General features: G+C 62.1%; 50 protein-coding genes (1 of these 50 running past the window's edge). 35 read left to right on the top strand and 15 right to left on the bottom strand.

The genetic code is table 11. The features are described from left to right. Positions 1-1,125, top strand: the 3' end of a protein-coding gene (polA, locus tag LOL23_RS09215; RefSeq protein ID WP_237173509.1) for a DNA polymerase I. It extends 1,593 nt beyond the left edge of the window; the window shows 1,125 of its 2,718 coding nt (coding positions 1,594-2,718); its start codon lies beyond the left edge, outside the window; the stop codon is at positions 1,123-1,125. Between the two features lie 122 nt (positions 1,126-1,247). Then, entirely contained in the window at positions 1,248-2,033 is a 786-nt protein-coding gene (locus tag LOL23_RS09210; RefSeq protein ID WP_160979889.1) for a dienelactone hydrolase family protein, read from the top strand. A 64-nt stretch (positions 2,034-2,097) separates the two neighbouring features. Here the strand turns inward: LOL23_RS09210 and LOL23_RS09205 are convergent, their stop codons facing one another. Both LOL23_RS09205 and htpX read right to left on the bottom strand, forming a co-directional pair. Then, entirely contained in the window at positions 2,098-3,768 is a 1,671-nt protein-coding gene (locus tag LOL23_RS09205) for a Na/Pi cotransporter family protein (protein ID WP_160979891.1), read from the bottom strand. Between the two features lie 131 nt (positions 3,769-3,899). Next, positions 3,900-4,781, bottom strand: a complete 882-nt coding sequence (gene htpX, locus LOL23_RS09200) for a protease HtpX (RefSeq protein ID WP_160979893.1) — start codon at positions 4,779-4,781, stop codon at positions 3,900-3,902. Between the two features lie 167 nt (positions 4,782-4,948). Here htpX and LOL23_RS09195 point away from each other — a divergent pair, with 167 nt between their 5' ends. Continuing rightward, positions 4,949-5,830: a DMT family transporter gene (locus LOL23_RS09195; RefSeq protein WP_237173508.1), complete on the top strand. Its 882-nt coding sequence runs from the start codon at positions 4,949-4,951 to the stop codon at positions 5,828-5,830. A 76-nt stretch (positions 5,831-5,906) separates the two neighbouring features. On the opposite strand, the gene LOL23_RS09190 is transcribed toward LOL23_RS09195, so the two are convergent. Continuing rightward, the gene (locus LOL23_RS09190) at positions 5,907-7,061 is read right to left on the bottom strand and encodes an aromatic ring-hydroxylating oxygenase subunit alpha (RefSeq protein ID WP_160979897.1); all 1,155 of its coding nucleotides are present in this window, start codon (positions 7,059-7,061) and stop codon (positions 5,907-5,909) included. Positions 7,062-7,463: 402 nt separating this feature from the next. On the opposite strand from LOL23_RS09190, the gene LOL23_RS09185 reads away from it, so the two are divergent. The 9 genes from LOL23_RS09185 (at position 7,464) to LOL23_RS09145 (ending at position 15,132) form a co-directional block, all read left to right on the top strand. Then, positions 7,464-7,751 (top strand): exodeoxyribonuclease VII small subunit, encoded by a 288-nt coding sequence (locus tag LOL23_RS09185; protein WP_160979899.1) that lies wholly within the window; start codon positions 7,464-7,466, stop codon positions 7,749-7,751. Positions 7,752-7,760: 9 nt separating this feature from the next. After that, entirely contained in the window at positions 7,761-8,675 is a 915-nt protein-coding gene (locus LOL23_RS09180; protein ID WP_160979901.1) for a polyprenyl synthetase family protein, read from the top strand. Positions 8,676-8,721: 46 nt separating this feature from the next. Next, entirely contained in the window at positions 8,722-10,611 is a 1,890-nt protein-coding gene (gene dxs / locus LOL23_RS09175; RefSeq protein WP_160979903.1) for a 1-deoxy-D-xylulose-5-phosphate synthase, read from the top strand. 275 nt (positions 10,612-10,886) lie between these two features. After that, on the top strand, positions 10,887-11,702 hold the full coding sequence (folE2, locus tag LOL23_RS09170; RefSeq protein WP_237173507.1) for a GTP cyclohydrolase FolE2: 816 nt from the start codon (positions 10,887-10,889) through the stop codon (positions 11,700-11,702). Between the two features lie 311 nt (positions 11,703-12,013). Then, positions 12,014-12,394, top strand: a complete 381-nt coding sequence (rpsF, locus tag LOL23_RS09165) for a 30S ribosomal protein S6 (RefSeq protein WP_160979907.1) — start codon at positions 12,014-12,016, stop codon at positions 12,392-12,394. 23 nt (positions 12,395-12,417) lie between these two features. Further along, entirely contained in the window at positions 12,418-12,735 is a 318-nt protein-coding gene (gene priB, locus LOL23_RS09160) for a primosomal replication protein N (protein WP_160979909.1), read from the top strand. A 114-nt stretch (positions 12,736-12,849) separates the two neighbouring features. Further along, on the top strand, positions 12,850-13,122 hold the full coding sequence (gene rpsR / locus LOL23_RS09155) for a 30S ribosomal protein S18 (protein ID WP_160979911.1): 273 nt from the start codon (positions 12,850-12,852) through the stop codon (positions 13,120-13,122). 16 nt (positions 13,123-13,138) lie between these two features. Next, positions 13,139-13,594 carry a 50S ribosomal protein L9 gene (gene rplI, locus LOL23_RS09150; protein ID WP_160979913.1) on the top strand — a complete coding sequence of 152 codons (456 nt, stop codon included), beginning with the start codon at positions 13,139-13,141 and terminating at the stop codon, positions 13,592-13,594. A 170-nt stretch (positions 13,595-13,764) separates the two neighbouring features. Next, on the top strand, positions 13,765-15,132 hold the full coding sequence (locus tag LOL23_RS09145; RefSeq protein ID WP_160979915.1) for a replicative DNA helicase: 1,368 nt from the start codon (positions 13,765-13,767) through the stop codon (positions 15,130-15,132). Positions 15,133-15,248: 116 nt separating this feature from the next. Here the strand turns inward: LOL23_RS09145 and pdxA are convergent, their stop codons facing one another. From pdxA to LOL23_RS09125, 4 genes are all read right to left on the bottom strand, one after another. Then, positions 15,249-16,259, bottom strand: coding sequence for a 4-hydroxythreonine-4-phosphate dehydrogenase PdxA (gene pdxA / locus LOL23_RS09140; RefSeq protein ID WP_160979917.1), 1,011 nt, complete (start codon positions 16,257-16,259; stop codon positions 15,249-15,251). A gap of 114 nt (positions 16,260-16,373) precedes the next feature. Continuing rightward, a complete protein-coding gene (locus LOL23_RS09135) occupies positions 16,374-18,080 on the bottom strand; it encodes a PhoH family protein (protein ID WP_237173506.1) in 1,707 nt (568 codons plus the stop codon). Between the two features lie 52 nt (positions 18,081-18,132). Next, entirely contained in the window at positions 18,133-18,600 is a 468-nt protein-coding gene (locus LOL23_RS09130) for a peroxiredoxin (RefSeq protein WP_160979921.1), read from the bottom strand. Then, positions 18,597-19,046, bottom strand: coding sequence for an Mth938-like domain-containing protein (locus tag LOL23_RS09125; RefSeq protein WP_160979923.1), 450 nt, complete (start codon positions 19,044-19,046; stop codon positions 18,597-18,599). Before LOL23_RS09125 ends, LOL23_RS09130 begins: the two co-directional genes overlap by 4 nt. 165 nt (positions 19,047-19,211) lie before the next feature. On the opposite strand from LOL23_RS09125, the gene alaC reads away from it, so the two are divergent. The 3 genes from alaC to thrC are packed head-to-tail and all read left to right on the top strand — an operon-like array spanning position 19,212 to position 23,187. Then, on the top strand, positions 19,212-20,399 hold the full coding sequence (gene alaC, locus LOL23_RS09120) for an alanine transaminase (RefSeq protein ID WP_160979925.1): 1,188 nt from the start codon (positions 19,212-19,214) through the stop codon (positions 20,397-20,399). A gap of 3 nt (positions 20,400-20,402) precedes the next feature. Next, positions 20,403-21,707, top strand: a complete 1,305-nt coding sequence (locus tag LOL23_RS09115; protein ID WP_160979927.1) for a homoserine dehydrogenase — start codon at positions 20,403-20,405, stop codon at positions 21,705-21,707. Between the two features lie 49 nt (positions 21,708-21,756). Further along, on the top strand, positions 21,757-23,187 hold the full coding sequence (gene thrC / locus LOL23_RS09110) for a threonine synthase (protein ID WP_160979929.1): 1,431 nt from the start codon (positions 21,757-21,759) through the stop codon (positions 23,185-23,187). Here the strand turns inward: thrC and LOL23_RS09105 are convergent. From LOL23_RS09105 to hpnC, 3 genes are read right to left on the bottom strand one after another with little or no spacing between them, the layout of a single operon-like run. Next, complete coding sequence (locus tag LOL23_RS09105) at positions 23,184-24,668, bottom strand: hydroxysqualene dehydroxylase (RefSeq protein WP_160979931.1); 1,485 nt, start codon at positions 24,666-24,668, stop codon at positions 23,184-23,186. The genes thrC and LOL23_RS09105 overlap by 4 nt on opposite strands. Further along, positions 24,665-25,528 carry a presqualene diphosphate synthase HpnD gene (gene hpnD, locus LOL23_RS09100; RefSeq protein ID WP_160979933.1) on the bottom strand — a complete coding sequence of 288 codons (864 nt, stop codon included), beginning with the start codon at positions 25,526-25,528 and terminating at the stop codon, positions 24,665-24,667. Before hpnD ends, LOL23_RS09105 begins: the two co-directional genes overlap by 4 nt. 59 nt (positions 25,529-25,587) lie before the next feature. Continuing rightward, a complete protein-coding gene (hpnC, locus tag LOL23_RS09095) occupies positions 25,588-26,430 on the bottom strand; it encodes a squalene synthase HpnC (RefSeq protein ID WP_160979935.1) in 843 nt (280 codons plus the stop codon). 59 nt (positions 26,431-26,489) lie between these two features. Here hpnC and alr point away from each other — a divergent pair, with 59 nt between their 5' ends. The 12 genes from alr (at position 26,490) to phoU (ending at position 37,276) form a co-directional block, all read left to right on the top strand. Next, positions 26,490-27,656, top strand: coding sequence for an alanine racemase (gene alr, locus LOL23_RS09090; protein ID WP_160979937.1), 1,167 nt, complete (start codon positions 26,490-26,492; stop codon positions 27,654-27,656). Further along, positions 27,653-28,369, top strand: a complete 717-nt coding sequence (locus LOL23_RS09085) for an SDR family oxidoreductase (protein WP_160979939.1) — start codon at positions 27,653-27,655, stop codon at positions 28,367-28,369. The genes alr and LOL23_RS09085 overlap by 4 nt, the downstream gene beginning before the upstream one ends. 14 nt (positions 28,370-28,383) lie before the next feature. Continuing rightward, positions 28,384-29,751 (top strand): DNA repair protein RadA, encoded by a 1,368-nt coding sequence (radA, locus tag LOL23_RS09080; RefSeq protein ID WP_160979941.1) that lies wholly within the window; start codon positions 28,384-28,386, stop codon positions 29,749-29,751. Between the two features lie 6 nt (positions 29,752-29,757). Continuing rightward, positions 29,758-30,531, top strand: a complete 774-nt coding sequence (locus LOL23_RS09075; protein ID WP_160980037.1) for a sulfite exporter TauE/SafE family protein — start codon at positions 29,758-29,760, stop codon at positions 30,529-30,531. 2 nt (positions 30,532-30,533) lie between these two features. Then, complete coding sequence (locus LOL23_RS09070; protein ID WP_160979943.1) at positions 30,534-31,268, top strand: 3-deoxy-D-manno-octulosonic acid kinase; 735 nt, start codon at positions 30,534-30,536, stop codon at positions 31,266-31,268. Between the two features lie 127 nt (positions 31,269-31,395). After that, positions 31,396-32,496, top strand: coding sequence for a polyamine ABC transporter substrate-binding protein (locus tag LOL23_RS09065; protein ID WP_439652081.1), 1,101 nt, complete (start codon positions 31,396-31,398; stop codon positions 32,494-32,496). 5 nt (positions 32,497-32,501) lie between these two features. Further along, on the top strand, positions 32,502-33,632 hold the full coding sequence (locus tag LOL23_RS09060) for an ABC transporter ATP-binding protein (RefSeq protein ID WP_160979945.1): 1,131 nt from the start codon (positions 32,502-32,504) through the stop codon (positions 33,630-33,632). After that, positions 33,629-34,546, top strand: coding sequence for an ABC transporter permease subunit (locus LOL23_RS09055; protein ID WP_160979947.1), 918 nt, complete (start codon positions 33,629-33,631; stop codon positions 34,544-34,546). Before LOL23_RS09060 ends, LOL23_RS09055 begins: the two co-directional genes overlap by 4 nt. Next, the gene (locus tag LOL23_RS09050; protein ID WP_160979949.1) at positions 34,543-35,355 is read left to right on the top strand and encodes an ABC transporter permease subunit; all 813 of its coding nucleotides are present in this window, start codon (positions 34,543-34,545) and stop codon (positions 35,353-35,355) included. Before LOL23_RS09055 ends, LOL23_RS09050 begins: the two co-directional genes overlap by 4 nt. 13 nt (positions 35,356-35,368) lie before the next feature. Further along, positions 35,369-35,725: a Spx/MgsR family RNA polymerase-binding regulatory protein gene (locus LOL23_RS09045; protein ID WP_160979951.1), complete on the top strand. Its 357-nt coding sequence runs from the start codon at positions 35,369-35,371 to the stop codon at positions 35,723-35,725. 13 nt (positions 35,726-35,738) lie between these two features. After that, complete coding sequence (rpiA, locus tag LOL23_RS09040; RefSeq protein WP_160979953.1) at positions 35,739-36,422, top strand: ribose-5-phosphate isomerase RpiA; 684 nt, start codon at positions 35,739-35,741, stop codon at positions 36,420-36,422. 128 nt (positions 36,423-36,550) lie between these two features. Next, the gene (gene phoU / locus LOL23_RS09035) at positions 36,551-37,276 is read left to right on the top strand and encodes a phosphate signaling complex protein PhoU (RefSeq protein WP_160979955.1); all 726 of its coding nucleotides are present in this window, start codon (positions 36,551-36,553) and stop codon (positions 37,274-37,276) included. A 142-nt stretch (positions 37,277-37,418) separates the two neighbouring features. Here the strand turns inward: phoU and LOL23_RS09030 are convergent, their stop codons facing one another. Then, on the bottom strand, positions 37,419-37,691 hold the full coding sequence (locus LOL23_RS09030) for an oxidative damage protection protein (RefSeq protein ID WP_160979957.1): 273 nt from the start codon (positions 37,689-37,691) through the stop codon (positions 37,419-37,421). Positions 37,692-37,858: 167 nt separating this feature from the next. Beyond that, positions 37,859-39,220 (bottom strand): amino-acid N-acetyltransferase, encoded by a 1,362-nt coding sequence (gene argA, locus LOL23_RS09025; protein WP_160979959.1) that lies wholly within the window; start codon positions 39,218-39,220, stop codon positions 37,859-37,861. A gap of 45 nt (positions 39,221-39,265) precedes the next feature. Between argA and hrpA the strand changes: the two genes are divergently transcribed. The 6 genes from hrpA to LOL23_RS08995 all read left to right on the top strand — a co-directional run bounded on the left by hrpA (position 39,266) and on the right by LOL23_RS08995 (position 50,727). Continuing rightward, positions 39,266-43,246, top strand: coding sequence for an ATP-dependent RNA helicase HrpA (gene hrpA, locus LOL23_RS09020; protein ID WP_439652083.1), 3,981 nt, complete (start codon positions 39,266-39,268; stop codon positions 43,244-43,246). Positions 43,247-43,261: 15 nt separating this feature from the next. Then, positions 43,262-46,750 carry a DNA polymerase III subunit alpha gene (gene dnaE, locus LOL23_RS09015; protein WP_237173505.1) on the top strand — a complete coding sequence of 1,163 codons (3,489 nt, stop codon included), beginning with the start codon at positions 43,262-43,264 and terminating at the stop codon, positions 46,748-46,750. Then, positions 46,750-47,853, top strand: a complete 1,104-nt coding sequence (locus tag LOL23_RS09010) for a glycosyltransferase family 4 protein (protein WP_160979965.1) — start codon at positions 46,750-46,752, stop codon at positions 47,851-47,853. The genes dnaE and LOL23_RS09010 overlap by 1 nt, the downstream gene beginning before the upstream one ends. A gap of 119 nt (positions 47,854-47,972) precedes the next feature. Continuing rightward, positions 47,973-49,118, top strand: a complete 1,146-nt coding sequence (locus tag LOL23_RS09005; protein ID WP_160979967.1) for a glycosyltransferase — start codon at positions 47,973-47,975, stop codon at positions 49,116-49,118. 2 nt (positions 49,119-49,120) lie between these two features. Further along, positions 49,121-49,960 (top strand): polysaccharide deacetylase family protein, encoded by an 840-nt coding sequence (locus tag LOL23_RS09000; RefSeq protein ID WP_160979969.1) that lies wholly within the window; start codon positions 49,121-49,123, stop codon positions 49,958-49,960. After that, entirely contained in the window at positions 49,957-50,727 is a 771-nt protein-coding gene (locus LOL23_RS08995) for a glycosyltransferase family 2 protein (RefSeq protein ID WP_160979971.1), read from the top strand. Before LOL23_RS09000 ends, LOL23_RS08995 begins: the two co-directional genes overlap by 4 nt. Positions 50,728-50,815: 88 nt before the next feature. Here LOL23_RS08995 and LOL23_RS08990 read toward each other — a convergent pair whose 3' ends face one another. Further along, complete coding sequence (locus tag LOL23_RS08990) at positions 50,816-51,580, bottom strand: YdcF family protein (protein ID WP_160979973.1); 765 nt, start codon at positions 51,578-51,580, stop codon at positions 50,816-50,818. Next, on the bottom strand, positions 51,577-52,554 hold the full coding sequence (locus LOL23_RS08985) for a glycosyltransferase family 9 protein (RefSeq protein ID WP_160979975.1): 978 nt from the start codon (positions 52,552-52,554) through the stop codon (positions 51,577-51,579). The genes LOL23_RS08990 and LOL23_RS08985 overlap by 4 nt, the downstream gene beginning before the upstream one ends. 111 nt (positions 52,555-52,665) lie before the next feature. Here LOL23_RS08985 and msbA point away from each other — a divergent pair, with 111 nt between their 5' ends. Both msbA and LOL23_RS08975 read left to right on the top strand, forming a co-directional pair. Then, positions 52,666-54,441, top strand: coding sequence for a lipid A export permease/ATP-binding protein MsbA (gene msbA, locus LOL23_RS08980; RefSeq protein WP_160979977.1), 1,776 nt, complete (start codon positions 52,666-52,668; stop codon positions 54,439-54,441). Between the two features lie 109 nt (positions 54,442-54,550). Next, positions 54,551-55,192, top strand: a complete 642-nt coding sequence (locus LOL23_RS08975; RefSeq protein WP_160979979.1) for a hypothetical protein — start codon at positions 54,551-54,553, stop codon at positions 55,190-55,192. A 293-nt stretch (positions 55,193-55,485) separates the two neighbouring features. Here LOL23_RS08975 and rng read toward each other — a convergent pair whose 3' ends face one another. Next, positions 55,486-56,949, bottom strand: a complete 1,464-nt coding sequence (gene rng, locus LOL23_RS08970) for a ribonuclease G (RefSeq protein WP_160980041.1) — start codon at positions 56,947-56,949, stop codon at positions 55,486-55,488. Positions 56,950-57,671: the final 722 nt, after the last annotated feature.

The following is a 57,671-nucleotide window of genomic DNA, read 5'->3' as shown; positions in this document are numbered from 1 at the left end:
ACGCAAAGCAGCGAGCTTGGCCGGCAGTTGATCGATTTCGAGCAAAAGGCCTATGCCCTGGCCGGCCAGCCCTTCAACCTCAACTCGCCCAAGCAATTGGGCGAGATCCTCTTCCAGCGCATGGGTTTGCCAGTGGTGCGCAAAACCGCCAGTGGCGCGCCTTCCACAGACGAGGACGTACTAAGCAAGCTGGCGCGCGACTATCCTTTGCCAGCCCTGCTGCTCGACTATCGCGGGGTGGCCAAGCTCAAGTCCACCTATACCGACAAGCTGCCGCGCATGATCAATGCCAGGACGGGGCGAGTGCACACGCGCTATGCACAGGCGGCCGTCATCACGGGCCGGCTCGCGTCCTCAGATCCTAACCTGCAGAACATACCTGTGCGCACCGGCGAAGGGCGGCGCGTGCGCACCGCCTTCATTGCCAGCGGCGGCAGCATCGTTTCGGCGGATTACTCGCAAATCGAGCTGCGCGTGATGGCGCATGTTTCCGACGACGAAAACCTGCGTGCCGCTTTCGAGCGCGGCGATGACATCCACCGTGCCACGGCGGCCGAGGTGTTTGGTGTTGCGCAGGATGACGTCACGGCGGACCAGCGCCGTGCCGCCAAGGCGATCAACTTCGGGCTCATCTATGGCATGGGCGAATTTGGCCTGGCGGCCAATCTGGGCATCACCCGCGACGCAGCTCGCTCCTACATTGATCGCTATTTTGCCCGCTATCCGGGTGTTGCGGCCTATATGGAGCAGACCAAGGCGATGGCGCGAGAGCTGGGCTATGTCGAGACCGTGTTCGGGCGCCGACTGTGGCTGCCCGACTTGCGCGGCGCCAAGGGGCCGCGTCAGGCTGCCGCCGAACGGGCAGCCATCAATGCGCCCATGCAGGGTACGGCGGCGGATCTGATTAAGATGGCCATGGTAAAGGTGCAAGATTGGCTCGAGCAGGAAAAGTTGAAAGCACTGCTGGTCATGCAGGTGCACGACGAACTTGTGCTTGACGTGCCGACCGACGAAGTCGATCGCGTGGCCCGGCAATTACCGCAGCTGATGGCTGGTGTGGCGTCGCTCAGCGTGCCGCTGGTGGCCGAAGTCGGAGTCGGACCAAACTGGGAGCAGGCGCACTGAGGCCCGGCGCTTGCTGCTTGCTCCCGTGCGGGGGCGAACATTACATCCGGGCGCTCCTGCAACGGCCGGTTCGTCATTGAACGGTGCGGCGCCCATCCGCAAGCGACCTAAGAGGAGGTGCAATGTCTTATTCGACCATTACCGGCAGTACCGCTGCCGCGATCCACACCCCGGCTGAAGGCCTGCGTGCAGGCGTGGTGGAGATTCCCGCCAAGGATACCGCCCTGCAGGCTTACTACGCGGTCCGCGAAGGCGTGGCGCACCCACCCATTATCCTGGTGGTGCAGGAAATCTTCGGCGTGCATGAGCACATCAAAGATATTTGTCGTCGCTTTGCGCATGAGGGCTATCTGGCCGTTGCGGTCGAACTCTACCAGCGCCAGGGCGACCCCTCGGCATACAGCGAGATGAACCGCTTGATCGAGGACATCGTTGCCCGTGTGCCTGACGAGCAAGTGCTGACCGACCTGGACGCGGCCGCGCGCTGGGCGGTGGCACAGGGTGGAGATGGCGCCCGGCTTGGGATAACGGGTTTCTGCTGGGGCGGGCGTATTGTGTGGTTGTACTGCGCCCATAACCCCGCCTGCAAGGCAGGGGTAGCGTGGTACGGGCGCCTCACGCGCGGGCATGGGCCGCTGCAGGTGCGCAACCCGCTCGATGTTGCCCGCGATCTGCTCGCGCCGGTGTTGGGATTGTATGGCGGCGAAGACACGGGAATACCCTTGGACGATGTGTGGCGCATGGAGGCCGCGCTCGAAGAAGGGGGGGCCGCATCCAAAGCCTCGCACATGAAAGTGTATGATCGCTCGGGTCATGCTTTCTTTGCCGACTATCGCCCCAGCTATAACGCCGAAGATGCCGCTGATGCGTGGCAGAAGACGTTGGACTGGTTCGAGCGTCATCTGTAGGCGTGCCCCGCGCTACGGGTGATGCGCCCGCCGTCGCCGTTACCGCGCGCGGCCCTGGCGCGGGTCAGTTGTCACTGGGCTCGATGTCGCGCAGCCGGTTGGGCAGCAGCGCGTTGTGGCGTGCCAGGATGGGATAGGCCGTGGCTTCCACCATGCAGGCGTTGATGGCCTTGGTGTCGCGCAAGATGTCCAAGTAGAACGAACCCTGGTCGACGTCGTCCAGCCGGCCGGCCTTGATGGTGCGCAGGTGTTGCTCCACCGCCTGCGCCTCAAGTTCGCGAAAACTCCCTTTCTCGAATGCAAGAACCCGGGCGCTGCGCAGGTCTTCGGTCATGAACAGCGCGGCGGCCTGGCGCTGGTTGCGGATCAGGCGGTCTATTGTCTCGGCAAGCTGCTCCTGCTGCCAGGGCTTCAGCGACCAGCCCTTTTTGCGCAGCGTCGCGATGTGCGTCATCAGGCCGTTGGCGGCAATATTGGCGGCATGGGTCATGTTCGACGAAAACGCGACGATATCATCCAGCCGCTGGTGTTCGGTCTTGTTCAGTGATTCCTGATCCAAGGTGGCCAAATAGGCGGCAATATGGCTGTCCAGCTGGTTGATTGCGTTGGCCAGATAGCGGGCCTGGATATGCAGCGGGTGGCCGTCGCGTGTGAACGCCGTACGGGTGATCGACAGCATATTCTGAACCATGTCGCTGATGCGCAGCGCTTCGCGGGCGGCATTGCCCAGCGCGATGCCCGGTACCTCGTGGGCGGACGCATCCAGGTAGCGCGGCTGAGACGGATCGTTCGGATCGGTGCGGCGCGGCAGCAGCCGGCGCAGCAGGCGGGCATAGGGCGTCAGCAGCGGCAAGAAGATCAGCGCCACGGCAATATTGAAAAAGGTATGGAAGTTGGCGACACCTCGTGCGGGATCGCTTGTGAACCATTGCATGACCGCGGGCAGCCAGGGGAGCGTGATCAGGGCGATCACGCAGCCTGCGACGCGGGTGCCCAGGTTGCCGATCGGCAGCCGGCGTGTGGCTGGGTCGTTGCCGCCGGCGGTTTCCAGCAAAGGGTTGACGGCTGTGCCGAGGTTTGCGCCCAGCACTAAGGCAATTGCCAGTGAAGCGCCGATCAAGCCCTGGTGCGCCAGTGACATGATCAGCACGACAACAGCGACGCTGGAGTGCGACGCCCAGGCGAGCACCGCCGCCAGCGCCATCGCTGCCACGGGCTGGTCTGATAGGGCTTCGATCAGCAGCCTGAGCAGTTGTGCATGCTCGACGGGTTTGAATAGCAGCGTCAGTTCGTGCAGAGAAAGCAGTAGTAGGCCCAGGCCAATAAACACGCGGCCAAGGTCGCGCCGTCGCCCCGGCGGATTGCGCCGAAACAGCCAGACACCAAGCAGAATGAGGGGGGGCGCCAACGCGGTGAGCTTGAATGACAGCAGTTGCACAATGATAGTCGTGCCTACGTTGGCGCCCAGCATAGCCGCCAGGCCAGGGCCCAGCGCAAGCAGCCCGCCCGCTGCAAAGCTGCTGATCATCAGCCCCGTGGCAGTGCTGCTCTGCACCGCTGCGGTAATGCCCATGCCGGTAAAGAATGCTTTGGCGCGCGTGCCCAGCGCGCGACCCATCCAGACATGCAGCGCGGCGCCGAATGCCCGTTGCACGCCGGTCTGGACCATGTGCACGCCCCACAGCAACAGGGCAATGTAGCCTCCGAAGTTAAGCAGGGCAAAGATTTCTCTCATGAACGGATCATACCTCGCTGATAGCTGTGGGCCCTGCGGGCCCGCAGGCAATAAAGAGGCCCGGCATTGTGCGCCGGGCCTGCGAGAAGGGCGGGGGGAGGCCGGGTGGCGAGCCCGTCGCTTCTTCCGCCTTAAAGGTGCTGCATGCTCTGCAGCGCGTGGATGCGTGCCTCGAGGGGCGGATGGGAAGCCATCATGGCGCTGATCGAACGACGGCCTGAAATGCCCGCGGCTTCGAAGGTTTTGGGTAGTTCACCGGCCTCGAGCCCGCCCAGTCGGGCGAGCGCGTGGATCATTGGCTCGCGCGAACCGAGCAGACGGGCCGAGCCCGCATCGGCACGATATTCGCGCTGCCGGGAGAACCAAGCGACGATCAGCGAGGCCAGCAGGCCGAACACGAGCTCACAGACGATGACCGTGATGTAATAGCCCGGACCGATATCGCGGTCGTTCTTGAAGATGGCGCGATCCACCAAGTAGCCCACCACGCGTGCGAAGAAAATGACGAAAGTGTTGACCACACCCTGTATCAGGGTGAGCGTCACCATGTCGCCGTTGGCCACGTGTGCGACTTCGTGCCCAAGCACGGCCGTGATTTCTTCTTCGCTCATGCTGGACAGCAAGCCTGTGGAAACCGCCACCAGCGCCTCGTTACGGAAGGCTCCCGTGGCAAATGCGTTGGGCGCGCCTTCGTAAATGGCAACTTCGGGGCGCCCGATGCCGGCGCGATCGGCCAGCTGATACACGGTATCGAGCAGCCAGGCTTCCCGCGCATTGTCGGGACGCTGCGGGTCGATGACCCGTGCGCCGGTGCTTTGCTTGGCCATCCATTTGCTCATCAGTAGTGAAATGATGGAACCCGCGAAACCGATGACGGCCGAAAAAATCAGCAACTGCGTGAAGTCGATGCCGTTGGCACTGAGATAGCGGCCCACGCCCAGGATATTCATCGAGGCGCTCAGCACAATCACCACGGCAAAGTTGGTCAGCAGGTAGAGAACTATACGTTTCATGTAATAGGGATTCCACAAAGCGGCGACAACGAGCGCCTACCGCGAAACAATGGGGGTGAAACGGCGATTTTAAAGTACCTGCCGGGAAATTGGATCGGGCATCGGAGTATAGTATCGGCTTCGCGTCGATTACTTATTTCGGTTGATTACGCATGCAGTCTTTGTGGATGCTACTGGCAAGTCTGATGTTCGCCGGCATGGGGGCTTGTGTAAAGGTTTCCTCGGACTTGGGGGCATCGCTCTCGCACGTCGTGCTGTTTCGCGGCATCCCGTCCGTCCTTCTGCTGTTTGGCTGGGCACTCAGTACCCGCCGCCGCCTCGCGCCCACCAGTTGGAAGCTGCACCTGTGGCGCAATGTATCGGGCATTTTTTCCATGTGGCTGGGTTTTTTCGCCATCTCCAACCTGCCGCTTTCTACTGCCATCAGCCTCAACTATACGGCGCCGCTGTTCATCGCTGGCTGGATGCTGGGCTGGGGCGGCTCCCAGCGCGATTCGGTGCGCATCCTTGCGGTGGTGCTGGGTTTCATAGGCGTGTTGGCGGTACTGCGTCCCAGCCTTGAGCATCAACACGTGCTGGCAGCGGCCAGCGGGTTGGGGGCGGGCGCACTCTCAGCTATTGCCATGATGCAGATCCGTGAGCTGGGCAGGGTGGGCGAGCCTGAATGGCGCACTGTGTTCATCTTTTCGTGCTGTGTGTGCCTGTCCAGCATACCGGGCCTGGCCGTGGAAGGCGTGGCTTCGGTCAGCCCGGGGGGCTGGGCCGCGCTGGTAGGGGTTGGTGTGCTGGGGCTGATCGGCCAGTTGGCCATGACGCGCGCCTTTGGCCTGGGTTCTGCCTTGCTTACCGCCGCGCTTCAGTACACCACCATCATCTTTGCCGCGCTGCTGGGTTATGTGTTCTGGGGCACCATCCCCGATGTGATGGCCTGGGCGGGCATGGCGCTTATCATTGCCTCGGGCCTGTTGTCGACCTGGCGCACCTACACCGAAAACCGAGTGCTTCGAGGTAATGGGGCGGTAACGCAGGCCCCGGCGGCCAAGGCCTAGCGCCCGCGTCGGCGCGTATGCGTTAGCCGACGCTGCGCTGTTGGTGATGCCCGCGCCGCCCCTGCCCCCGCCGCCCTCAATCGGGCAATGCGTCCGGCCCCATCAAGCGGCGATACCATTCGTGAAAGTGCTGCATGCCGTCTTCCATGGGCGATTGGTACGGCCCGGCCTCGGAGACGCCGCGACTCATCAATGCCTTGCGTCCGGCATCCATGCGTTCGGCGATCTCGTCGTCTTCGATGGCGGTTTCCATATAGGCTGCCCGCTGCGCCTCGACGAACTCGCGCTCGAATGCGGCGATGTCTTCGGGGTAGTAAAACTCGACGATGTTGACGGTTTCCTGGGGGCTGACTGGGTGCAGGGTAGACAGCACCAGCACATGCGGATATAGCTCAATCATGTGCGTGGGAAAGTACGTGACCCACACCGCGCCGAACTCGGGGGCATCGCCGTCGCGGTAGGCCATGAGCCGGTCGTGCCAGGCGCGATACACCTCGGAGCCCGGTTGGCTCAGGGCATTGTGCACGCCGACGCGTTGGCAACTGTACCAATCGGAGAACTCCCAGGTGAGATCGTCGCAGGTGACGAAATGCCCAAGCCCGGGATGGAAGGGCGCGACATGGTAGTCTTCGAGATAGACCTCGATGAAGGTCTTCCAGTTGTAGTTGCAACGGTGTACTTCGATGTGATCAAGTACATAGCCCGAGAAGTCGAATTCGGGCCGTTCGAAGAGGCTCGCCATGTCGCGAGCAGGGTCTCGGCCGCCTTCGAACAGCAGGCCGTGGCAGTTGTGCAGCGGGAACTTGCGCAGGTCAAGGCAGGGTGTGGCCGGGAATTGCGGTGCGCCCAGCAGCTTGCCCTGGTTGTTGTATGTCCAGCGGTGTACGGGGCAGACCATATTGCCGCCCGTATCGCGAAGGTTGCCGCTGGCAGGGCTGCCGGCCACGCCGTTGGCGCTGCCGCCCAGCATGATGGCCTGCCGATGGCGGCATACATTAGAGATCAGCTCGACGCCGTTGGGGTTGCGTACCAGTACCCGACCCGCGCCTTCATGGGCAAGTGTGCGCCAATCGCCGGCGTCGGGCGTGAATTTTTCGTTGCCTACATAAAGTGCGGCATTGCCGAAGATGCGCTCGCGCTCGAGCGCAAACAGGGTTTCGTCGAAGTAGCTGCTGACTGGAAGCTGGGTCTGCGCAGGCATGATATGCGCTTGGCGACCGATGTCGGTCATGATTCCCCCCCGCGATGATGAACCAGGAAGAACGTGTGCTCCGGCCCCTGGTGCGAAGAAAAACGGATTGGCCGATGAAATTTTCAGGAACCCGGCATTATACCTGAGATGTCAGCCTTGGCCAGCCGCACGCGCCTGTCCGGTGAAATTGTTACTCCCCCATCGGCCCGCATCCCTTACAATTCCGTTCATGACTACACGCCCGAACGCAAGCCCCTGTCCGTCGGTACGGGGCGGGCCGGGCCCATGCTCATCCAGCGTCGACGGCCCCGTATTGTGGCGAAGCGGTCAGGGCCGAAGGGTCAGGGCTCCTCACAAAATACAAGGCGCCACCCTGTTTTCAGGGTATAAGGGGCCCGCGGGCGCCAACGGGCGCTTTTTGCTTATTTTCCGGATTACGCCATGAATGAAAAAAATCCGGCCACGCAGGCCGGTGATGATGCCGCCCAGGATTTGCCGCAAGATTTCGAAACCGCGCTGGCGCAGTTGGAGGCGCTGGTGGGCCAGATGGAAAGCGGCGCATTGCCGCTGGATCAGTCCATCGCCGCATACGAAAAAGGGGTCGAACTAGCACGCATTTGCCAGCGTCGCCTCGATCTGGCCGAGCAGCAGGTAAAGGTGCTGCAGGGCAATCTGCTAAAGCCCTATACGTCATCGGCCGAGGCGGACGACACGGCGGACGAAGGCTGAGGGCGGCGCATGACGAAACGTGTCATAGATTTTCCGGCCTGGTTGGGCGATCGGGTACGCCATATCGAGTCGGTGCTCGATCAGTTTTTGCCGCCGGCTTCGCGATTGCCGGCCGAATTGCACGAGGCCATGCGTTACGCCGTGCTGGGCGGTGGCAAGCGGGTGCGCGCAGCGCTGGTGTACGCTGCGGGCGAAGCCTCTCTGCCATCCGGCACGGCCGCCTCGCCGCAGCATATTGCCCTTGATCACGCGGCAGCGGCGGTCGAGCTCATCCACGCCTATTCGCTGGTGCACGACGATCTACCCTGCATGGACGACGACGCGCTGAGGCGCGGGCGTCCCACGGTGCATGTGCGCTATGGCGAGGCCACAGCCATGCTTGCCGGCGATGCGTTGCAGCCGCTGGCCTTTGAGCTCCTGGGCATGATGCCGATTGCGCCGGCGCTCATCGTGCAGGCTACGCAGTTGCTGGCCCGCTCGGCGGGTAGTTTGGGCATGGTCGGCGGCCAGGCCATCGATTGTGCCAGTGTGGGGGTCCGGCTCACGGCCGATGACCTGCGCCAGATGCACAGCATGAAAACCGGCGCCATGCTCGAGGCCAGCGTACTGCTTGGCGGCATCGTCGCCGGAGCGGGCTCGGCGGCGCGCCAGGGGCTCGAAAAATACGCTGCCGCCATTGGCCTGGCATTCCAGGTAGTTGACGATATCCTCGACGTTACGGCCGATACCGCGACGCTAGGCAAAACCGCTGGCAAAGATGCCGCGGCCGACAAACCTACTTATGTATCCACCCTGGGCCTGGAAGGCTCGCGCGCACTGTTGCGCCAGTTGCACGAGGATGCCCACGCAGCACTGCTGCCATTGGGGCCGCCTGCCGCGCACCTCGCCTGCATTGCCGATTACATCGTGGGACGCGACCGCTAGTCGTTGCGGTCTAAAATGCGCAATGGGAACAAACCAACTGAACCGTATGACCACTGTTTCACTCGAAGACATCAATTCGCCTGCGGACCTGCGCGCCCTGGATCGCTCGCAGCTTGGCGAGGTGGCCGACCAACTGCGCGCGTTCGTTCTGCAGTCGGTCTCGAAAACGGGCGGGCATCTGTCGTCCAATCTGGGCACGGTTGAGCTAACCATTGCGCTGCACCGCGTTTTCGATACACCCCACGACCGCATTGTGTGGGACGTCGGCCACCAGTCATATCCGCACAAGATCCTCACCGGGCGGCGCGAAGGCATGGCGCGCCTGCGTCAGCACGGTGGTATTTCCGGGTTTCCCAAGCGCAGCGAATCCGAGTACGACGCATTCGGCACGGCGCATTCGTCCACGTCGATCTCGGCGGTGCTGGGTATGGCGGTCGCTTCCCGCAACGCGGGGGTGGATCGCCAGCATATCGCTGTGATCGGCGATGGCGCCATGACCGCCGGCATGGCGTTCGAAGCGCTCAATAACGCTGGTGTCACGCCCGGCGTCAATGTGCTCGTTGTGCTCAACGACAACGATATGTCGATCTCGCCGCCGGTCGGCGCGCTCAATCGCTATCTGGCGCGCCTGATGTCTGGCGGTTTTTATGCGGCAGCCAAGAACGTCGGCCGCGCAGTGCTGCAGCACGTGCCGCCCATGCTCGAGCTGGCTCGTCGTTTCGAGGGGCATGCCAAGGGCATGATGTCGCCCGCCACGCTATTTGAAGAGCTCGGTTTCAACTACGTCGGCCCCATCGATGGCCACGATCTGGACGCGCTCCTTCCCACCCTCGAGAACCTCAAGGCGCTTGGCGGCCTGCAGTTTCTGCACGTCGTTACGCGCAAGGGCCAGGGCTACAAGTTGGCCGAAGCCGATCCCGTCCTGTACCATGGCCCGGGCAAGTTCGACCCCCAAGTGGGCATCCAGAAATCCGGCACGGCATCGCGCCAGACTTTCACTCAAGTGTTCGGGCGCTGGCTGTGCGACATGGCTGCCGCCGACCGCCGTCTGTATGGCATCACGCCCGCCATGCGCGAGGGTAGCGGGTTGGTCGAGTTCGAAAAGCGCTATCCCGACCGCTATTTCGACGTCGGCATTGCTGAGCAGCACGCGGTAACCTTTGCCGCTGGCCTGGCCTGCGAGGGCCAAAAGCCGGTCGTGGCGATCTACTCCACCTTCCTGCAGCGGGGCTACGATCAGCTCATCCACGACGTAGCGCTGCAAGATCTCGACGTCACGTTCGCGCTCGACCGCGCTGGCATTGTCGGCGCCGACGGCGCCACCCATGCAGGCAATTACGATATCGCTTTCCTGCGCTGCGTCCCCAATATGGTTGTTGCCACGCCGTCCGATGAAAACGAAGCGCGGCTGCTGTTGAGCACCTGTTATCGTCACAGCGGGCCGGCCGCCGTACGCTATCCGCGCGGCGCCGGGTGTGGGGCCGAGGTAGATCCGGGGCTGGACGTGGTAGAACTGGGCCGCGGGGTTTTGCGCCGGCAGGGCGGGCGGGTGGCCATCCTGGGCTTTGGTACATTGGTGCCCGCTGCGCTCGAGGCAGCCGAACAGCTCGATGCTACCCTGGCCGACATGCGTTTCGTCAAGCCGTTGGACGAGGCGCTGGTTGTGCAATTGGCCGAATCGCATGATCTGCTCGTAACGGTCGAAGAGGCAGCCGTGATGGGCGGTGCGGGCAGCGCTGTGCTCGAATGCCTTGCCGCCCACGGGCTGCAGGCATCCGTGTTGCAATTGGGCCTGCCCGACGCTTTCGTCGATCACGGCGACCAGGCGGCTATTCTGGCCGGGTTGGGGCTCGACAGCACCGGCATTGCGTCCGCGATCAGAACGCAGCTTGATAGCCTGGCACAGATGGGCGGTCGTTCCGCCGCCGCGTCGTAACGTTGTTTCGGCTTTATGGGTGCCGCCCTGCGCTCGGGAACGAAACATGCGCGGGCGTCGTCCAATCGTGCGTACCGGCCCACGAATACACTCATACGCCACGCTGCCTTGCGGGTGGCGGCCGAGGTTGCAAGGCCTCGGCCAGTATATGGTCCAAGCCGTTTTCCGGTCGGTTTGTTATTGTGTAAAGCTTAAGAGGCATTTGCGACAACATGCCTCATAATTGATCTTTCTTAAGGAATACCCGGCCCAGGCCGTGTGGAACAGGCAAGCTCATGAATACTCTGTACGACTCCCCCGCCGTCATGCCAGACGTTCAAAGTTCGGTTGATACCCGTCATATCGCCATTCAGCGAGTGGGGGTGAGGGGGGTGCGCCACCCCATGCTGGTTGAAAACACGGGTGGCGAGGCGCAGCCAACTGTCGGCGCTTGGGAACTCACCGTTGCACTCCCTGCGCACGAAAAGGGCACCCACATGTCGCGCTTCGTGGCGCTGCTGGAGCGCTATCGCCGTGTGGCAATGACGCCCGCGATCTTCTGCCGCATGGCGGCCGAGATGTTGCCACTGCTGCACGCCGATGCCGGTGATATTTCCGTGCGCTTTCCGTATTTCCTTGAAAAAATCGCACCCATGTCCGGCGTGGCCAGCCTCATGGACTATGAATTGTGCTGGACGGCGCGCGCCGTGCAAGAAGGTGGAAAGGCCGATGTCACCTTCACGCTCGAGGCGCTGGTGCCGGTCACCAGTCTGTGCCCGTGCTCCAAGGCAATCTCTGACTACGGCGCGCACAACCAGCGTTCGCACGTGACCGTTACCGTGGCATACGAACCAGGCTCGCCTGTGGATGCCGATGCGCTTATCCGCAGCGTTGAGCACCAGGCGTCGTGCGAGTTATGGGGGCTGCTCAAGCGTGTCGACGAAAAATTCGTTACCGAGCGTGCGTACGAAAACCCCAAGTTCGTCGAAGACTTGGTGCGCGACGTGGCGCAGGCACTGCACGCAGTACCCGGTGTGCGAAATTATCGCGTCGTCGCCGAGAACTTCGAATCCATCCACAATCATTCGGCTTACGCAGTCATCGAAGGTTGAGTCCGCCCGGCGGGATGGCACCAGCCTTCCCGGGCAAGACACAGACGGACGGCGGCGTCTCTGGCAGCGATGCTGGGCATCGTCCCTTCCAGCGCACGGATCACTTTGCCGTCTGCTCGACTTGCCAGGTATTTGATAAAACTGTTATTATTTCTGGTTTCTTGCTCGACTAGGGTTCTTGCGTTGCCATTTTGGCGGCGGCATGCTTGGCTGCGGGGCCGGTTTTCCGGTTGCGTGGCTGGGTGTAGAAACCTGGCGGGCTGTCCCTTGCGGCATTCGCATGGCCGCAAGACATCCACAAGGAGTGTTTTATGCGTCACTACGAAGTAGTGTTTATCGTGCATCCCGATCAAAGCGAGCAAGTGCCCGCCATGATCGAGCGCTACCAATCCACCGTCACCGGTAACGGTGGCCAAGTGCATCGCCTCGAAGACTGGGGCCGCCGCCAGCTCGCCTATCCCATCCAGAAGCTGGTCAAGGCACACTACGTCTGCATGAACATCGAGTGCAGCCAGGCCGTGCTCGACGACCTCGAACACGCGTTCCGCTACAACGACGCCATTCTGCGTCACCTGGTCATCAAGACCAAGAAGGTCCAGACTGCACCTTCCGTCATGATGAAATCCGTCGAACGCGAAGAGGCACGCAAGGCCAGCGCCGACGCAGCCGCAGCCGCCAGCCAGACCGAGTGACCGGGCAGGGGCGCCACACACCCGTGAATCACCTGGCCTTGGCCGCCACCGCCCTCGAGGTGCAGCCGTTGCGGTACACGCCCGCAGGGGTGCCCGCCGTCGAGATGTTGCTGGGGCACGCCTCCGATGCACTCGAAGCGGGGCTGGTGCGCAAGGTAGAGTTCACTATCTCTGCCGTTGCGCTGGGCGATGTGGCGTTGCTGCTGGCTGATACCCCTCTGGGGGCAGCCATGTCGGTCGAAGGTTTTCTGGCGCCGGCGCGTAAAGGATCGGTCAAGCTGGTGCTGCATATACAGCAGGCCAACAGATCGTATCCGGGCGGCGCAAGCGTCGTGGTTTAGCGGGGTTATCCGCACATCATGCAACATGGGGCGCGCGCGCTACAGGCAATCCTGGCGCGAGGCGCATGAAATATACCGCTCGGGCATGGTCCCGGGCATGCAAAGAGGCACATCATGGCTTACTTCAAGAAAAGCAAGGAAAAACGCAAATTCACGCAGCAGAACCCGCTGTTCAAGCGTCGCAAGTTCTGCCGTTTCACCGCCGCCGGCGTTGATGAAATCGACTACAAAGACCTGGACACGCTGCGCGACTTCATCCAGGAAAACGGCAAGATCATTCCTGCACGCCTGACCGGCACCAAGGCACACTACCAGCGTCAGCTCGACACCGCGATCAAACGCGCGCGCTTCCTGGCCCTGCTGCCTTACACCGACAACCACAACTAATCCGAGGCCTATCGTCATGCAAGTCATTCTGCTCGAAAAAGTCGTGAATCTGGGCAACCTCGGTGACGTCGTCCGTGTGCGCGACGGCTACGCCCGCAACTACCTGATTCCCCAGAAAATCGCCCGCCGCGCCACTGATGCGGCCCTGAAAGAATTCGAAGCCCGCCGCGCCGAGCTCGAAAAGCTGCAGGCCGATAAGCTGGCTGCCGCGCAAGCCGTTGGTGAGAAACTCTCCGGCGTCTCGGTCTCCATCCAGCAAAAGGCTGGCGTCGACGGCCGCCTGTTCGGCTCGGTCACCACGATGGACATCGCCGCCGCGCTGCACAAGCAAGGCTTCGACACCATCGAGAAGGCCCAGGTTCGCCTGCCCGATGGCCCCCTCAAGGCCATTGGCGAGTACCCGGTTCAGGTTGTCCTGCACGCAGATGTGGTGTCAGACATCAACATCGTGGTCGAAGGCGAAATCGCCTGATTCAATGCGCTGCAGGTTGCGTGGTACATTCATCCCCTGGATGTTTATATCGCGCTCCGCAGTGAAAAAGCCGGCGCAAGCCGGCTTTTTCCTTTTCGCCATTTTCAACCGCGCCGGCTGGCGCCGCGCGCACGCGGCCAGCCCGCCTCCGGAGCCTCGGCTTGGACAGCATGAACACGAAAACCGATACGCAACTTGATTATCTGCGTGTCCCGCCGCATTCGGTCGAGGCCGAGCAATCCGTGCTCGGTGGGTTGCTGCTGGACAACGCCGCGTTCGATCGCGTTACAGATCTCCTTGATGATGAAGACTTCTACCGTTACGACCACAAGCTGATCTGGCAACACATTGCGCGCCTGATCGGCCTGGCGCGTCCGGCTGACGTCGTCACTGTCCATGAGTCATTGGCCAGCGCCGGAAAATCCGACGACGTGGGCGGTTTGGCCTACCTGAATGCCTTGGCCCACAACACGCCATCCGCGGCTAACATCCGCCGCTACGCCGAAATCGTGCGTGAGCGTTCCATGCTGCGCAAGCTGGTCACCGTTGCCGACGAAATTGCCGCGGGCGCGTTCAATCCCCAGGGTAAAGAGGCCAGGCAACTGGTCGACGAGGCAGAGTCGCGGGTATTCCAGATCGCCCAGGAAGGGGCCAAGGGCTCGGCGGGCTTCCAGGATATCCAGCCTCTACTGAGCCAGGTGGTCGAACGTATCGACGAACTCTACCATCGCGAAGGCGACTCCGACATCACAGGTGTGCCCACGGGTTTCACTGATTTGGATCGCATGACCTCCGGCCTGCAGCCGGGCGATCTGATTATCGTGGCCGGCCGTCCGTCCATGGGTAAAACCTCGTTTTCCATGAACATCGGCGAACATGTCGCGATCGAACAAGGGCTGCCGGTTGCGGTATTTTCGATGGAAATGGGGGCGGTGCAGTTGGCCATGCGTATGGTCGGCTCCGTGGGCATGCTGGACCAGCACCGCATGCGTACAGGTAAGCTCACGGCCGACGATTGGCCGCGCTTGACCCATGCCGTGCAGCAGGTGCAGGAGGCGCAGATCTATATCGATGAAACGCCTGCGCTCACATCCATGGAAGTGCGTGCGCGGTCGCGGCGGCTGGCGCGTCAGTGCGGCCAGTTGGGGTTGATCATCATCGATTACCTGCAGTTGATGTCGGGCAATTCGGGTGGCGAAAACCGTGCGGCGGAAGTGTCCGAAATCAGCCGCTCGCTCAAAGGCCTGGCTAAAGAACTCAACTGCCCGCTCATTGCGCTGTCGCAGTTGAACCGTAGCCTGGAGCAACGCCCCAACAAGCGGCCGGTGATGAGCGACCTGCGCGAATCGGGCGCCATCGAGCAGGATGCCGACCTGATTCTATTCATTTACCGCGACGAAGTGTACAACCCCGAATCGGCCGACAAAGGCTCAGCCGAGATCATTATTGCCAAGCAGCGTAACGGCCCCATCGGCACAGTGCGCCTGACCTTCCAGGGCGCCAGCACGCGCTTCCTCAACTATACGTCGGCGATCTAGGCCGGTTTATGCCCCGTGAGGCGCCAATGGCGAAGACGCCCCCGGCGCGGCCCTGCGGTCGCACAGCGGTGGCGCAGCCATGGCCCCATAGTGGCGCAGTGGTGGCCAGTGCGTCGTCAGTTTGACGCATCGCCCGCGGTTGTCATGGCCAGCGCCATGTTGTAGGCGGCGCGCAGCGAAGCGGGGTCGGCAATGCCTTGCCCCGCAATATCGAAGGCGGTGCCGTGATCGACGCTGGTGCGCACGAATGGCAGGCCCACGGTGACATTCACACCTTCGTCTATCCCCATGTATTTCACCGGTATCAGGCCTTGGTCGTGATACTGGGCCACCACAATGTCGAACTCGCCTTTGCGAGCGCGCATGAAAATGGTGTCACCCGGCCAAGGGCCGCTGGCCGCAATGCCTTCTTCGCGCGCCTGTGTAATGGCGGGTGCGATGATGTCGATATCTTCCCGCCCGAAGCGGCCGCCTTCGCCCGCATGGGGGTTCAGGCCCGCTACGGCCACGCGTGGGGACGCTATGCCCGCCAGCCTGCAGGCCTGATGCGCCAGGCGGATCGTACGAAGCTCAGCCTCTGGCGTGATCAACCGGCTCACGTCGTTCAGGGCGACGTGGATGGTGACCAGGATGACGCGTAATTCCTGGTTGGCAAGCATCATGGCGTAGTCGTGGGTGCCCGTTCGCTCGGCCAGGATCTCGGTATGGCCGGGGTAGTCGGCACCGCCGGCCTGCATGGTTTTTTTATTGAGCGGCGCCGTGACGATGGCGCGCAGGCGGCCGGTCAGCGCATCGTCGATGGCATGGCACAGGTACTCGTAGGCGCCACGGCCTGCCAGGGGGCTGGGCTGCCCAGGCGGGAGATCCGGCGGCAGCGCCTGCCAGCGATTGAGCACGGGGATTACACCCTGCACGCCGGTTGCAAGCGGCGCGTCGCTGATGATTTCAACACGCAGCCTGTCGTCCATGCCCAGGCGGGAGATCGTGGCGTCCAGGATGCCCGCGTCGCCATAGACCAAGGCAGGGTGGGGCAGGCCCGCGGCAAAGAGCTTGACAATGAGTTCAGGCCCAATGCCCGCCGCATCGCCCATGGTAAACCCAATGGGCGGAGAAGATGCAGCATTCATGTTGGCACTCCCGAGTAGAGGTGGCTGGGCCGTTCCGCGCGGCTTCGTGCCGGAATCATGCATGAGTATGCGCCAGCCTGGCCATCAAGGCCCGGTTGGCGCATTGTGCATGGTTTACAGCGCTTCGCTGGCGTAGTCGGCCAGGCGCGAGCGCTCGCCGCGCTGCAGGGTGATGTGGCCCGCGTGCGGCCAGCCCTTGAAACGGTCGACCACGTAGGTAAGGCCCGAGCTGCCCTCTGTGAGATAGGGGGTGTCGATTTGGGCGATATTGCCCAGACAGACGATCTTGGTGCCCGGCCCCGCACGCGTCACCAGGGTTTTCATCTGTTTGGGCGTCAGGTTCTGGGCCTCATCGATGATCAGGAACTTGTTGAGAAAGGTGCGGCCGCGCATGAAGTTCAGGGATTTCACCTTGATGCGCGAGCGGATCAATTCCATGGTGGAGTTCTTGGACCAGTCTTGGCCGCCCAGGTCGCTGGCCGCGCCCGAGCCCGCACCCAGGTGCAGCACCTCGAGATTGTCTTCCAGCGCGCCCATCCAGGGCAGCATTTTCTCTTCTTCGGTGCCCGGCAGAAAGCCAATATCGTCGCCCACCGGCACTGTGGCCCGGGTAATGATGATTTCGTTGTAGCGCTTGGTTTCGAGGGTTTGCGTCAGCCCTGCCGCCAGTGCCAGCAATGTCTTGCCCGTACCCGCCTGCCCCAGCAGCGAGACAAAATCGCATTCGGGGTTCATGAGCAGGTTGAGGGCGAAGTTTTGTTCGCGGTTGCGGGCGGTGACGCCCCAGACATTGTTCTTGCCGTGGCTGTAGTCGCGCAGCGTGGCCAGTACAGCACTCTTGCCTGAGACTTCCTTGACTTGTGCCTGCATGGGCATTTCGCCATCGAAGTAGACGAATTCATTGACAATGAATTCGCTGCACAGCGGCCCCTTGATGCGGTAGTAGGTCGTGCCGCCTTGTTGCCAAGACTCGACATCCTTGCCATGCTTGTTCCAGAAGTTGTCGGGTAGCGGCATGACACCGTCGTAGAGCAGATCGGAGTCGTCGAGGACGTGGTCGTTGAGGTAGTCTTCGGCCGGCAAGCCCAGTGCGCGGGCCTTCAGGCGCATGTTGATGTCTTTGGACACCAAGATGACTTCGCGTTTTGGGTACACCGTCTGCAGGGCGCGCACCACCATCAGGATGGCGTTGTCGGCCTTGCCCAATGGCAGCTCGACCGGCAGCTTGGAGTGCAGCGCAGTGGTCTGGAAATGGATCTTGCCCAGTGCTTCCTGGTTGCCCAAGGTGTCGAGCTTGGCACCCTTTTCTAAATCATTGCAGCCTTCGACCAAGCCGTCGAGATAGCGGCTGACCTGGCGTGCGTTGCGCGCGACCTCGGACATCCCCTTCTTTTGGTGATCGAGTTCTTCGAGCACCATCATAGGCAGGAAGACGTCGTGCTCTTCGAACTTGAAGAGGGAGTTGGAGTCGTGCAGCAACACATTGGTGTCGAGAACGAACAGCTTGCGCTGGTCTGCGTGCAGGCGGGGTTTACGGCCGGCTGCCACGCGCGTGGCCGGCACGACGGCAAGCGCGGGCGGCACATCGGGCACTGCCGGCATGGCTGCCTTGGTGATGTCTGGTGCTGGCTTGCTGGACGGTTCGGCGCGCTTGCGCTGAGTGGCGCCCGCGCGGGGCGCGGCGGCGCGCGACACCGGCTTGTCGGCGCTTGCCGTCGCGGCAGGCGCCGCAGGGGCAATGGCGGTGACGACTGCGTCTTGAGTCAGCTTGTGTGCGGAAACCGTGGCACCCATGCGTGTAGGCAGCTTGGGTAAGGGCATGGCGGGCTTGCTCCTGGTGTGGGGGGGCGAATCGGTGCGTTATGGCGAGGGTTCAGGTGTGTTCCTGCACGGCCTGCAGTACTTCGTCGGCATGCCCGGGCACGCGCACACCGCGCCATTCGCGCAGCAGCACACCATCGGTGCCGATCAGGAACGTGCTGCGTTCGATGCCGCGCACTTGCTTGCCGTACATATTCTTCATCTTCATGACGCCGAAGAGCTCGCACAGTGTTTCGTCGGGATCGGAAATCAGCGGAAAAGGCAGCGCCTGCTTTTCGGTGAAGCCCGAATGCGACTTGAGCGAGTCGCGCGAGATGCCGATGACCTGGCAGCCAGCGTCGACGAACTGCTGGTACAGGTCGCGGAAATCCTGGGCTTCGGTGGTGCAGCCCGGTGTATTGTCTTTGGGGTAAAAGTACAGCACCGCCTTATGGCCTTTCAGGCAGTTCAGGCTGGTTTCGCCTTGGGTGCTGGCAGCGGAAAAAGCGGGAACGGGCTTGCCAACGGCAATCTGGCTCATGCGGCCTCCTTCTGGGGGAGCAGGGCGAGGACGACGCGTCGTCCTTCGGACATCAAGATGTTATATGTTCTGGCAGCCGCCTGCGTGCTCATGACTTCGATGCCTATGCCGGCGCGCAACAGCGGGCGCGTGACATCGGCGGACAGCAAATGCTGCCGCGCACCCGTGCCGATCAGTACGACTTCGGGGGCGTTGTCGGGCCTGGCGGGTGCGGCGTCGCCATCGAGAAAAGCCATAGGGTCGTTCTTGGGCGCCTCGAGACCGGCGATCTGGCGCAATGCCTCGACGGTGATGTCGGCGGGCTGCAGGACGTTCCAGTCGTGGATGTCGCCCTCTGGCGCGAAATACACCGGATGGCGGTACGGCACTTTGTTGATTTCGATGTAGTCCGACCCATAGGCGGTCACGGTGTTGAAGGCGGAATTGGATTCGCGTTGAAGTTGCACGTGATCTCCTGAAATCATGTTCGATCATAGCGCAAACGGCTGTTGCCAGATCGCGATTTCCTGTTTTTTTTGAATGCATTAAACTTAACGATTCCGCCGGGTTTACCCTTGCATTGTCCCGATATCATCCCGACACCATCCCGTTTTGCCATCCCCAGGATCATCATGACAAGCTTTCCGCGCATCGAGCGCCTGCCACCTTATGTTTTCAACATTACCGGTGAGCTCAAGATGGCCGCCAGGCGGCGCGGCGAGGATATCATCGACATGTCGATGGGCAACCCAGACGGGCCCACGCCGCGCCACATTGTCGACAAGCTAGTCGAAGCCGCGTCACGGCCCAATACACACGGTTATTCCGTATCCAAGGGCATCCCGCGCCTGCGCAAGGCCATTTCGGGCTGGTACGAGCGCCGCTACAACGTGCAGATCGATCCCGACTCTGAAGCGATCGTCACAATAGGCTCCAAGGAAGGCCTGGCGCACCTTATGCTTGCCACGCTCGATCGCGGCGACACGGTGCTGGTGCCCAATCCCAGCTACCCCATCCACATCTACGGCGCCGTCATCGCCGGGGCCAATATCCGTTCCGTGCCCATGACGCCCGGGCTCGACTTTTTCGAAGAGATCGAACGCGCAGTGCGCGAGGCCATTCCCAAGCCCAAGATGATGATTCTGGGCTTCCCCAGCAACCCCACCGCGCAGTGTGTCGATCTTTCCTTTTTCGAGCGCATTATTGCGCTGGCGCGCGAGCACAACATTCTGGTGGTGCACGATCTCGCCTATGCCGACATCTGTTTCGACGGCTACGTGGCGCCGTCCATCATGCAGGTCGAGGGCGCACGCGATGTGGCGGTCGAGTTCTTCACCATGAGCAAGAGCTACAACATGGCCGGCTGGCGCGTCGGCTTCATGGTGGGCAATCAGCAATTGGTCAATGCGCTGGCGCGCATCAAAAGCTACCACGACTACGGCACGTTCACGCCTATTCAGGTGGCGTCCATCGCGGCCCTCGAAGGCCCGCAAGACTGCGTCGCGCAAGTCGTCGAGCAATACCGCAGCCGCCGCGATGTGCTGGCCAAGGGCCTGCATGAGGCGGGCTGGATGGTTGATATCCCCAAGGCATCCATGTATATCTGGGCCAAGATCCCCGAGGCATACCGCCAGATGGGTTCGCTTGAGTTTTCCAAGCGCCTGCTGGCCGACGCCAAGGTTGCTGTATCGCCCGGCATTGGCTTCGGCGATTACGGCGACGACTACGTGCGTTTCGCACTGATTGAAAACGAGCAGCGCACACGCCAAGCGGTGCGCGGCATCAAAGAAATGTTCCGCAAAGACGGTTTGGGTAACTAATAGATGAGTCCGATCAAAGTTGGCTTGCTGGGTCTCGGTGTTGTCGGTGGCGGCACCTGGAAGGTTCTGAAAAACAATGCGGAGGAAATCGCGCGCCGCGCGGGGCGCCGCATCGAGGTCGCCGCCGTTGCCGTGCGTGATATCGACAAGGCGCGCAGCCTGGTCGGCGACAGCGTCATGGTGGTGCAGGACGGCATGGAGATCGTCAACCACCCCGACATCGATATTGTGGTCGAACTTATAGGCGGGCACACGGTTGCGCGCGATCTGATCATGGCCGCCATCGCCAACGGCAAGCATGTGGTAACGGCCAACAAGGCGTTGCTGGCCGAATACGGCAACGAGATCTTCGCCGCCGCGCTCGAAAAAGGCGTGATGGTGGCCTTTGAGGCTGCCGTGGCCGGCGGCATCCCCATCATCAAGGCGATCCGCGAAGGCCTCACCGCCAACCGCATCCAGTCGCTGGCCGGCATCATTAACGGTACCACCAATTTCATTCTGTCCGAGATGCAGGCAACCGGCCAATCGTTTGACGAGGCACTGGCCGATGCGCAGCGCCTTGGATACGCCGAAGCCGATCCCACCTTCGACATCGAAGGTATCGACGCTGCGCACAAGTTGACGCTGCTGGCTTCGTTGGCCTTCGGCATCCCGGTGCAGTTCGACAAGGCTTACACAGAAGGCATTTCCCGCCTGGCGGTCGAAGACATCGTGCATGCCGAACGCCTGGGCTATCGGATCAAGCTGCTGGGCATCACACGCCGCCGCCCCGAAGGCATTGAACTACGCGTACACCCTACGCTTATCCCCGCGGGTGGTGTGCTGGCCAATGTACAAGGCGCCATGAATGCGGTATTGGTCGTCGGCGATGCGGTGGGCCCCACGTTGTACTACGGCAAGGGGGCTGGCGAGCTGGCCACCGCTTCGGCGGTGGTGGCTGATCTGGTCGATGTAGCGCGCCTGCAGGCGGCCGATCCCAACCATCGCGTGCCGCATCTGGCTTTCCAGCCCGACGCAATGATCGACACGCCCATCCTGCCTATGGCCGATGTGGTCTCGTCGTACTATCTGCGCATGCGTGTCCAGGATCGCCCCGGCGTGCTGTCCGACATTTCCCGCATCCTGGCCGATGTCGGCATCTCTATCGGTTCCATGTTCCAGCAGCCGCACGGCGAAACCGAAGCCGACATCATTTTCCTGACGCATGAAGCGCGTGAAGGCGATATCGACAACGCCCTGCAACGCATCGCTGGTCTGCCGTTCGTGCATTCGGGCGTCACCCGGCTGCGCGTCGAAACCCTGTCCTGACGATCTGACGAATGCTGGCCCGCCGCGGCCGGCTCCCGGAGTACTTCCAATGAAATACCGTTCAACGCGCGGGGGCATGGCGCCCCAGGCATTCTCCGACATTCTGCTCGAAGGCCTGGCGCCCGATGGTGGCCTGGCGATGCCCGAACGCGTTCCCGTCATTGACGCTGATACGCTTGAATCCTGGCGGGGCCTGTCGTATGCCGATCTGGCAACGCGCATTCTCGGCCTGTTTATCGACGATATCGCCACCGACGACCTCGATCGCCTTACGCATGCCGCCTATACCGCCGAGGCGTTCGGCAGCGACGACATCGTGCCGCTCAAGCCGCTGGGCAAGGGCGAGCTGGGGCGGGGCATGTCGCTGCTGGGCCTGTCGCAGGGGCCCACGCTGGCCTTCAAAGACATGGCCATGCAGTTTTTAGGCCAGGTGTTCGAATACGTGCTGGGCAAGCGCGGGGCCACGCTCAACATCCTGGGTGCAACCTCCGGCGATACAGGCTCGGCCGCCGAATACGCGCTGCGCGGCAAGCGCGGGGTGTCGGTCTTCATGCTGTCGCCGCATGGCCGCATGAGCGACTTCCAGCGCGCCCAGATGTATACCCTGCAGGATCCCAATATCCACAACATCGCCATCGAGGGCGTGTTCGACGATTGCCAAGACATTGTCAAGGCCCTGGCGGGTGATTTGCCGTTCAAGAGCCGCTACCAGATCGGCGCGGTCAATTCCATCAACTGGGCGCGCATCGCGGCCCAGATCGTGTACTACTTCTGGGGTTGGCTGCGGGCCACATCGGGGCCGGGGCAGCAAGTTTCCTTCGCGGTTCCCTCAGGCAATTTCGGCAATATCCTGGCTGGCCACTTCGCCCGCAAAATGGGTTTGCCCATCCGCCGTCTGGTTCTGGCCACCAACGAAAACAACGTGCTCGAAGAGTTCTTCCGCACCGGCGTGTATCGGCCTCGGCCCGCGGCCCAGACGCACGCCACCTCCAGTCCGTCCATGGATATTTCCAGGGCATCCAACTTCGAGCGCTTCGTGTTCGACCTGCTGGGCGAAGACGCGGCACGAGTGCGTGAATGCTGGGCGACGCTGGCAGCCACCGGCCAGTTCGACCTCAGCGCATTGAAGCCGGAATTCGAGTCGCGTTATGGCTTTGTGGCGGGTGTCAGCACGCATGCTGATCGCCTGCGCACCATTCGCACCGTGCTCGACGACAATGGCGTATTGATCGACCCGCATACGGCTGATGGCGTGAAGGTTGCGGCGCAGTACGTCGAGGCGGGCATTCCCATGCTGGTGCTTGAAACCGCGCTGCCTGCCAAGTTCGGCGAAACAATCCTAGAAGCCACCGGCAAGCCTGCGCCTATGCCCGCCGGCCTCGAAAGCCTGGCCAGCCTGCCTCAGCGTGTCACCGTCATGCCCTGCGAGGCCGACCGCGTGCGCCAATACATCACCGAGCACGCCGCGAGCGCAGGCTAGGCGCGTCTGGGAGGGCAGCTTGCCCGGCGTGCGGCCTCTTGGCCGCTGCGCACAGCGCCTTCCAGCACGCCAGGGTAGCCCGTGTCCGTCCAGTCTCCAGCCACCCAAACGTTAGGCCAGGGTGTGGTGTTTGGCGGGCGGGCCAAGCCAGGTGCGGCCTTGAAGGTGGCGCGTTTTTCTACAATCAGCGTGTCTGCCATCACCTCAGGCATGGGCGCCTGCGCACCGGCCTGTTCTCGCACCTGCGCGATGATGCCGCGGGTCACTGCATCTGCGTCATGCCGCAACAGAGCCCGGGCATCACTCACCACAATGTGCACACTCGGATGACCCTGGGTACGCGTCGTGCGCAGTGCGCTGTGATCGAACAGCCATTGGCCGAATGCCAGCCGCGTCGGATCCTCCCATAGCATCTGCATGGGCGCCCGCAAACCCCAGGGGCGGGCCAGGCGCAGGCTGAGCGTGGCAATAGGGATGAAATCAAAAGCATCCAGCATGGCTAGAAAGGCCGCCCCGCCCGGCGTATCCGGCAACTGATGCAGCAGGCGGCGAGCAGGCGGCACATTGGCGGCGATCACCACACCATCGTAGGGCTGGCCATCAACCAGCACACTGCCGGCGGCGGCTGCCAGGGTACGCACGGTGCGCCCCATGAACACGGCACTCATGGCGGGGGCGGCGGCATGAGCGCCAGCCCAGCTACTCGGGATCGACCCGGCGCCAAGCCGGGTGATAGCTGCATCAGGCCACAGGCTGGACAGATCCACGCGCGGGATCAGGATGTCGGAGGCGGCGGCGCCGGTGCCTACACTGTCGCGCAGCACATTGGCCAGCAACTGGGCGCTGGCCTCGGCTGGTGGTGTGTTGAGCGCCGCTATACACAGTGGCCGCCAGAGCCTCTCGATAGCGCGTGGGCTCTGGCCGCCCGCCTGCAGCCATTGCTCGGCGGACAGGGCATTGCCCTTGATGGCGGAGATTGTGTCACCCATGCGGCCCCCCTCGCTGCGGCTCGAGCCGTCCCTGACGCCGCCACTGCCCGCGCTGTTGCCCGCACGCCAGCCTGCCTGCCGCAGACGCACGATCTGGCGTGCAACGCCAATGCGCTCACGCACGCTTAGCCCATGCGCCAGCGCCAGGCCACCAAGCAAATGGAAGGGGGCGGGCAGCGCCGCCGCGCGCAAGGCAAAGCTGCCGTCCGCCGCGCACAGTGCCAGGCGCTCGCGGTGCAGGAGCGCGCCGGCGTCCAGGCCAAGCTCGCGTATCAGGCCCAGCGTGGCGCTGTAGGCGCCCAGCAAGATATGCTGGCCGTTGTCCAGCGCGGCGCCGTCTTTCGTGCCTGCGGCGCGGCGCGCCCGCCCGCCTGGCATGCGAGCCGCTTCGTACAGATGTACCACATGGCCCCTGCGGCGCAGCTCGAGCGCCGCGGCCAGCCCGGCCCATCCTGCGCCCACGACGGCGTAACGCCGGGGCGGGGGTGTCATTGGCGTAGCCGACGAATGACGCCCGCGCCGCCGCCTACCCAGGTTTTCCAGGCCAGCCAGAACTTGCGGATGGGGGTGAGCGAGATACGCTGATCCAGCACCTGGAAGCCGTCGCGCTCGATTTCGAGCAGCAGTGTGTGATAGATTGCCGCCATCATCAGGCCGGGGCGCTGAGCCCGGCGGTCGACGGCGGGCAGCGCCTGCACAGCTTCGCTATACAACTGACGTGCACGCTCGGCTTCGAACTGCATGAGCGCGACGAACCGATCGGAGTGCTGGCGCCGCAGTATTTCATCCGCGGTGACGTTGAAGCGCTGCATGTCGTCGACAGGCAGGTAGATGCGGCCGCGCCGGGCATCGTCGCCAACATCACGAATGATATTGGTGAGCTGGAACGCCAGGCCGAGTTTTTCGGCATAGTCGAGCGTTTGCGGCTGGGTGTAGCCGAAGATACTGGCCGACAGATGGCCCACCACGCCCGCAGCGTGCCAGCAGTAGTGCGATAGCGAAGGCCAATCCATGTAGCGACCTTGGTCCAGGTCCATTTCCATGCCATCTATCACCGCCAGCAGGTTTTCGCGCTTCAGGCCGAACTGAGCAGCGTGCGGCGCCAGCGCCTGCATGACAGGATGTTCCGTATGCCCTTCATACAGCGTGTCGACCTGGGTGCGCCACCAGGCAAGCTTCATGCGCGCCACGGACGGCTCGGTACAGTCGTCCACCACGTCGTCCACCTCGCGGCAGAAGGCGTACAGGGCCGTGATGGCCTTGCGCCGTTCCGGTGGCAGGAACAGGAAGGCGTAGTAAAAACTGGAACCGCTCTGTGCGGCTTTGTTCTGGCAATACTCGTCAGGACTCATGTAATTCAGGGGTGTAGGATAATGCGCAGGCGTGATAGCCGCCCGGGTCCGGTGCGCCGTCAATGCAAGGCGCGCCAGAGCAGCAGCGCCCAGTCTTTCTTGGCCAGCACGGGGCGTTGCCGAAATACGTCATAGTGTAATTGGTCGAGGCGTTCAAGGATACGCAATCCCCCGAGCACCACCAGGCGCAATTCGAACCCGATGCGCCCAGGCAGTCGGCGCGCGAGCGGTTGGCCGCGCAAAAGCAGGCTGCGCGCCTGTTGCACCTGCTCGCGCATCAAGGCCTGCCAGGCCGCGTGCGAGGTAACAGAGCCGCCTCCGGCGCGATTGGCGACATAGGCGACGCTGACGCCGTGGCGCTCCAGCGCCTGGCGTGGGATGTACATCCGCCCCTTGTGCCAATCCAACGCAACATCTTGCCAGAAATTAGCCAGTTGCAAGCCTGTGCAGATTGCATCGGACTGGGCCAGGTTGCCGGGCGTGGCGGCGCCGTAGAGGTGCAGCATGAGACGCCCGACTGGGTTGGCGGAGCGACGGCAATAGTCGAACAGCTCAGTATCGGTTTCGTAGTGTGTGACGCGGGTATCTTGGTCGAATGCGGATAGCAGGTCGAAGAACGGCGCCAGCGGCAGCGTGTGCCGTCTGATCGTGTCGGCGAGCGGCACAAAAACCGGTGCGCGCGGGTCATCAGGCGGCAGTGCCAGCCCGCCCGCCTCAATCTGCGCCAACGCCTCGCGGTAGCCTGCCAGTGCGGCCTGGCGCACGCCGGCGGGCGCATCGCCTTCGTCGGCAATGTCGTCGGCAGTGCGGGCGTAACGGTAAATATCCCGCACCGCCGTACGCAAGCGGCGCGGCAGCAGCAGACTGGCAACGGGGAAGTTTTCGTAATGGTCGACGGACATGGCGGCGAGTATAAGGCAGCCGCATGCGTTAGACTTCTGTTTCTTCGATTGGAGAAATCATGCCACGCCCGATTACAGCGACGGTCAGCCTGCCGGCGCTGAGCCATAATCTTGCAACCGTCACCCGTGGGTTGTTGCCCGCCGGGGCGCCCGCAGGGGCGCCTCGCCCCGCCGTGTGGGCGGTTATCAAAGCCAATGCTTATGGCCACGGCATTAAAAACGCCGTGCAGGCTTTCAGCCAGGCCGATGGCTTGGCCATGCTCGATCTCGACGAAGCGGTGCGCTGCCGCGAAAGCGGCTGGCGCAAACCGCTGTTGCTGCTCGAAGGTTTCTTCGAGCCCGCAGACATCCCCGTGCTGCGTGAATACGGCCTGCATACCGCCGTGCATTGCACTGAACAGCTCGATATGCTCGAGGCGGCAAGGCGTGACGGCCCCGCGTTGGATGTTTTCGTCAAGCTCGATACCGGCATGAGTCGCCTTGGATTCGCGCCTTCGCAATACCGTGCGGCCTTCGCCCGGGCGCAGGCGCTGCAGCAGGCGGGGGTACTCGGCACCGTCGGTAAAATGACACACTTTGCGCGGGCGGATGACGACCCCTCTGTCACGCATGCACAGGTGGCCCTGTTCAACGAAATCACCCAAGGCCTGCCCGGCCCGGCCAGCGTTTGCAACTCTGCAGGCAGTCTCACTGCGGGGTTGTGGTCCACGGTGCAGGGCGGTGAGGCGCATTGGGTCCGGCCCGGCATTTGTCTGTACGGGGCGTCTCCCTTCGCCGACAGGCCCGCGCGCAGCCTGGGGCTGCGGCCAGCCATGACATTCACCTCGCGCCTGATCAGTGTGCGCGAGGTGCCATCGGGCGCGGGCGTGGGCTATGGGCACCTGTTTCATTGCGACCGCTCCATGCGCATCGGCGTGGTGGCTTGCGGGTATGCCGACGGCTATCCGCGCCATGCGGTCACGGGCGCGCCCATTACGGTCGACGGGGTGCGCACGCGCGTGTTGGGCCGTGTATCCATGGATATGCTGGTGGCCGACCTCACGCCCGTACCGGGTGCGGGTGTTGGCGCGCCTGTAGTGTTGTGGGGCGAAGGCGGGCCGTCTGTCGACGAGGTCGCGCAAGCCGCGGGCACCATCGGCTACGAGCTGTTGTGCGCGGTGGCGCCGCGCGTGGGCCGGTCGGTCGTTCCTTTGGTAGGGCAGGGGGCAAATACGGAGCAATCATGAAAGACAAGTGCGTAGTAATCACCGGCGCAACCAAAGGCATCGGCTGGGCCATCAGCCGCCAGTTGGCCGACCTTGGCTGCCATGTCGTCGGCCTTGCACGCAACACGCAAGACATCGACTTTCCGGGCTATCTGTATTCCTGCGATCTGGCCAATGCCGGCGAAACCGAGGAGGTCCTGCGGGTGATACGCGAGAAGTATCCGGTGGATGGGGTCGTCAATAATGTCGGGGCCATCAAACCCGAGCCCTTGGGCGAGGTCGACCTGGCATCCCTGTACCAGGTTCTCGACTTGAACGTGCGCGTGGCCGTCCAGGTTACCCAAACTTTCGTTGCCTCCATGAAGGCTCGCAAAGAAGGGCGCATCATCAATATTTGCAGCAGGGTGACGCATGGTGCGATCAACCGCACCAGCTATTCGGCCGCCAAGAGCGCCCTGATCGGCTGCACGCGCACCTGGGCACTCGAGCTGGCTCCCTATGGCATCACGGTCAACGCCATTTCGCCAGGGCCAGTTGAAACAGAACTGTTCCGGGCCAATCATCCTGCAGGCAGCGATGCCGAAAAAACCGCGCTGGCCTCCATCCCGATGGGCCGCTTCGGCACGCCGGCCGATGTGGCGGCGGCGGTCACCTTTCTGCTCGGTGATTCCGCCGGCTTCATCACCGGCCAAGTGCTGGGGGTAGATGGCGGCGGCAGTCTGGCCGGGCGCTGACGTTACACTCGCGCATGGCCAAAGCAAAACCGAAAACCCTGTTCGTATGTTCCGAATGCGGGGGCGACAGCCCCAAATGGGCAGGCAAATGCCCGCATTGCGGTGCGTGGAACACCATGCAAGAAGCGCCCGACGCAGGTGCGCAGCAGCATCGCTATGCACCGCTGGCGGCATCCAGCTCGGTACGCAGCCTGTCCGACATCGAGGCGCGCGAGTTGCCGCGCCAACCCACCGGCATTGCCGAATTCGACCGTGTGCTGGGCGGCGGCCTGGTGACAGGCGCGGTGGTGCTGATCGGGGGTGATCCGGGCATAGGAAAATCTACGCTGCTGCTGCAGGCGCTGGTATCACTGTCGCATGTTGCCAAGGTGCTGTACGTTACGGGCGAAGAATCCGCCGAACAGGTGGCGCTGCGTGCGCATCGCCTCGAGCTGGCTTCCAGCGATGTCAGCCTGTTGGCTGAAATTCGCCTCGAAGCCATCACGGCCACGCTGGCCGAGCAGAAACCCGCCGTGGCGGTCATCGATTCCATCCAGACGCTGTACTCCAGCGAACTGACCGCCGCGCCGGGCTCCGTGTCCCAGGTGCGCGAATGCGCGGCCCAGCTCACCCGCGTTGCAAAACAGACGGGCACCGCCATTGTGCTGATCGGCCACGTGACCAAAGACGGCGCACTGGCAGGCCCGCGCGTGCTCGAGCATATCGTCGACACGGTCCTGTATTTCGAGGGTGATACTCACTCATCGTTCCGGCTCGTGCGTGCGTTCAAGAACCGTTTCGGCGCAGTGAACGAACTCGGGGTCTTCGCCATGACCGACCGCGGGCTGCGCGGTGTCAGCAATCCGTCAGCGTTGTTCCTGTCGCAGCACGCGCAAAACGTCCCGGGGTCCTGCGTCATGGCAACGCAAGAAGGCACGCGGCCACTGCTGGTCGAGGTGCAGGCACTGGTCGACAGCGCCAACGCGCCCAATCCGCGGCGCCTCACCGTGGGCCTGGAAAGCACCCGCCTGGCCATGCTGCTGGCGGTGCTGCATCGCCACGCCGGCGTGGTCACGTACGACCAGGATGTGTTTGTCAACGCCGTCGGTGGCGTCAAGATCACCGAGCCGGCCGCTGATTTGCCGGTGCTGCTGGCCATCGTTTCGTCTTTGTCCAACAAGCCTTTGCCGCGCGGCCTGGTGGCGTTTGGCGAGGTCGGGCTGGCGGGCGAAATCCGCCCCGCACCGCGCGGGCAGGAGCGTCTGCGCGAGGCTGCCAAGCTGGGCTTCAGTATTGCGCTCATTCCCAAGGCCAATGCACCGCGCCAGCCCATCGAGGGCTTGCAGATAGTCGCGGTGGATCGCATCGATGCCGCGCTTGCGAAGGTGAAGGAGCTTGGCTGACTCATGATGTGGTATATCGTGGCGGCGGGCGCGTTGGCAGCGGGCGGGGCAATTGGGTTTGCCGGCGGGGTGTTGGGTATTGGGGGCGGCTTGCTGGCCATCCCCTTGTTGGGTCTGGTGCTGGGCATGGACCAGCAGATGGCGCAGGGCACAGCCTTGGTCATGGTGGTGCCCGCGGTGCTGCTTACCTTGCGCAAATACAATCAGAACTCGCCTATCGATTTCAAATCGGCGGGTGCGGGCGCAGCGGGGGCCGTCGGCTTCACCTGGGTGGGCGCCAGGCTGGCGTTGGGCATGGATTCGGGCTTGTTGCGGATCATCTATGCACTGTTTGTGCTGGCCATCGCTCTGTTCTATTTTCACCAGGCATACCGGGGGGCTCACGCCCGCCGGCCGCAGGCGCCGCGACGGCAGCCGCAAGAGTTTCATAAGGGCTGGTTCGCCTTGTTGGGCGTGGTCTGCGGATTGGCGGGTGGTATTTTCGGTGTGGGCGGCTCCGTGCTGGTGGTGCCCCTCATGACGACCGCCATGCAACTGAGCCAGACGGGGGCGCAGGCTATTGCATTGTCCATGGTGATACCGGGGTCTATCGTGGCACTGTTTACCTACACCGCCCACGGCCAGGCGGACTGGCTGGTGGGTGTGCCGCTGGCAATGGGCAGCCTGCTGTTCGTGCCCTATGGCGTTCGGCTGGCCTACGCCTTGCCAGAGCCGCGCCTGAAACTGATGTTTGCTTGCATGCTTGTGGTTATCATGGGCCTGTTGCTCCTGAAAGTATGACCATGTCCGCATTGTCCGACCACGCCGCACCGATACGCGAGCTCCCTCTGCCGGGCGCTGGCGCCATGCGCTTTGACGCCAGTGTCATCACCGAGCCGGGTGGCTGGCTGTTCGACGCGGCCGATGCCAGGCTGGCTGCGCAGCCAGTAGCAGAGGGTGGCCGGCGGGCGGCCTGGTTTGTATCCGGCGACTTCGGCCAGGCGGTGCTGCGGCGCTACCGGCGCGGTGGCATGATGGCGCGGCTCAGCAACGACCGCTACGTCTGGGGCGGGCAGGGAAGCACTCGTTCATTTCTCGAGTTCGACGTGCTGCTTTATTTGTATCGACGTGGCCTGGCGGTGCCGCGCCCGCTTGCGGCGGCATACTGGCGGCAGGGCCTCACTTATCGCGCAGCAATATTGGTGCAGCGGCTGGCCGGCACGGCCCCGCTGGCGCGATGCCTGGGCAGCGCGTCCCCGGCCGAGGTGGCGATGGCCGTTTTCGCAATACATGAAGCGGGTGTCTGGCATGCCGACCTGAACGCCTACAATATTCTGCTTGATCAGCAAGGCAAGGTATGGCTTATTGATTTCGACAAGGGCAGTGTGCGGTCGATGCTCTCCGCCGAGCGCCGTCAAGGCAATTTGCTGCGTCTGCGCCGTTCGCTGGCCAAGGTGGCCGGCGCGCAAGGGGTTGCCTGGTGGGAGGCGCTCAACCACGCTTATGCCCAACTCGGCAAGGCAAAGCCGTTGCCCTGAGGCGGGTTCCGCCGTCGGCCGCCCGTGCCCGAGATTCCGCCTAAAACGGCAAAGTGCAACACCTGCGCCGGAAAAGGCTTTATGATCTCGCCTTTTGGGTTTTTTGCACCGTCCGGGGAGGCTGGCAATGACATACGCTGTGATGAAAACTCTGCTCGCAAGCGCCTTGACGGCGGCGGCGATCGCGCCGGCTGCGGCGCAGGACAAAGTCGTCAATGTATACAATTGGGCCGAATACACCGCGCCCGACACGATTTCGGGCTTCGAGAAAGCCACGGGCATCAAGGTGCGCTACGACGTTTACGATAGCAACGACACCTTGCAGGCCAAGCTGCTTACCGGAAAATCCGGGTACGACGTGGTGGTGCCTTCCACGCACTATGCAGCACGCCAGATCGAAGGCGGGTTGTTCCAGAAGCTGGACAAGTCCAAACTTCCCAATCTCAAGTATCTGGACAAGAGCCTGATGGACATCGTTGCCGAAGTCGATCCCGGCAACCAGTATCTTGTGCCGTGGGGCTACGGTACCAATGGCCTTGGCTACAACGTCACCAAGGTGCGCGAAATCATGGGCGCCGACGCCAAGCTGGGCAGTTGGGACATGCTGTTCAAGCCTGAAAATGCCGAGAAGCTCAAAGCCTGCGGTATTTCGATTCTCGATGAGGCGGCGCAAGTCTTCCCCGCGGTGCTGCACTACCTGGGCAAGGATCCCAATAGCGGCAACCCCGACGACTACAAGGCCGCGCTGGAGCTGCTCAAGTCCATCCGTCCCTATGTGCGCCAATTCAGTTCGTCGGGCTATATCGATGAGCTTGCCGCCGGCGATCTGTGCATGGTCTACGGCTTTTCAGGCGATGTCATGATTGCCGCAAGTCGCGCCAAGCAGGCCGGCAAGTCCTACACGATCGACTACTACATTCCCGAGGGCGGCGCCCCGATCTGGTTCGATACCATGGCCATTCCTAAAGATGCGGCCAACGTCGATGAGGCTCATGCCTTCATCAACTACATTGAGACCCCCGAGGTGCATGCGGCTATCACCAACACCATGTTCTACCCTAACGCCAACAAAGAGGCGCGCAAACATGTGGTCAAAGAGGTGGCGGACAATCCGATGATCTATCCGTCCGAGGCCGTTGCCAAAACGCTTTACGTTATCAAACCCCAGTCCCTGCGTCTGCAGCGCCTGCAGACGCGCATGTGGGCTGAGCTCAAGTCGGGCCGCTAGCCGCTATGTCTGATACTCGTTCTGTCTCTGTTCCCTGGTCGGGCGATGCGGATGAGTTCGTCCGCATTGAGGATGTCGTCAAGATCTTTGGCGACACCGTCGCCGTGCGGTCTGTCAATCTATCCGTGCGCCGGCACGAAATCTTCGCGCTGTTGGGCAGTTCGGGCTGCGGCAAATCCACATTGCTGCGCATGCTGGCGGGCTTCGAGGAGGCCACGTCGGGCCGTATCTTTCTCGACAACGAAGACATCACCAGCCTGCCGCCCTACAAGCGGCCGGTCAACATGATGTTCCAGTCCTACGCGTTGTTTCCCCACATGTCGGTGGAAGCCAACGTTGCGTTCGGCCTCAAACAGGAAGGGGTACCCGCCAACGAAATCCACGAGCGCGTGTTTGAAGCGCTGGATCTGGTGCAATTGGCGGGCTATGCGCGCCGCAAGCCGCATCAGTTGTCGGGCGGCCAGCAGCAGCGTGTCGCGTTGGCGCGCAGCCTGGTCAAGCGCCCGAAGCTGTTGTTGCTCGATGAACCCATGTCGGCGCTGGACAAGCAGATCCGCCAGGCAACACAAATAGAACTGGTCAAGATTCTCGAACAGGTCGGGGTAACCTGCATTATGGTGACGCACGATCAGGAAGAAGCCATGACCATGGCCGATCGTCTGGCCGTCATGACAGATGGGCAGATCGTGCAGTGCGGCACGCCGCACGATGTCTATGCGTTTCCAAATTCGCGGTTCGTGGCCGGCTTTATCGGGTCTACCAATCTGTTCACCGGTGTCATCACGGTCGATGAGCCCGATCACGTTCTGATCGAAAGCCCCGAGCTCACACGCCCGCTGTACGTCAACCACGGCGTGAGCGAGCCCCTGGGCATGGACATCCACGTGTCGGTGCGGCCCGAAAACATACGGGTGCTGCGCCACGCCCCCGACACTGAATCCAATTGGGGGCACGGCATGGTCACGCACGTGGCCTGGATGGGGGCCTATGCGCGCTACCAGGTGCGGCTGGATGCCGGCCAGAACGTGGAGGCGCATGTGCCGAGCCAGTTGCTGGCCCAGGCCGACGCGCCTGGTGTGGATGAAGAGGTGTACCTGGCTTGGTCCAGCGACAGCGCAACGGTATTGTCGTCATGAAGAAGCCCGACTGGCACTTGCCGCGGGGGCGGCGCTGGCTCGCCATCGCGGGGCCCTACGCTTGGTTGTCGCTGTTCCTGTTGGTGCCTTTCCTGCTGGTGCTCAAGATCAGCTTTGCCGATCTGCAGTTCGGGGTTCCGCCCTACACACCGTTGGCGGCGCTCAAAGACGAAGTGCTCACCATTGCATTGAGCCTGCGCGGATATGCGCTGCTCTTCACCGACAGCCTGTATATCGCCACCTATCTCAATTCTGTGAAGATGGCACTGATCAGCACGGCCTGTTGCGTGCTGATCGGCTATCCCATGGCCTATTACATTGCGCGTTCGAGCCCCTCTGTGCGCAATGTACTGTTGCTGGGCGTAATCCTGCCATTCTGGACATCGCTGCTGCTGCGGGTTTATGCCTGGGTGGGTATTTTGCGCAACGACGGGCTGCTCAACAACCTGCTGCTGTGGCTGGGCGTGATCGATACGCCGCTTGAAATCTATCGTACCGACCTGGCGGTTTACATCGGCCTGGTCTATGCCTATCTGCCGTTTTTCATCCTGCCCTTATACGCCAATCTGGTCAAGCTGGATGTGCGGCTGCTCGAGGCTGCTTACGATCTCGGCGCGCGGCCTTGGCGCGCATTTCTCACGATCACGTTGCCTCTGTCTATGCCGGGCGTAGTGGCGGGTGCCATGCTGGTGTTCATCCCCACGGTGGGCGAATACGTCATTCCCGAGATGCTGGGAGGTGCCGATACCCTGATGATGGGTCGCGTTATGTGGAACGAGTTCTTCAACAATGCCGACTGGCCCATGGCGGCTGCCGTAACGGTGGTGATGGTCGGTTTACTGTTGATCCCGTTGGTCTTGTTCCAGTACAACCAGGTGCGGCAGATCGAAAGCCGCGCACGAGGTGAGCGATGACGCGTCCGCATCCCGTATGGCGCGCACTGGCGCTTGGGTTGGGTTTTGCCTTCCTTTATTTGCCAATTCTGTCGCTGATGGTGTTTTCCTTCAACGATTCGGCCATGGTCACTTCATGGAGCGGTTTCTCGTTGCGCTGGTACGTGTCGCTGTTCAATGACAGCGCTTTGCTCAGTGCGGCCAGGCTCTCGCTGTTGATTGCGGCGCTCACTGCGACGGCCGCAGTCGCCATCGGGACTTGGGCGGGCTACGTATTGGCGCGCATGGGTCGTTTTCGCGGCTTTGGTCTTTATATCGGCATGTTGAGCGCGCCGCTGGTCATGCCGGAAGTCGTGCTGGGCATTTCGCTGCTGCTGATGTTCGTTGAAATACGCGATATTCTCGGCTGGCCGGCGGGCAATGGCGTTTTCACAATCTGGGTAGGGCACACGACGCTCTGCATGGCGTATGTGGCGGTGATTATCCAGTCGCGTATACGCGATCTCGATCGCTCGCTCGAAGAGGCGGCGCTCGACCTGGGCGCCACGCCGCTCAAGGTATTTTTCGTGATTACGCTGCCCTTGATCTTTCCGGCATTGATGGCCGCCTGGCTGCTCGCCTTCACGTTATCGCTCGATGACGTCGTCATCGCGTCGTTTCTGTCAGGGCCGGGCTACACCACACTGCCACTCGAGGTGTTTTCGCGGGTGCGCCTGGGGCTCAAGCCCGAGATCAATGCCCTGGCAACCTTGTTCATCCTTGCGGTGGGCATCTGCGTGATCGTGGCGAACCGCATCCAGATCCGCCGTGCCGCCAGGGTCTCTGAATAACAGGAGTTTATCCATGCAAGGTGTTCAGCTTTACGGGCTGGAAAAATGCGACACTTGTGTCAAGGCGCGGGCATGGCTCGCGAACCACGGCGTGAAGGCGGTGTTCGTCGATTACCGCAACCATCCAGTGCCGCCCGCTACGCTCACGCAATGGGCGCAGGCACTGGGCGGCTGGGAAAAGCTCGTCAATCGGGCCTCGATGACTTGGCGCAATCTGCCCGAATCGCGTAAAGCGCCCGGTTCGGCGCAAGACTGGCTGGCGCTCATTGCCGAGTTTCCCGCGCTGGTGCGCCGGCCCGTCGCCGTGGATGCCGAGGGCAGTGTGAGTGTGGGCTTTTCCGACAAGAAGTACACTGAGCGCTTCATCTGAACCGCCAACTATCATGCTTGATCAATCACAGCTCAAACGCAATGCGGCCGACGCTGCCGTCGAATATATTCTCCCCATGCTGGCGCCCGGCGTCATTATTGGGGTTGGCACCGGGTCCACGGTCGATCTATTCATTGATGCGCTGGCCGTACACAAGGGGCGCTTTCTGGGCGCGGTGTCCAGTTCCGAGCGCAGCGCCGAGCGCCTGCGGGGCCACGGCATCGATGTCTTCGATCTGAACGAGGTCGATAGCATGCCCGTCTATGTCGACGGGGCCGATGAGGTCGATGCCGCGCTCAACATGATCAAAGGCGGTGGCGGCGCACTGACCCGCGAGAAAATCGTTGCCTCGGTAGCGGAGCGCTTTGTATGCATCGTCGATGAGTCCAAGGTGGTGCGGCAATTGGGCCGCTTCCCGCTGCCGATCGAGGTCATCCCCATGGCGCGCGAAGCCGTTGCCCGCCGTCTTGCCGGCTTGGGCGGCCAGCCTGCACTGCGTACAGGCTTCATTACCGACAACGGCTGCGAAATCCTTGACGTGTCGGGCCTGGATATTCACGACCCCGACGTCATGGAAAGCCGCATCAACAACATCCCTGGCGTTGTCAGTTGCGGTCTGTTCGCTCTGTCGGGCGCCAATATCGCGCTGGTGTCGGGCCAATCAGGCGTGCGGCGCATGGTGCCTGCCGGCGCGTGATGCCGGTCATCATCATGTCATAAATTTGTTATATGCTTGCGTATTGATATTGCCGGGTCGATCGAGGTGCGCATTGTGCCGCGCATCGCGCTTGGCCGCACACATATAATTGCTGTACAGAGGCCACCATGACTGAGCACACCAACAAGCAGTTTCATTCCGATCTCGAAACCACGCGCTCACTGTTTCTGCAGATGGGCGGGCTGGTGGAGTCCATGGTCAGGGAGGGTATGGATGCCCTGGCAAGCGGTGATCTCAGCCTGGTCGAAACGGTTCGCGAACGCGAAAAAGAAGTCAATCGCCTTGAGGTCGAAATCGATGAGCGTATTGGCCTGCTGATCGCCCGCAATCAGCCTACGGCGGGCGATCTGCGCCTGTTGCTGTCGGTATCCAAGATGCTCACCGACATGGAGCGCTGCGGCGATGAGGCCGAGAAAATCGCCAAAATGGCGCGCCGTCTGCATGAAAGCAACGAGCGCTACGAGCCAGTCGTCGAACTGCGCCACATGGCCACATGCGTCGCGGGCATGATCCACGATGCGCTTGACGCCTTTGCCCGCATGGACCCAATCCACGCGGCAACCGTCGTGCGCAACGACAAGGAAGTCGACCGCGAATGGAAGGGGTCGCTGCGTCACATCATCACCTACATGATTGAAGATCCGCGCACCATTTCGCGCTCGATTGATCTCATCTTCATCGCGCGCGCCCTTGAGCGCATCGGCGACCACGCCAAGAATATGGCCGAACGGGTCATTTACATGGTGCACGGCGACGATGTCCGCCACACCGGCGTCAAAGCCACCGAGCGTGTCGCCCGCGGCGAGTCAGCCGACGAAGACGACAAGGCCTGAGAAGCGGCAGGCACAAGCGCGCTGGCGCTGGCTACCTGCGCCGCCTTACCGCCGCAGAACGGCTCCGCACTCGCGTGGCACACGCGGTTGATGGGCGATAAAAAGGGGGCATGCCCCCTTTTTCTGTGTGCGTGTTAGCGCTTCATTCGGATGGCGGTACGTAGCCTTGTGCCTCGACGTCTGCATCTTCGAACAGAAACTTCTCCATTTGCTGGGCCAGGTATTTGCGGGCTCGGGCATCGGCAAGGTTGAGGCGGTTTTCGTTTACCAGGCGGGTTTGCGTCTGTATCCATTGCGCCCATGCCTGCTTGGACACGTTTTGCCAGATGCGTACGCCTAGATCGCCGGGGTAGGGGGGGAAGTCCAGCCCTTCGGCCTCGCGCTTGAGTTTTACACAGTGAACCATGCGAGCCATGTCGGATATACCTCTGCAAATTGGGGGTTGATAAGCCAGCCGGCGCGTAAACGAGCACGCATTGCGCTTATATTGCACGTTATGCATGGCGCGGCGGTGCGTGCCGCGCTATGCGCCATGCCTGGGCGTGCGCCAAAGTATGCCTCATTTTACCGTCCGCAGCGGCGCTACAGCTTCTTGATGAAAACCAGGCTGTTGCGCGAACGGTTGTAGTGCGCCTGCTTCTCCTTGGGCAGGTCCGACACACCACCGCGCACGAAGCCGCGTTTCATGAACCAGTGCGACGTGCGTGTGGTGAGCACGAACAGCCGTTTGGCGCCCATGGCGCGCGCTCGGCTTTCAGTGTGGCGCAGCAGCATTTCACCTTCGCCGGTGCCCTGCCATTCGGGATGTACGATGAGGCAGGCCATCTCGGCCATGTCGTCTTCCAGATAGGGGATGAGCGACACACAGCCGTAGATGACGCCGTCGTGTTCGAGTACGGTAAAGCGTTCGAGATCGCGCTCGATGACTGAACGGCCGCGCGGCACAAGCGTGCCGTCGGCCTCCAACGGCTCAATAAGCTGTACGATCGCGCCAATATCGTCGACGGTGGCCGGGCGCAGATCGTCCAGCGTATCTTCGACCACCATTGTGCCGACGCCATCGTGGGTGAAGATCTCCAGCAATACGGAGCCGTCCAGCGTATAGGGCACCAAGTGTGCGCGTGCCACGCCGCGCTTTACGGCCAGCGAGGCGTGGGTCAGAAACCTTGCCGTGTCGTCGTCCAGCGCGCCACCGGCCAGCAGCAGCTTGTCCGCATCCTCGCGTGCGAGCTCTGTATCTACTGAACCGTCGGTATTGCGAATGGTGCAATCCTGGGTCAGGAAGATGAGTTTCTCGGCGCGCAGTGCAACCGCGGCGCTGGTGGCAAGGTCTTCCATGGCCAGGTTGAACGCCTCGCCGGTGGGCGAGAAGCCCAGAGGAGACAGCAGCACGATGGCGCGCTGGTGCATGATGCTGTTCATGGCATCGACGTCCATCTTGCGCACTGCGCCGGTGTGGAGGTAATCGACGCCGTCGATTACGCCTACCGGCCGGGCGGTGACGAAGTTGCCTGAAATTACGCGGATCTGCGCGTGCGACATGGGCGTATTGGGCAGCCCCTGGCTGAAAGCGGCTTCGATGTCCAGGCGGATTTCACCCGCCGCTTCTTTGGCGCATTCAAGCGCCTCGGGGGTGGTGGGCTCGGTGCCGCTGCCAAACTGGGTGGCAAAACCCTTGAGACGCAGTTGTTCGTTGACTTGCGGGCGCGAGCCATGCACCAGCACCAGCTTGACGCCCAGCGACGACAGCAGGGAAAGGTCTTGGATGAGCGCGTTGAGCACGCCATCGCGCACCAGTTCGCCGCCGAAGCCGATGACAAAGGTTTTGCCCCGAAAATCATGTACATAAGGAGCGACCTCGCGAAACCATCGCACAAACTGAGCCGGCGCGAACTCGGGCGCGTCTTGTGCGGAAAACGTGATGTCGGCGTCTGGCGTGGTCATGGGCGATGCGGTCCGGGGAAAGTTGCTGCAGTCAAAATTATAATGATGGACTGTCCACCTAAAAGAAGTTTCATGCAAGAGTCTGACAATTTGTCGGAAAACGCACACACGCGTAACAAATCCGAGGCGCACCGCCAGAAGCCGAGTGACGCCGGCGCAGGCCGCAACCATGGCGCGAAGGCATCGCCGTCCACAGAGGGCGGGCAAGCCCGCGATCCGCAGGCCGACAGGCCGCTGCCGCCGCTGGCCTATCCCGACGACCTTCCCGTCAGCGCCCGCCGTGCCGACATCGCGGCAGCGATCAAAGCCAGCCAAGTGATTATTGTGTCGGGCGAAACCGGCTCGGGCAAAACTACGCAGTTGCCCAAGATCTGCCTGGAGTTGGGGCGCGGGCGGCGCGGCATCATCGGCCATACACAGCCGCGCCGCCTGGCTGCAACGTCGGTGGCCAAGCGCATCGCACAAGAGCTGAACACGGAGATCGGCGATTGGGTTGGCTACCAGATACGCTTTAGCGACCGCAGCGGCCCGGGCACGGCCATCAAGTTGATGACAGACGGCATTCTGCTTGCGGAGTCGCAGCGCGACCCCCTGCTGCGCCGTTATGACACCATCATCATCGACGAAGCGCATGAGCGCAGCCTGAACATCGATTTCCTGCTTGGCTTTCTCAAGCAGTTGTTGCCGCGCCGGCGCGACCTTAAGCTCATCATCACCTCGGCCACTATCGACGCCGCGCGATTTGCCGAGCATTTCGGCCAGCCCGGGCGCCCCGCGCCGGTGATCGAGGTGTCCGGGCGCCTGTATCCGGTAGAGCTGCGCTACCGGCCGGTGCTGCAGGATGACGCGGTCGATGACAAGGCCGCGACTGGCGTAAGCCGCGATGCAGGGCGCGACGAAGGCGGGCGCCGCGCGCACCTGGATGAAGAGCGTGATCTGATCGATGCAGTGGTAGACGCCGTGGGCGAATGCGCCCGCCATGGTCCGGGCGATGTGCTCGTCTTCCTGCCCGGTGAGCGCGAAATCCGCGAAACCGTCGAGGGCCTGCGCAAGAGCAGCCTCGCCGCCAGCGAGATCTTGCCGCTTTATGCGCGGCTGTCGCAGGCCGAGCAAGAGCGCATCTTCAAGCCCCAGGGCAATGTGCGTCGTATTGTGTTGGCCACCAACGTGGCCGAAACCTCGCTGACCGTACCCGGCATTCGCTATGTGGTGGACAGCGGGTTGGCACGCATCAAGCGCTATTCGTGGCGCAACAAGGTTGAGCAACTGCGCATTGAGCCCATCAGCCAAGCGTCTGCCAACCAGCGGGCGGGGCGTTGTGGCCGTATCGGCCCTGGCGTCTGCATCCGTCTGTACAGCGAAGACGATTTCAACAAGCGCGCGGCATTCACAGACCCCGAAGTGCTGCGTTCCTCGCTGGCATCGGTGATTCTGCGCATGAAGGCGCTGCGGCTGAACGACATCGAAAGCTTTCCCTTCGTTGACATGCCATCGGGGCGGGCCATTGCCGACGGTTATCACCTGCTGCAAGAGCTCGGTGCCATCGATGATGCCAACACGCTCACCGATACGGGGCGGGAGTTGGCACGCCTGCCTGTCGATCCACGCATCGCGCGCATGGTGCTGGCCGCCCGCGACCAGCAGTGCCTGGCCGAGATTCTGGTGATTGCATCCGCGCTATCGGTGCAGGATCCGCGCGACCGCCCCATGCAGGAGCGCGAAGCCTCGGAAGCCGCCCACGCCAAGTTCGCGGACGACAAATCCGAGTTCCTTTCCTATCTCAAGCTTTGGCGGTGGTACGGCGAGCAGGTCGAGCATCGAGCCTCGCAGCGCAAGCTGGCTGCGCTGCTGCGGCAAAACTTCCTCTCGCCCCTGCGTCTGCGCGAATGGCATGATGTGCATACCCAGCTCGCCGCATTGGTGGGCGAGCAGGGTTGGCGTGTCAACACTGTGGCGGCCACGTATGAGCAGACACATATGGCGCTGCTGGCCGGCCTGTTGGGCAATATCGGGCTTAAAAGCGAAGAGTCCGGCGCATATCAAGGCGCGCGCGGTATCAAGTTCCATATCCATCCCGGCTCGCGGTTGGTAAAAAAAGCAGGCCGCTGGGTCGTGGCTGCGGAGCTGGTGGAAACAACACGCTTATATGCCCGTTGCGTTGCGGGCATTGATCCGGTTTGGCTCGAGCGGGCGGGCGGGCACCTGCTGCAGCGCAGTTGGTCCGACCCGCGCTGGGAAAAGAAGGCGGGGCAGGTCGTGGCCAACGAGCGTGCCACGCTGTATGGGCTGCCGGTGTATCACGGCCGGCGCGTGCATTTTGGCCGCATCGATCCGGCGCAGGCGCGCGATATCTTCATCCGCGAAGCGCTGGTGCCGGGCGAGGTCGATGCGAACCTCGCTTTTTTGCAGCACAACCGCAAGCTGATCGCCTCCATCGAAAAGCTGGAACACCAGACCCGTCGCCCCGACATCCTGGTGGACGATGCGCTCATCTACGCGTTCTACGACCAGAAGCTGCCCGAGGGCATCTTTCAGACCGCCACGCTCGAAAAATGGTTCAAGGGCCTGAACAAGCAGCAGGCCGCGGCCCTGATGCTCTCACGCGACGATCTGATGCGCCACGACGCTGCGGGGGTCACTACCGATGTCTTTCCCCGCGAGGTTGAATGGCAGGGGGTGCGCATGGGGCTGGATTATCACTTCGAGCCCGGCTCATTGCGCGACGGTGTAACGCTCACGGTGCCGCTGTTTGCGCTGAACCAGATCGACCCATCGCGCTGCGAATGGCTGGTGCCCGGCATGCTCAAGGATAAGGTGCTTTTGCTGCTCAGGTCCTTGCCACAGAAGCTGCGCCGCCATTGCGTGCCATTGCCCGATTACGCTGCTGGTTTCTTCGAGCGTTGGTTCGAGCGCGCCCAAAATCCGTCGATGGGCCTGCTGGATGCGATCAGCGCCGATATGTGGGAGCAGGTAAAGGTGCGGCCCCAGCGCAGCGACTTCAAGCTCGAAACGCTGCCTGCCCATCTGTTCATGAACTTCAAAGTCGTGGATGAGCACGGGCGTATGCTCTCCGGCGGGCGCAACCTCGATCAACTCAAAGCCGAACATGGCCGCGAGGCGCAGGCATCGTTCCAGAAAGTTGCGGCGCGCGACGAGAACGTTGCACAGGCGCTGGCGCACGAGCAGCTGACGGCCTGGACGTTCGGGCCGCTGCCCGAAATCATGGAGATCAAGCGCAAGGGGCAGTCGTTTATTGGCTACCCGGCGCTGGTTGACAAGGGCAGCCACTGCGATCTGGACGTATTCGACGACCCGGCCCAGGCGCGCGAGCACCATCAGGCGGGCTTGCGCCGCCTGTTCCGTCTTGGCCTGCGTGACCAGGTAAAGTATCTGGAAAAAAACCTGCCCGACCTTACCCGCATGAGCATGCAGTACATCAGCCTGGGCACACAAGAGGAGCTTCGCGACCAGATCATCGACTGTGCGCTCGAACGTGCTTGCTTGGCCGAGCCCTGGCCGGTGGATGCCGAGGGTTTTGAAACCCGACGTACCGAGGGCAAGGCAAGGCTGGGTCTGCTGGCGCAGGAGGTAGGGCGCCTGGCCGGCCAGATTCTGGCCGAATGGGCCGCGCTGCAGAAGAAGCTGCCCCAGGCGAAGACGCATGCCGCAGCCTATGCTGACCTGCAGAAGCAGCAGGGACAATTGGTGGGTAAATGGTTTCTGCGCGACACGCCCTATGAACATCTGAGCCATTTTCCCCGCTATTTCAAGGCGGCCCAGGCGCGCATCGACAAACTGCGCGCGGACCCGGCCCGCGACGCCCGGCTGATGGCCGAGATGGCACCTCTGCTCACGCAGTATCAGCGCGCACTGTCCACGCTCAAGGGGGCGCGTGATACGCAGCTCGATACCTTCCGCTGGCTGCTGGAAGAGCTGCGCGTGGCGCTGTTCGCCCAGGAGCTTCGCACACCCATGCCGGTTTCGGTGAAACGGTTGCAGAAAGCATGGGGCGCCATGCAGCGCTGACGGTACAATCTGCCCATGACCGAAGCCGTTCTCGCCCCCTCATTCGTCCACTTGCGTGTCCATTCCGAATTTTCTGTGGTGGATGGCATAGGCCGCATCCCGGATCTCATCAAAAGGGCGGCGCAGTTCGGCCAGCCGGCCATGGCGCTCACCGACCTGAGCAACATCTTCGGCTTCATCAAGTTCTACAAGGGCGCGCGTGGAAAAGGGGTCAAGCCCATCTGCGGCTGCGATATCTGGCTCGAGAACGAGCAAGATCGCGACAAACCCTATCGCCTATTGCTGCTGGCGCGCAATCACGCGGGCTATCTCGCGCTGTGCGATATTCTTACCAAAGCCTGGCTCGACAACCAATACCGCGGCCGGGCCGAGGTCAAGCGCGCATGGCTGCAGGACCAGCCCGGGCTCATTGTTCTTTCGGGCGGGCGCGCTGGTGATGTCGGGCAAATGCTCGAAGCAGGCAAAACGGCCGAGGCCGAGGCACTGGCCGCTGGCTGGGGGCGCCTGTTTCCCAACAGCTACTACATCGAACTGCAGCGCAGCGGCCACGACGGCGACGAAGCCTATGTTCAGGCGGCGCTCAGGGTGGCGTCGCAGTTGGGGCTGCCGGTGGTGGCTACTCATCCGGTGCAGTTTCTCGACGAAGGTGATTTTCGCGCGCATGAGGCGCGCACCTGTATCGCCGAGGGCGAGCAGTTAGGCAATGCACGGCGCGCACGCCGCTTTACACGCGAACAATACTTGCTCAGCTCTGACGACATGGCGCGGCGCTTTGCAGATGTGCCGTCGGCGCTCGCCAATACCATCGAGATCGCCAAGCGCTGCAACCTGACCCTGGTGCTTGGCAAGCCGCAACTGCCCAACTTTCCCACACCAGACGGCATTTCGCTCGATGACTATCTCGCGCAACTCGCCGAAGAGGGTCTGGCCCGCCGCATGGCGCAGCTATACCCGGACGAGGCCGAACGCATTGAAAAATACCCGCAGTATCTCGAACGCCTGCGCTGGGAATGCCAAACCATCATTTCCATGGGCTTTCCAGGTTACTTCCTGATCGTGCAGGATTTCATCAACTGGGGCAAAAACAACGGCGTGCCGGTGGGGCCCGGGCGAGGGTCGGGCGCCGGCTCGCTGGTTGCCTATTCATTGGGCATTACCGACCTTGACCCCATCCGCTACGATCTCCTGTTCGAACGCTTCCTGAATCCCGAGCGGGTGTCCATGCCCGACTTCGATATCGACTTCTGCCAGGACAACCGCGAACGTGTCATCGACTACGTCAAGCATAAGTACGGCAAAGAGGCCGTCAGCCAGATCGCTACGTTCGGTACGCTAGGCGCCAAGGCGGTCGTGCGCGACGTGGGCCGTGTGCTCGAAATGCCATATTCCCTGTGCGACGGCCTGTCCAAGCTTATTCCCTTCAATCCCGCCGATCCCTGGACGCTTGAGCGCACGCTCGCCGACGAGCCCGCCTTCAAAGAACGCTACGAGCAGGATGAAGAGGTGCGCGCGTTGGTCGACCTGGCACGGCCGCTTGAAGGCCTCACGCGCAACATCGGCATGCACGCAGGCGGGGTGCTGATCGCGCCGGGCAAGCTAACGGATTTTTGCCCTCTGTACTGCCAGCCCGGCACCGACAGCAATGCCGTGTCGCAATACGATAAAGACGATGTCGAAGCAGTGGGCCTGGTCAAGTTCGATTTTCTCGGTCTGCGCAACCTCACCATCCTCGATTGGGCTGTGCGCTTCGTGCGTCAGTTCAACGAAAGCAAGCGCGATTTCGACATTATGGCGCTGCCGCTCGACGACGCGGCCACATACAGGCTGCTGAGCGAAGGCAATACCACGGCGGTATTCCAGCTCGAATCGCGCGGCATGAAAGAGCTGCTCAAAAACCTGCGCCCCAGCTCCTTCGAAGACGTCATCGCCATGCTCGCGCTGTACCGCCCCGGTCCGCTCGAATCCGGCATGGTGCTCGACTTCGTCAATCGTAAACACGGCAAAGCCGAAGTCGATTATTTCCACCCCGACCTGGAATCCACGCTGCGCAGTACCTACGGCGTCATCGTGTACCAGGAGCAGGTGATGCTGATCTCGCAGATCATCGGCGGCTACACGTTGGGCGGCGCCGATCTGCTGCGCCGTGCCATGGGCAAGAAAAAGCCCGAAGAAATGGCCAAGCACCGCGCCTTGTTCGAAAAAGGCGCGGTTGAGAAGGGCTACGATGCCGATCTGGCGGTCAAGCTGTTCGACCTGATGGAGAAGTTCGCGGGCTATGGTTTCAACAAGAGCCACTCCGCCGCCTACGCGCTGATCGCTTACCAGACTGCCTGGCTCAAGGTCTATCATCCCACCGAGTTCCTGGCAGGTACGCTGTCGTCCGACATGGACGACACCGACAAGGTGCAAACGTTCTGGAAAGACGCGTTGGCCAATGGCGTGCAGGTGCTGCCGCCCGATATCAACGCATCGGCCTATCGCTTCGAGCCGGTACAGGACGAATACACCGCACGCGGCGAGCCTCCACGCACCATGCGCTATGGCATGGGCGCGGTTAAGGGCACAGGGCAGAGTGCCGTCGAAGAAATCATTCGGGCGCGCGAAGAAGGCGGCCCCTACAGCAGCCTGTTTGACTTTTGCCGTCGTGTCGATCGCCATACTGTCAACCGCCGCACGATCGAGGCCCTGATTCGCGCGGGCGCCTTCGATTCGATCGAAGACAACCGCGCTGCGTTGCTGGCGTCGGTGGGCAGCGCCATCGAAGCAGCCGAACAGGCTGAGCGCAGCGCCAACCAGGTTTCGTTGTTCGCCGACGATGCCAATGACATCGTCGAAGCCGAACTAGCCAAAGTCGCCCCCTGGGACTTGCAGACCAAGCTCACGCAGGAAAAGACTGCACTGGGTTTCTATTTCAGCGGCCATCTGTTCGATGCCTGGCGCGACGAAGTGCGTCGTTTCGCACCCAAGCCGCTTGCCCGCCTGGAGCCGGCGCGCGGCCTGCAGTGGTTCGCTGGCGTGCTGTCCGCCGTGCGCGTCAAGATGACGCGGCGGGGAAAGATGCTGTACGCCACGCTGGACGATGGCTCGGCCCAGGTCGAGGTTGCTATTTTCAATGAACTGTACGAGCAGCACCGCGAACGCCTCAAGGAAGATCGCCTGGTCATTATCCAGGGCAAAGTCAGCAACGATGATTTCTCCGGCGGCCTGCGGGTATCCGCCGAGTCGGTCTTCGACCTTCAATTGGCGCGTGAAGCGCGAGCCCGCAGCTTGCGCATTACGCTCAATGGCAATGCTGATGCGGCGCGGCTCAGGCAGCTGCTCAACCCCTACAGGGCCGAGCCCGAGAATGGCGTGCCCGGCGTACCGGTTGAAATCCGCCTGCAGCGAGATGTATTCAACTGCACAGTGCGGCTGGGTGAGGAGTGGCGCGTGCGCATGGCGGATGCGCTGCTTGAGCAGCTTTCTGGATGGGTGCAGCCCGATGATGTGGAGATCAACTACTGATGCGGCCGTTGCGCATTCTTCACGCCGAAGCTGCAACAGGTATGGGCGGGCAGGAGCAATACATCCTGCGCATGCTCAACGCCATGCGCAAGCGCGGTCATCACCTCGAGCTGGTTTGTCAGCCGCATGCGCAGCTCGTGCCGCGCGCCCGCGACGACGGTTTTACCGTGCACACCATGCTCATGGATCCGCCTTTCCATTTTGTGCGCAGCATCTGGGCTATTCGCGGCATTCTGCGGCATGGGCAATTTGACGTACTCAACTGCCACAGTCGCCGTGATACCTTGGTGGCCGGCATTGCCGGGCGTCTGGCTGGCACGCCACTGATCGTGCGCACCCGCCATTTGGCTCGCAAGGTGGGCTCGCTGCTTACCTACACGGTCATACCTCATTGCGTCACTGCTGCCAGCGACCATGTCAGCCAGATGTTGACCGCGCGCGGTGTGCCGCCTGATCGCGTCGCCACCGTTTATCCCGCTGTCGATCTGCAGCCCCGCCCCGCGCATTCCACCTTGCGTACAGAGCTCGGTTTGCGCGAGGACGATATCATCGTCGGCTGTGTGGCGGTCATGCGCCTGCAAAAAGGGCACAAAGAACTGATCAATGCCATGGCTCCCGTCCTCAAAGACCGGCCGCGCGTGCACTTGGTGCTGGTCGGCGGAGGCGCTGAGGTGGTCGTCGAGGGCGTGCGGGCGCAAGTGCGGGAACTCGGCCTGGAGGGCAAGATTCACTTCATGGGCATGCGTCGCGACGTACCCAATCTGCTAGAAGGCTTTGATATCTTTGCCTTGGCCACACGTGTCGAGGCATCCGGCACTGCGTTTGTGGAAGCGGGCGCTGCAGGCTTGCCAGTCGTGGGCACCCGAGTGGGCGGTGTGCCCGAGATGGTGCGCGATGGGGAAACCGGTATTCTGGTGCCGCTCGATGATCAACCGGCACTGACCAGCGCACTGTTGCGTCTAGTCGACAATCCTGCGCTGCGTGCAGCCATGGGGCGGGCGGGGTTGGCGTATTGCCGCGAAGGAGACAACTTCGGTCCGGACAAGATGGCGGAGCGGGCGGAAACCTGCTATTTGCGCTGGCTTGGGCGCACGCCAGGGTAGGCCGGCAAACTTGCCATATACAATTTCTCACGTGAGTCGCTATTCGGGCCCGGGGAGTACGTGCATTTTCAGCTTCCTGTAACCTAGTAAGAAATTGATACGGCTGGTATTCTGCCGACATGAAGATACTGGTTACTAATTCGCACAATTTGAACGGCGGCGGTCACGTCACGTATATCAAGACCTTGTTGGAAGGGCTATCGGCCCACCACGACATGGCCGTCGCTACGCCCGCCACCAGTCGCTTGTACGCTCAGGCGTCCGAGGTGCCGGGTGTCAAGGTGCATGCCCAGATGTTCACTACCCGTGCATCGTCCACCCTGCGCGAGGTCTTCGCGCTGCGCCGTCTTATTCAGCGCGAGCGCTTCGATGTCATCCACGTGAACGGCCCGGGCGATCACCGGCATGCCATGCTGGCCACGCTGGGCATGCGGCGCCGGCCAGCCATTGTCTGGACCAAGCACAATACTCGCGAGGTCGGCAGCTTTGGCAATCGGGTGCGCGCCGGTTTCGGCACGGACGCCTGTATCGCCGTAAGTGATTATGTCGCTGATATGCTGCAGCGTTCTCCCTATGTTCGTAAGCCTGTATTTACCGTACGGCACGGCATCGATATGCAGCGTTTTCCATCGATTTCATCCGCCGAGCGTGCCGCTGCACGCGCGCAGCTCCTCGGTGGCGATGATGAAGGCCTGCTGGTGTTGGGCAGCGTGGCCGGTACCGACACCGAAAAGGGCTGGATCGACCTAGTTCGCGCGGTCGCGGGGCTCGAGCCAGCCCTGCGTACGCGTGTCCGCATTATCGTCGCGGGTGATCCGCCCTGCGCACAGCGCCGGGCTGCGGTGATGGCGGAAGGCATGTCCGCGCAGGTGGTTTTCCCGGGTCTGCTCCGAGACATCAGGCCGGTATTGGCCGCTTCAGATGCGGGTTTCGTCCTCTCCTATGCGGAATCCTCCTCGTATGCCTGCCTCGAAATGATGGCCTGTGGTTTGCCCCTGCTGGTGTCGGGAGTCGGTGGCCTGCCTGAGAACGTCCGTCATGGACAGGAAGGCTGGGTTGTCCCGGTGGGCGATACCGCTGCAATTGCACAAGTGGTCTGCGAACTGGAGCAGGGCTCGGAGCGTGTCGCGCGTATGGGCACTTGCGCCAGGGACCGCGTGGCACAGGCATTTGGGGCGCTGCGGGCATGCGAAGAAACCTCACAAATCTACCATAGCGCTCAAACGCGTAAACTTGCGGTTCCAAGACAGTATTCCGCAGGTTGACAATGAACCGTTTTCGCACCGTGCCGGTGCTGATGTATCACCATGTATCCCCTACGCCCGGCATGCTCAACGTATCCCTTGAGCATTTCGAAGATCAATTGCGCTGGCTCAGCCGGCATGGCTACCGCTCGCTGAGCAGTGCCGAGTTTGCGCGCCATCTGGCCGGCGAGGCGGCGCCTCGCAAGGCGGTCCTCATCACCTTCGACGACGGCTACCTGGATAACTGGGTGTACGCATACCCACTGCTCAAGCAGTATGGCTTTTCGGCTATGCTGTTTCTGGTTACCGCCTGGGCCGGCGATGGCCCGTTGCGGCCGCACCTGGGCCAGGCCAGCCTGCCCGAAACACCGGATCATCGCGACTGCGAGGCGCGCATTGCCGAAGGCCGTGCGGACGAAGTCATCGTCCGCTGGAGCGAGGCTCAGGCCATGCAGGATGATGGCGTGTTCGAGATCCACAGCCATACAGACACTCACACCCGTTGGGACAAAACCGACCCGGCGCACAAGAACACCCATATGGCTCGCGAACTGCAGCATGCCCGCGACACCCTGCGCGGGCGGCTGGGCAGCGTGTCGGACCATCATTGCTGGCCGCAGGGCTATTACGATGCCGAATATATCGACCTCGCGCATGCCGTCGGCTTCAGGCATCTGTACACAACCATGGCATTCGGGTCCAACCGCCCGGGCTCGGATCCTGCCCACATATCGCGCTTTGCTGTGCGCAATACCACGGGTCGATCGGTGGGGCGGCGCATCTGGGTCGCGGCTCATCCCTTGATCGGGCCCATCTTCAACCGCTTCAAACTGCTCAAACGCAAGCTGCGCCGCAAGCCATGACGCTATCCGTCATTATTATCACCAAGAACGAGGCGGCAAATATCGGTGCCTGCCTCGATTCCGTGGCCTTTGCCGACGAAATCATCGTGCTCGATTCGGGCAGCACCGATGGTACGCGCGAGATCGCGGCCGCGCGCGGTGCGCGGGTATCCCTTTCCGATGACTGGCCCGGCTTCGGCATCCAGAAGAATCGCGCGCTGGATTTGGCCACTGGAGAATGGGTGCTGTCTCTGGATGCCGACGAGCGTGTCCCGGCCGAGTTGGCGGCGGCGATCCAGGCTGCCATGGCGGCCCCTGCCGCCGATGCCTATAAAATTGCCCGCCTGTCCAATTTTGGCGGGCGCTGGATACGTCATAGTGGTTGGTGGCCGGACTATGTCGTGCGACTTTTCAGGCGCGGCAGCGCACGTTTCAAAGAAGTCGCAGTGCACGAAAGCCTGCTCGCACAAGGGTCAGTTGCAGTGTTGCCGGGTCACTTCCTGCATTACCCTTATGCGGATCTGGAAAGCTTTATTGCCAAACAGAACCACTATTCCAGCGTGGCTGCGCAACTACTGCACGAGAAGGGGCGTACCACGAGCGTGTCGGGGGCAGTCGGGCATGCGGCCTGGACGTTCGTCCGGCACTACATCGTGCGCCGAGGCTTTCTGGACGGCAGGGAAGGCTTCATCCTGGCCATCATGGCCGGCGTGGGCAGTTATTTTCGCTACACCAAACTATTGTTCTTGAATCGGCAGGGTAGCGGCGGGCCGGGCAAGAGTGCGTGAGCACAACGAAACATCGTACGACCTTACAGGCTTGCAGCCCCCGTCGATAGATTAGCCGCCCTGCCAGCCAAGGGATGCGTCCCGAACGTCAGATCCAGCCGCGCATCCAGTACACCAGCAGCGCCACGTACTCTTTCACGATCGAGCGGCTGGCGGATAGCGCCCGCATGCTGGGCAGCCAGAAGGCGAAATCAGGATCATCGGGTACGACGATCTGCGCCGGCGAAGAGGCCGCTGTGGCATCGACCCCAAGCTTGCGAAACACTGCCATGGCGCGTGGCATATGCAGGGCCGACGTCACCAGCAGCACATGGCCGATGTGTTGTTTCTGTAATAGCTCGGCGGTGTAAACGCCGTTTTCGCGCGTTGTGTAGCTGCGGGTCTCGAGCAGCAGAGCCTGCTCGGGCACACCGCGCTGGCGCAGGCGGTTGGCCATCATCCGTGCCTCGCTGACGTTGCCGTCCAACGCAGCGCCCGAGAGCACCAGCAGGGGTGCGCGGCCGGCGTCATATAGTTGGCCGGCGGTATCCACGCGCGATGCCGTAGCTTCGCCTATTGTGGTTTGAAACCAGTTCTCCCTGCTGTTGGCGGTGCTGCCGCCTAGCACCACGATGGCTTCCGCGGATGGCATTTGCGAAGCGGATGCGGGCGGGTACATTTGCTCGAGCCGCCCACCAGCCCACAGCGACGAGGCGGGCAGAGACCAGAACAAGGCCCACGAGAGGCCGGCTGCGGCCAGCGCAAAGCCCGTCTTGCGCTGGCGGGCGATGTAGGCCACAGCGCCCAGCAGCATCAGCGCGATGCACAGGTTGACTGGGATAACCAGATTGGTCAGGAAACTGGAAAGACTCATGCGATAGCGTCGGTGTCCGAAGTCAGAATCGCTTGCACCCGTTCTGCCGCCAGCTCGAGGCTGGGCCAGGTGTGTGCATCGCCCAAGCAGACGGCGCGATCGGACCACGGGCCCGTGCGTTCAGGATCGGTGACGCCGAACAGCGTCAGCTGCCGCGCCCCCGCCGCCGCGGCCAGATGCGACACACCGGAGTCATTGCATACGACCAAGGATGCAAGCTGAGTGAGTGTAGCAAACGCACCCAGTTTCAGCGGAGGAAGCAATTTCGCCATAGGTGCCGCGGCACGCGCAGCATCCACTTCGGCCGGGGGCGGGCACATGGCTACCGTATATCCCGCCTCTTGCAGGCGGCTGGTTAGGGCATCGAAGTAGGGCCAGACCTTGATACGGCCCTGGTGCAGGCCCGTGGCGGTGGGAGCAATGAGAATGAAGCCGCCGGGCGTGAGCCCGGCGTCCTTGAGCGCTTGGCGGGCTTCGGCCTGATGACGGGACGTGAGGCGCAAGCCCAGAGAACGCTGCCGGGGGAGGGGGGCGACAGGCAGCGCCCAGCGCCGCAATGCCTGCATGGTGACGTAGTGCCAGGATTCAACCGCATGCTGCCTGCCGCTAGGTTTGTTGACTGGCCATCGCAAAATCAGGCTGCGGCCGTCGTCGCGGTAGCCGGCGCTGGGGATCCCCGCAAACTTGAATACCATCGCGCTGGACAGAGAGTCGGGCAGCAGCAGCCCGTAAGGTCGGGCATGCTGGGCGCGCTTTCGCCACCCATGCACTGCCGCGCGGTCTTCACGCCAGCGCCCCTTCAGTTCGACGAAGCCCGCCAGGTTGTACGCGGAAAGCAAGTCGCGCGCCCAGGGGCGGGCGCAAACAACCACCGGCACGCCGGTGTCCAGCACGGCCTGCAGGCTCGGCAGACTCATGCAGACGTCGCCTATCCAATTGGGCAGGCGCACATAAATGGCTGAGGGTATCGGCATGCGTACAGGGCGTGGGTTAAGATCGGAACAGTGTTCCAGGCCGGCGGCGCAGGCAGCCATGCGGGGGAACGTTAAAATCAACAATTCAATAGTATATAAGCGAGTCCGTTTTTGAAGTCTGCTTCCACTGCTGCGGCATCCCACGCGGAACCCGTCAAGGCCAGCATCTGGCTGCGCATCTACAATCGCGTGGCCAAGTACTGGAAGGCGATTGTATTGGCGATCCTGCTAATGAGCGTCGGCGCGGGTACGCAGCCGCTCCTGGCCATCATCATGAAGCCGTTGCTCGACGAAGGCTTTTCGGGTGCCGAGCCTTCTTATATCTGGTCGTTGCCACTGGCTGTTGTCGGGCTGATGCTGGTGCGGGGGTTGAGCAACTTCAGCAGTAACTACCTGCTGGCCTGGGTAGCCAACAATATGCTGTTGGGTCTGCGCAAAGATATGTTTCAGCGCCTGCTGGGCATGTCCGACGCAGACTTCAAGCGCGGCGATTCTGGTCGCCTGCTCAATCGTTTCACCATCGACGCCGGCACGGTCACAGGTCTGGCGGCCGAAGTCGTCACTGTCATCGTGCGTGAAACGCTGGTGGTGATCGCGTTGCTTGCGGTGCTGTTGTATATGTCCTGGCAGCTTACGTTGATCGTGATTGTGATGCTACCGGTCTCGACGCTCATCATGCGTGTCTTCGTCCGGCGCCTGCGCCGCATCAACCGCGAAACCATCGGCATGAATGCCGAACTTACGCGCGTCGTGCGAGAAGGCATCAGCGGCCAGCGCGTCATAAAGTTGTTCAATGGCTATCACCGCGAGTCTGAACGCTTCGCCTACATCAACGGGCGCCTTCGTCGCTTTGCCATGCGGGCCGCCATTGCCGATGCAGCCATGTCTCCGCTGTCCCAGTTTGCCATCGCTATATCGGTGGCGGTCGTCATCGCTGTGGCGCTTTATCAGGCCAATACCTCCGGCCTTACGGTGGGCAGCTTTGCCGCTTTCATGACAGCGCTCGGGCAGATATTCGATCCCATGAAGCGCCTCACCAAGATCGCTAGCGCCACCCAACGCATGCTGATCTCGGCCGAAAGTGTCTTTGCGCTCATCGACGAAGCCCCCGAGCTCGATACTGGCAAGGGGGCGCTGGCCGAGCCGGTCAAGGGGCGGGTCGAGTTTCGCAACATTCATCATCGATTCGACGATGCGCAGCGCGAAACCCTTGACAACGTATCGTTTGTGGCCGAGCCGGGTCAAACCATTGCACTCGTCGGCCGCTCGGGCAGCGGCAAGACCACGCTGGTGAACATGCTGCCTCGCTTTATCACTCCGGCCAGTGGCCAAGTGCTGATCGATGGCCAGGATGTCCTCGATCTTTCGCTCAATAATCTGCGGGCTCATTTGTCGCTGGTAAGCCAGGACGTCGTGCTGTTCGAAGGAACAATCGCTGACAACGTCGGCTATGGCGCCTGGGGCGAGGCCAGCCACGAAGAAATCCGCGCGGCCCTTGAGGCGGCCAACCTGCTCGAGTTTGTTGATTCGCTTCCCGCCGGCATCGATACGCACGTTGGGGAGAACGCCAGCCAGCTTTCGGGCGGGCAGCGCCAGCGCCTGGCGATTGCGCGGGCTCTGGTAAAAAACGCGCCCATCCTCATCCTAGATGAGGCTACCTCCGCGCTGGACAACGAATCCGAAATGCAGGTGCAGGCGTCACTCGAGCGCCTCATGGCGGGTCGCACCACGCTGGTAATCGCCCACCGCTTGTCCACAGTGCAAAAAGCAGACCGCATCATGGTGCTGGACGCTGGCCGCATCGTTGAGCAAGGCCGGCACGAAGAGTTGCTGGTCCAGAACGGGTTGTACGCTTCGCTGTATCACATGCAGTTTCGCGCAGACTAATCCCTGCGCCGCAACATATCGCCGGGCGCATGAAGCGCTGGTCAACGGGCGGCGCTCTCATTGCAATTAACAGGCGCGTGCGCCGAACGCTATCGCAGGAAGCAGAAATATGATGAGTTCTCGAACCGGCAACGGCCTGGCACAGACCGACAAAATGCACACAGGTCGTCCGCTCCTCCATGGTCGCGCGCCTGCCGATGCCTTTGCGGTGGCCCTTGGCTGCGCGAAATTTCCTCGCGAGCGTGGCTTGGCTGACGCACCCGTCGACGCTCCCATTGCGCACGGTGATCAGCCCGGGGGCACTCGCTGGGCGCGCCGCGCAACGCTCGCGCTGGCTGTTGCCGTGTTGGCTGGGTGCGCAGGCACCAGCGGAGGCATACAGCTGTCCGATGTGCGCGCGCCGTCGCATTACCGGGGCGAGCGTGTGCTGCCGGGCAACTTCGCGCAAATACAGCAGGCGCTGTTCAAGCACGAGGCAGCGTGCGGGCATGCCGCAAAATTCGTCATGGACAAGCGTGAAACCAACTACGCCACGCTGATTGACCAGATCGACCCCAACGCCACCACCTACGAGCGCGCCATCGTCGTAGATATCGTGCAATACCAGCCCAACGCCATCGGCGGGCCGCGTATCAAGACCAAGGCTTATAGCTATTATTCCGACGCCGCTACGCTAGCACGCATTGATCAGCTTTTCGCATCCATGATGAAGCCTGGCGTTTGCCCGGGCGCAACACCAGCAAAAGAGTAACGGCGCGTTTGACATCCGGCCGGCGGGCGCGCGAAGTTTTTCAGCAGCCTGATGCCGCGACGTGCTTAGGCCAGCACAATGCCGTGCTCGTACCGCGACGTGCTCGGTCGGGCCCAATACCGTGCTTGTACCAAGCCGTGCGCAGGCGGGCTCAATACCGTGCTTGTGCCAGGCGGTACTCGGTCGGGCCCAATACCCCGCTCGTGTCAGGCCGCGCCCAGGCGAGCCCAATATTGCGCTTGTACCAGGCCGCACTCAGTCGGGCCCAATACCGCGCTTGTACCCGGTCGTACTCAGGTCAGCACGATATCGTATTGTTCCTGCGAATATTGGTTTTCCACCTGCAGCGAGATCGGCTTGCCGATGAAGTCGCCCAACATCGCCAGGTGCGCGCTTTCTTCTTCCAGAAACAGATCTACCACGGCCTGCGACGCCAGAATACGGAACTCCTTCGGGTTGAACTGCCGCGACTCGCGCAGAATCTCGCGCAGAATTTCATAGCACAGGGTACGTGGCGTACGCACACTGCCGCGGGCCTGACAGGTGGGGCAGGGCTCGCACAATTGATGCGCCAGCGAATCGCGCGTGCGTTTGCGTGTCATCTCCACCAGTCCGAGTTGGCTGAAGCCGCTCACCGTGGTGCGTGTGCGGTCTTTGGCTAGCGCCTTGTTCAGCTCCGCCAGCACTGCGCTGCGATGCTCGGGGTCGTCCATATCGATGAAGTCCAGAATGATAATGCCGCCCAGATTGCGCAGCCGTAGCTGCCGGGCAATGGCGATCGCCGCCTCCAGGTTGGTCTTGAAGATGGTGTCGTCAAAGTTGCGGCCGCCCACATAGCCGCCGGTATTCACATCGACGGTCGTCAGCGCTTCAGTCTGGTCGATAATCAGGTAGCCGCCCGATTTCAGGTCTACCCGCCGCGAAAGCGCACGCGCGATTTCCTCGTCGACGCTTGCCATATCAAACAGGGGCCGCTCGCCGCTGTAGTGCCTGATACGTTCTTGTACTGAAGGCGTGTAGGTTGCGGCCCATGCCTTCAATTGCTGTGCTGTCGTGCGTGAATCGACAAAAATCGTCCCCGTCTTGGGGCCGACCATATCGCGCAGTACGCGTTGCGCCAGCGTTAGATCGGTATAGAGCAGCGACGGGGCGGGCAGGCGCCGCGCGCCGTCCTGGATGGCCGCCCATATGGTGCGCAGATAAGACTGATCGGCGCGCAATTCGTCATCGCTGGCATCTTCCGCTTGTGTGCGCACGATAAATCCGCCGGTTTCGTCTGGTGCGCGCAGGCCGAGCACACGCTCGCGCAGCGCCACCCGCTCTTCTTCGGATTCGATCTTCTGCGATATCCCCACATGCGGATCATGAGGTAAATACACCAGCATCCGCCCTGCGATGCTGATCTGCGTGGAAAGCCGTGCGCCCTTGGTGCCCAGAGGATCCTTGATCACTTGCACCATCAGCGACTGGCCCTCAAACAGAAGCTTTTCGATGGGTGTCACGGCAAGGCCACTGCTGCGCTCATTGCGGTTCTGCCGCAAGTCGGCGACATGGATGAACGCTGCGCGCTCCAGCCCGATGTCGACGAACGCGCTCTGCATGCCGGGCAGTACCCGCACGACCTTGCCCAAATAGAGATTGCCCACATGGCCGCGCTGTATGGTGCGCTCGACGTGGATCTCTTGTACGGCCCCTTGTTCTACCTGCGCAACCCGTGTTTCAAAAGGCGTGACGTTGATCAGGATGTCTTCTGTCATTGGGTTGGAGCTAGTGGTTGGCATCGGCGAAAAGGTACTGGATTGTTGTGGATAGTATGCGGCTGCAAAAGCTGCGGACATGTAGGCGGCCACCCGCTGGGAGGCTGCGTAGCCGATGTGCGCAACGATACAGAGCACTATACAGATTAACGGTGTGCCCTGGATAGCGTGCGTCGCATGGCGTGCCTGACCCGGTAGTCCGAAGCGTTGACACTGCGGCGCTTGCCAGCCAATGAGTACAGCAGTCATGAACCTGGTGAGAAGGTGCTGCCGTCATTATGGAGCGACCAACGATGCCGCTGGCCGTAGTGCTGTCACCGCCGTCGGCACTGTGGGCACTATTGGCACTATTGGCACTATTGGCACTATTGGCATTGTTGGCATTGTTGGCAAAGCCGAACAAGCCAGGGCGGATTGCGGGGCGGTGACCCAGAGGTGGCCAATATTATCGGGTGCTACAGAGCGGGACGTCGGAGATTGCTCCGTAAGGTAAGTAGCAGGATCAAAATTAATTTATTCTTATTCATCAATGAATTAAATAAAAACTGCGTGAGCATCGCCATAATGGCTATTGTTTCAGGGTGATGTCGGTTTGCAATGCTTAAAAATACTATGCTATAGTTACGTTTCTTCGCAGCAACAACTCTCAGGGTTAACCCGAAGGTTGGGGTCGCAAGTCCCGGTTTACGGGGCGGTTGTCTCCCGGGGGAGCGCCGCCGGTG

This window comes from Paracandidimonas lactea (assembly GCF_021653995.1).
GTDB classification, from domain to species: domain Bacteria; phylum Pseudomonadota; class Gammaproteobacteria; order Burkholderiales; family Burkholderiaceae_B; genus Allopusillimonas; species Allopusillimonas lactea.
Note: the sequence above shows the minus strand (reverse complement) of the source record. Positions and strands in the feature narration are given on the sequence as shown.

What these genes read in the sequence shown, in the direction of transcription:
- alaC (WP_160979925.1), top strand. Translation starts at nt 19,212, where the DNA reads ATGACAAGCTTTCCGCGCATCGAGCGCCTGCCACCTTATGTTTTCAAC.
- rpiA (WP_160979953.1), top strand. Translation starts at nt 35,739, where the DNA reads ATGCTTGATCAATCACAGCTCAAACGCAATGCGGCCGACGCTGCCGTC.
- LOL23_RS09180 (WP_160979901.1), top strand. Translation starts at nt 7,761, where the DNA reads ATGACGAAACGTGTCATAGATTTTCCGGCCTGGTTGGGCGATCGGGTA.
- LOL23_RS09205 (WP_160979891.1), bottom strand. Translation starts at nt 3,768, where the DNA reads ATGAGAGAAATCTTTGCCCTGCTTAACTTCGGAGGCTACATTGCCCTG.
- rng (WP_160980041.1), bottom strand. Translation starts at nt 56,949, where the DNA reads ATGACAGAAGACATCCTGATCAACGTCACGCCTTTTGAAACACGGGTT.
- LOL23_RS09185 (WP_160979899.1), top strand. Translation starts at nt 7,464, where the DNA reads ATGAATGAAAAAAATCCGGCCACGCAGGCCGGTGATGATGCCGCCCAG.
- LOL23_RS09105 (WP_160979931.1), bottom strand. Translation starts at nt 24,668, where the DNA reads ATGACACCCCCGCCCCGGCGTTACGCCGTCGTGGGCGCAGGATGGGCC.
- LOL23_RS09075 (WP_160980037.1), top strand. Translation starts at nt 29,758, where the DNA reads ATGTGGTATATCGTGGCGGCGGGCGCGTTGGCAGCGGGCGGGGCAATT.
- LOL23_RS09130 (WP_160979921.1), bottom strand. Translation starts at nt 18,600, where the DNA reads ATGAGCCAGATTGCCGTTGGCAAGCCCGTTCCCGCTTTTTCCGCTGCC.
- LOL23_RS09195 (WP_237173508.1), top strand. Translation starts at nt 4,949, where the DNA reads ATGCTACTGGCAAGTCTGATGTTCGCCGGCATGGGGGCTTGTGTAAAG.
- LOL23_RS09145 (WP_160979915.1), top strand. Translation starts at nt 13,765, where the DNA reads ATGAACACGAAAACCGATACGCAACTTGATTATCTGCGTGTCCCGCCG.
- htpX (WP_160979893.1), bottom strand. Translation starts at nt 4,781, where the DNA reads ATGAAACGTATAGTTCTCTACCTGCTGACCAACTTTGCCGTGGTGATT.
- LOL23_RS09045 (WP_160979951.1), top strand. Translation starts at nt 35,369, where the DNA reads ATGCAAGGTGTTCAGCTTTACGGGCTGGAAAAATGCGACACTTGTGTC.
- dxs (WP_160979903.1), top strand. Translation starts at nt 8,722, where the DNA reads ATGACCACTGTTTCACTCGAAGACATCAATTCGCCTGCGGACCTGCGC.
- LOL23_RS08975 (WP_160979979.1), top strand. Translation starts at nt 54,551, where the DNA reads ATGATGAGTTCTCGAACCGGCAACGGCCTGGCACAGACCGACAAAATG.
- LOL23_RS09115 (WP_160979927.1), top strand. Translation starts at nt 20,403, where the DNA reads ATGAGTCCGATCAAAGTTGGCTTGCTGGGTCTCGGTGTTGTCGGTGGC.
- LOL23_RS09050 (WP_160979949.1), top strand. Translation starts at nt 34,543, where the DNA reads ATGACGCGTCCGCATCCCGTATGGCGCGCACTGGCGCTTGGGTTGGGT.
- LOL23_RS09085 (WP_160979939.1), top strand. Translation starts at nt 27,653, where the DNA reads ATGAAAGACAAGTGCGTAGTAATCACCGGCGCAACCAAAGGCATCGGC.
- LOL23_RS09210 (WP_160979889.1), top strand. Translation starts at nt 1,248, where the DNA reads ATGTCTTATTCGACCATTACCGGCAGTACCGCTGCCGCGATCCACACC.
- LOL23_RS09060 (WP_160979945.1), top strand. Translation starts at nt 32,502, where the DNA reads ATGTCTGATACTCGTTCTGTCTCTGTTCCCTGGTCGGGCGATGCGGAT.
- LOL23_RS09190 (WP_160979897.1), bottom strand. Translation starts at nt 7,061, where the DNA reads ATGACCGACATCGGTCGCCAAGCGCATATCATGCCTGCGCAGACCCAG.
- rplI (WP_160979913.1), top strand. Translation starts at nt 13,139, where the DNA reads ATGCAAGTCATTCTGCTCGAAAAAGTCGTGAATCTGGGCAACCTCGGT.
- rpsR (WP_160979911.1), top strand. Translation starts at nt 12,850, where the DNA reads ATGGCTTACTTCAAGAAAAGCAAGGAAAAACGCAAATTCACGCAGCAG.
- LOL23_RS08990 (WP_160979973.1), bottom strand. Translation starts at nt 51,580, where the DNA reads ATGAGTCTTTCCAGTTTCCTGACCAATCTGGTTATCCCAGTCAACCTG.
- rpsF (WP_160979907.1), top strand. Translation starts at nt 12,014, where the DNA reads ATGCGTCACTACGAAGTAGTGTTTATCGTGCATCCCGATCAAAGCGAG.
- phoU (WP_160979955.1), top strand. Translation starts at nt 36,551, where the DNA reads ATGACTGAGCACACCAACAAGCAGTTTCATTCCGATCTCGAAACCACG.
- radA (WP_160979941.1), top strand. Translation starts at nt 28,384, where the DNA reads ATGGCCAAAGCAAAACCGAAAACCCTGTTCGTATGTTCCGAATGCGGG.
- LOL23_RS09005 (WP_160979967.1), top strand. Translation starts at nt 47,973, where the DNA reads ATGAAGATACTGGTTACTAATTCGCACAATTTGAACGGCGGCGGTCAC.
- argA (WP_160979959.1), bottom strand. Translation starts at nt 39,220, where the DNA reads ATGACCACGCCAGACGCCGACATCACGTTTTCCGCACAAGACGCGCCC.
- LOL23_RS09070 (WP_160979943.1), top strand. Translation starts at nt 30,534, where the DNA reads ATGTCCGCATTGTCCGACCACGCCGCACCGATACGCGAGCTCCCTCTG.
- LOL23_RS08985 (WP_160979975.1), bottom strand. Translation starts at nt 52,554, where the DNA reads ATGCCGATACCCTCAGCCATTTATGTGCGCCTGCCCAATTGGATAGGC.
- hpnC (WP_160979935.1), bottom strand. Translation starts at nt 26,430, where the DNA reads ATGTCCGTCGACCATTACGAAAACTTCCCCGTTGCCAGTCTGCTGCTG.
- LOL23_RS09065 (WP_439652081.1), top strand. Translation starts at nt 31,396, where the DNA reads ATGACATACGCTGTGATGAAAACTCTGCTCGCAAGCGCCTTGACGGCG.
- folE2 (WP_237173507.1), top strand. Translation starts at nt 10,887, where the DNA reads ATGAATACTCTGTACGACTCCCCCGCCGTCATGCCAGACGTTCAAAGT.
- LOL23_RS09055 (WP_160979947.1), top strand. Translation starts at nt 33,629, where the DNA reads ATGAAGAAGCCCGACTGGCACTTGCCGCGGGGGCGGCGCTGGCTCGCC.
- alr (WP_160979937.1), top strand. Translation starts at nt 26,490, where the DNA reads ATGCCACGCCCGATTACAGCGACGGTCAGCCTGCCGGCGCTGAGCCAT.
- hrpA (WP_439652083.1), top strand. Translation starts at nt 39,266, where the DNA reads ATGGACTGTCCACCTAAAAGAAGTTTCATGCAAGAGTCTGACAATTTG.
- pdxA (WP_160979917.1), bottom strand. Translation starts at nt 16,259, where the DNA reads ATGAATGCTGCATCTTCTCCGCCCATTGGGTTTACCATGGGCGATGCG.
- LOL23_RS09010 (WP_160979965.1), top strand. Translation starts at nt 46,750, where the DNA reads ATGCGGCCGTTGCGCATTCTTCACGCCGAAGCTGCAACAGGTATGGGC.
- dnaE (WP_237173505.1), top strand. Translation starts at nt 43,262, where the DNA reads ATGACCGAAGCCGTTCTCGCCCCCTCATTCGTCCACTTGCGTGTCCAT.
- LOL23_RS09135 (WP_237173506.1), bottom strand. Translation starts at nt 18,080, where the DNA reads ATGCCCTTACCCAAGCTGCCTACACGCATGGGTGCCACGGTTTCCGCA.
- LOL23_RS09030 (WP_160979957.1), bottom strand. Translation starts at nt 37,691, where the DNA reads ATGGCTCGCATGGTTCACTGTGTAAAACTCAAGCGCGAGGCCGAAGGG.
- LOL23_RS09000 (WP_160979969.1), top strand. Translation starts at nt 49,121, where the DNA reads ATGAACCGTTTTCGCACCGTGCCGGTGCTGATGTATCACCATGTATCC.
- hpnD (WP_160979933.1), bottom strand. Translation starts at nt 25,528, where the DNA reads ATGAGTCCTGACGAGTATTGCCAGAACAAAGCCGCACAGAGCGGTTCC.
- thrC (WP_160979929.1), top strand. Translation starts at nt 21,757, where the DNA reads ATGAAATACCGTTCAACGCGCGGGGGCATGGCGCCCCAGGCATTCTCC.
- LOL23_RS08995 (WP_160979971.1), top strand. Translation starts at nt 49,957, where the DNA reads ATGACGCTATCCGTCATTATTATCACCAAGAACGAGGCGGCAAATATC.